Source organism: Mesorhizobium vachelliae (assembly GCF_033977325.1).
GTDB lineage: Bacteria > Pseudomonadota > Alphaproteobacteria > Rhizobiales > Rhizobiaceae > Mesorhizobium > Mesorhizobium vachelliae.
In genome coordinates this window covers 1-56996 of the sequence record NZ_JAVIIR010000011.1, presented here as the reverse complement: position 1 = coordinate 56996, position 56996 = coordinate 1, and the positions used below count along the sequence as shown (strand labels likewise).

Sequence of the window (56996 nt, the reverse complement as noted above, 5' to 3'; positions counted from 1 at the left end):
TGAGGGGTCTTGGCAATGCTCACAAAGTGGCGGAACAGGATTTGAGCTTGTCGAATGAAGCCGAGGGGGCCGCGCCCTCCACCCGGGCGAAGCCGCTCAACGAATGCACCGCCTTAGTCACGGGCTCCACCGCCGGTCTCGGGCAGGCAATGGCGGCAAGGCTTGCCGAGTCCGGGTGCAGCATCATGCTGCACGGCCTTGAAGACGCCGGGCAGATCGAGGCGCAACGCGATGAGCTTGCCCGCAAGACGGGCGCCCGCGTTGCCTACCACAAGGCCGATCTCTCGACGCGGTCGGGGGTCGAAGGGCTGATCGGCACTGCGATGTCGGTGCTTGGCCCGATCGACATCCTCGTCAACAATGCCGTCGTCCGGCACTTCGCGCCGGTCATGGATTTTCCGGCTGAGCAATGGGACCTTGCGCTGGCGGTCAACCTCTCCGCCGCATTCCACGCCATTCGGCTTCTGCTTCCCGATATGCGCAGCCGGAATTTCGGCCGGATCTTCAACATCACCTCGGTCTACGGCATGCGCGGGACGACCGATCGCGTCGGCTATGTGACGACAAAGTCTGCTATCCTCGGCTTGACCCGCGCCGTGGCGCTGGAGAACCTGGACCGCGACGTGACCTGTCACAGCCTCTGCCCGGGGTCGGTGCTGACGCCGGGCACGGAGGAACGGGTGGAGAGGCTGATGGCGGAGCGCGGGATCGACCGGACGGCGGCCGAGCGGCTCTTCCTCGAAGGCAAGCAACCGGGCGGCAACTTCGTCTCCGCCGGGAGCATTTCGGACCTGCTCGTCTTCCTGTGCGGCCCGATCGCTCGCGACATGACCGGATCCGTGCTGCCGGTCGAAGCGGGCTGGCTGGCAAGTTGAGCCGGCGCCGAAGCAGACCGGCATCGCCCGTGCGAGGGTGATGCCAACATTTGTTTTACGCAATTCCGGACGGAACCGCGACGCACTGGAATTGCTCTGGACGGAGCCACCAATGGACGACCTCTACGAAGTCTATGCCATCCGTTACGGCCACCATGACCGCAATGCGGCTGCGAATTTCATCGGCGGCGACCCGCATGACGGTCCGATGCCGCTCGACTATTTCGTCTGGGCGATCCTCGGCAAGTCGCGCACTTTCGTGTTCGATACCGGCTTCGACGCGAAAGTCGCGGACCGGCGCCAGCGCAACCTGCTGCGCCCCGTCGGCGAGGGGCTGAAGATGATCGGCATCGACCCGGACAAGGTCGTGGATGTCATCATCTCGCACATGCATTTCGACCATGCCGGCAATCACGAGCTGTTCCCCAAGGCCCGCTACCACGTCCAGGACGTTGAGATGGCCTACTGCACGGGACGCTGCATGTGCCACAATTATCTCAGGCATCCGTTCGACTATGAGGACGTGGCCAGCATGATCGGCAAGCTTTATGCTGGGCGCGTGACTTTCCATGACGGCGTCTCGGAGGTTGCGCCCAACCTCACTGTGCATCGTGTCGGCGGCCACTCGAAGGGCCTGCAGGTGATCCGGGTGAAGACGCAACGCGGTTGGGTGGTGCTCGGCTCCGACGCATCGCATTTCTATGCCAATTTCGAGCAGAACCGGCCCTTCCCGGTTCTGGAGAGCGCGACCGACATGCTGGACGGCTACGCCACCATGAAGAAGCTTGCCAGCACGCCGAACCACATCATCCCGGGCCACGATCCGCTGGTGCTCGCCCGCTATCCCGCCGCGCTGGCGGGCGTGGACGACATCGTGCGCCTCGATCTCGACCCGATCCCCGGAGCGCCGTGAGCGCCTCATGATCGACGCCCCTCGATGATCGAAGACCCCGGGGCGTTCGTCACAATCGCATGGAGACGACAATGAACAATCTCAAGCTCGGCCTGGCTGGCGCCGGCAGGATGGGAACGCCGATGGCGAAGCGCCTGATGGCGGCCGGCTACGGCGTCAGCGTCTATGACACCAACACCGCCGCGGTCGAGGCATTGGCCGCCCAGGGCGCAGGCAAGGCCGCTACCCCTGCCGAATTGGCGGCGAGCTGCGACGTGGTGCTGCTTTCGTTGCCGACGCCGGAAATCGTGCAGGCCGTTTGCCTCGGTCCCGACGGGCTTGCTTCCGTCAAGGGCGCGCGCATCGTCATCGACCTCTCCACCACGGGGCCGCGGACGGAACGCCTCGTCGCGAAAGGCCTCAAGGCCGCCGGCATCGCGCTGGCCGACTGCCCGGTGAGCGGCGGCGTGGGTGGTGCTGAAAAAGGCACGCTGGCGATGATGGCCGCCTGCGACGACGCGACGATGGAAACGATCCGCCCCGTCCTCGAAACGCTCGGCAAGCCGGTCCATGTCGGCCAGGAGCCCGGCATGGGCCAGATGATCAAGGTGATCAACAACCTGATGTCGGTGACGGCTTTGTCGATCGCGTCCGAAGCGCTTGTCCTCGGCACCAAGGCCGGGCTCGATCCGGACGTCATGCTCGAGGTCATCAATTCGGGCAGCGGCAGCTCCAACGCGACGCTGACGAAGATCCCGAAATTCGTCCTTACCCGTGGTTTCGATTTCGGCTTCGCCATCGGCCTGTCGGCCAAGGACATCCGCCTTTGCCTCGAGGAGAGCGACGCGCTGGGCGTGCCGATGATCGTCGGCGGCGCTGTGCGGCAATTGCTGACCGTGGCAAAGAGCGACCTCGGCGCGGATGCGGACCTCACCGAGATCATCAAGCCGATCGAAGGCTGGGCCGGCGTGACGGTTGCCGGCAAGAAGGCCCAGGCCTGACGCATCCGATGAGCACCCCTTCCCCTCAGGCAATTGCTCCCGGCCTGTCGCGCCGGCTCGCGGCGTTCGTGCGCAATTCGCAATGGCGAGACGTGCCGGAGCCGGTGCGCGAGCATGCGCTGCGCGCCCTCTACAACGGCTTCGGCACCGCGCTTGGCGGTTCATCCGACCAGGCGATCCTGCGCCTTGCGGCGAGCCTTGCGCCCTTCTCCGCCGGGGAAGCAGCGACCGTGATCGGTCATGATACGCGGCGGGATGCGCCGACCGCGGCTTTCCTCAACGCGGCGTCGATGAACGTGTTCGATTTCGACGACACCCATCAAGGCACGATCATCCACCCGACCGCGCCCGTGGCGCCCGTCGTCCTTGCCCTAGCCGAGGCCCAGCCGGTCAGCGGGACCGCGCTCCTGCATGCCTTCGTTCTCGGCGTCGAGGTGACATGCCGGATCGGCAACGCGATCTCGCCGGGTCACTACAATCGCGGCTGGCACATCACCTCGACCTGCGGGATCTTCGGCGCCACCGCAGCAGCGGCGAAGCTGCTCGATCTCAGCCAGGAGGAAATCCTCTGGGCCTTCGGCAATGCGTCCGCCCAGGCGTCGGGCCTCGTCGAAACCCTGGGTTTCATGGCCAAGAGCGTCGGCGTCGGCACCGCCGCGCGCGGCGGCCTGCTCGCGGCGCTGATGGCGCAGGGCGGGGTCGAAGGGCCGCCGATGCCGCTCGAAGGCCCGCGCGGGTTCCTCAAGGTGTTGTGCGACGCGCCGCAGCCGGAGCTGATCGAGCGTGGGCTGGGCAGCGACTGGGAAAACCTGCGCAACATGTTCAAGCCATATCCTTGCGGCGTGGTGCTCAATCCCGTCATCGACGCCTGCCTCAAGCTGCGCCGAAAGCCTGATTTCTCCGCTGACCTGGTCAGCGACATCACGGTGCGCGGCTGCCCGCTGCTCAAGGCGCGGGCCGACAGGCCGGACGTCACCACAGGCAGAGAGGCGCAGGTCAGCGCGCAGCATGCCGTCGCCGTCGCCCTGTTGCGCGGCACGTCCGGTGCGGCCGATTTCAGCGATGCGGCGGTGAGCGATCCCGACGTGAAGGCATTGCGCGCCAAGGTGCGTCCGATCGAGACGGACGAAGCCATTCCGGTGGAAGCAGCCTATGTCTCGGTCCACTGCAGCGACGGGTCGCGTTTCGAGATGAGCGAGCAGGCCGCGACCGGCAGTCCGGCGCGGCCGATGACGGATGCCGCGCTGAGCGAGAAATTCGCCGCCCTCGCCCACTATGGTTGCCCGGCTATCAATGCCGGCGCTCTGGCCGAGAGGCTGTGGGCGCTGCGCGACGCGAGCGACGTCGGTTCGATCATGGCGCTGGCCCGGCCAGGCGCATAGCCGCGGACCGTCGCTTTCCGCCGCCCTCAGCGACTGTAGTGCGGCAGGTTTCCAGACATGGGCTTGCCGCCGACGAACGCCGCGACCTTCAGATCGAGCTGCGGCACGGCGTCGAAATGAATGGTCAGGTTCCCTCCCGAACTCTCGATGGTCAGCGCTGGACGAACGGGGCCGGAATGGAGTTTCCGGCGTCGATCCACACGCTCTTTTCCTGGAGATATTCGTAGATGGCGGTGCGGCCGTTTTCCCGGCCGAAGCCCGACTGCTTGTAGCCGCCAAAGGGCGAGAGGTAGCTCGTCGCGCGGTACATGTTGACCCAGACGATGCCCGCTTCCAGCCGGTCCGGCAGCCGGATGCCACGGCCTATGTCCTGCGTCCACAAGCCGGCGGCGAGGCCGTAGATGCTGTCATTGGCGATGGCGACGGCTTCGTCCTCGTCCTCGAACGGAATGATCGACAGCACCGGGCCGAACACCTCTTCCTGGGCGATGCGCATCGACTGGCTGACATTGCCGAAGATGGTCGGCTCGACGAACCAGCCATCGGCGATCGCCTTGTCCTCGGGCACCTTGCCGCCGAGCAGCTGCAAAGCGCCTTCGTCCCGGGCGATGCCGATATAATCGAGGACCTTCTTGCGTTGTGGCAGCGTCGTGATCGGCCCGACCTGCGTGTCCGGGTCGAGCGGGTCGCCGATCCTGGCGGTTTTCGCGAAGGCGACCAGCTTCTCGACCACCTGATCATAGACGGAGCGCTGCACCAGCGCGCGCGACCCGGCGATGCAGGTCTGGCCGGTCGCCGCGAAGATACCCGAAACCAGCCCGGGGATCGCGGCCTCCAGCTTGGCGTCGGCGAAAACGATGTTCGCCGATTTGCCGCCAAGCTCCAGCGTCACCTTCTTCAGGCCGCCAGCCGCGGCCTGGTAGACGCGCCGGCCGGTAGCGTCGCCGCCGGTGAAGGCGACTTTCGCCACGCCCGGATGCGTGACCATGCGGTCGCCGATCTCATGGCCGAAGCCGGTGACGATGTTGACGACGCCTTTCGGGAAGCCCGCCTTCTCGAACAGCCTTCCGAAGAAAAGCGCCGAGACCGACGAGAATTCCGAGGGTTTCCATACGACGGTGTTGCCGGCGGCCAGCGCCGGCGCCAGCTTCCAGGTCGCCAGCATCAGCGGCGAGTTCCAAGGCGTGATCGCCGTCACGACGCCCAGAGGCTCGAGCTTGGTGTAGTTGAAGACGCCGGGCTTATCGATCGGGATGACGCGCCCCTCGATCTTGTCGGCCAGTCCGCCGAAGAATCGGAACCATTGCGGGATGTATTTGCATTGCATCCGCATTTCGTTGATCAGCTTGCCGTTGTCCCGCGTCTCGAGGACGGCGAGGTTTTCCGCCTTCTCGGCGACGAGGTCGGCAAAGCGCGCCATGAGCTGGCCGCGCGCGCTCGCCGTCATCGACCGCCATTCCCCCCGGAAGGCCTGTGACGCGGCCTCAACGGCCGCATCGACATCGGCTACGCCCGCGCGCGGAACAAGCGCCCAGGCTTTGCCGGTGAAGGGATCGTAGGACTCGAAATATTCACCCGACGCCGCAGCGGCCCAGCGGCCGCCGATCAGCATGGCAAGCTTGTCCTCGGCGAGCGGCGGACGCTGGATCATGCGCCGATTTCCTGCAGGGCCTCGCGGGCGTTGCGGAAGGCGTCGACGCCGGCCGGCACGCCGGCATAGATCGCGACCTGCAGCAGCACCTCGCGGATCTCGTCCTTGGTGACGCCGTTGCGGATCGCGCCCTTGACGTGCATCTTCAATTCGTGCGGCCGGTTGAGGGAAGCCAGCATAGCGAGGTTCAGCATGCTGCGCGTCTTGCGGTCGAGCGTCTCGCGGCCCCATACGGCGCCCCAGCAATATTCGGTCACCAGTTCCTGCATCGGCCTGTTGAAATCATCGGCGCTGGCGAAGGATTTCTCCACGAACTCGGCTCCGAGCACCGCCTTGCGGATTTCGAAGCCCTTGTCGAACATGTCCTTACCCATCGGGTTATTCCTTTCTGGTCTGCTTGGGATGGATCAAAGGCCGGGTGTCGGCCGGTATTTGCGACCGCGCGCCGGCACGTGGCCGAGCGAGCCGTCGGTGAGGTAGATCTGGGTGGCCTTGGAATCGTACTGTACGCTTTCCTGACCGCCTTTGCGAATGAAGCTCGCGCTAGATATTTTTGGGCCCAAGATGCTTGTTATAGCCATTTTATCTTTCTCTTGACGTTTCTTCTGGTTTGTTTCAGAATAAAGTAAAAATTGTATAATTTATAGCCTGTACCACAATTTATATTGAAAAATACAAAGCGCCCGGCGACAACCGGCTGCCCAACCCTCCCAACGCCGCGGATTAGCGGACGCATCGCCGCGAAGGTCAATCACCTGAGTCGTAATAGCTGCTATTACGATTTTCTCGATTGGGCATAGCAACGGTTGCGACCCGCAGGTACCGGGAGCCTGAGGCGGCGAGATCGCCGAAGAGACGCTGTGAGCCTGCACGAGCCGCCGGCGACGGCCGCGTCTGGCAGGGCGCCGATGGCGTCATGGAACGCCCCAGCGAAAACCGCATCCGCGATGCGCTCGGCGTGGCAAGTCAGTTGAAGGTCGTCGACGTGGCTGAACTGATCAGCCTGAGGGACGCGCCCGCCGCTGAAAGTTACGGCCGGGTCGAGGGCAGCGCGGTCAATGGCTGACCGCGCCGGGCGCGCTTTTCTGGGTCAGGCGCCGCTCCACATCGCGTCCGGCACCACCACCAGCTTGCCGACGAAGTCCTTGCCCATGAAGTCCGTCTGGGCGCGGTGGAAATCGGAAAGCTTATAGATCCCGCCGACCAGCGGCCTGATCTTTCCTTCCTCGATGTAGCGGACGATGCGGCGGAAGTCGGCCCGCGTGCCCTGGCTCGAGCCGTTGAGCTGCAGCTGCTTCAGATACATGGTGCGCAGATCGAGCTGCACAACCGGCCCGGCGATCGCTCCGGCGGTGGTGTAGCGGCCTTCGGGCCGCAGGATGCGCAACAGGTCGTTGAAGATGGCGCCACCGACGAGATCGGCGACCACGTCGATGGGCAGACCGCCGGTCGCTTCGTTGACGGCGGTGAGCAGGTCGGCCACGCCGCGCGTGATCACCTTCTCGGCGCCGATGTCGAGCACGGCCTGTTCCTTGCCCTTGCCGACGACCGCATAAGGGATGGCGCCGCGCGCCCTTGCCAGTTGCACGATGCCCGAGCCGACGCCGCCGGACGCGCCGGTGACCAGCACACGCTCGCCGGCCTTCAGCGCCGCGCGTTCCAACATCTGCTCGCCGGTGAGATAGGCGCAGCAGAAGGTGGCGAGCTGGACATCGCTGAGGTCGGTGTCGACGACATGCGCGTTCTCGGCCGGGAGCGCCTGGTATTCGGCGTAGCCGCCATCGCGGCCATGGCCCATATAGTCGATGTCGGCCAGCGAATCGTCGTCACGGTTGTAGATGGAGAAGTCGACCATGACGCGCTCGCCGATGCGGTTCGCTGGCACGCCGTCGCCGACAGCGACGATGGTGCCCACCGTGTCGGTGCCCTGGACGCGCGGGAAGGTGAGCGTGTTGCCTTGCCGGCGCCAGCTCGAGACGGCAGCCGCATCCTCCTCCGTGCCATAGGCGCCCTGGCGCACCCAGACATCGGTGTTGTTCATGCCGCAGGCGCTGACCTTGACCAGCACCTCGCCGGCCGCCGGCGCGGGCACTTTGACATCGGTGCGGTAGACGAGCTTCTCCAGGCCGCCATGCCCGGTAAGCTGCACGGCGGCCATGGTGGCGGGAACAGTTCTGGTCATGGCATTCATGTCGCTTCTGTCTTTGTTTCCAACGCAATTCCGGACGGAAAACCGCTTCGGCACTTTTCCTGGAATTGCTCAGATGCTGGCAAACACGCCGTTCACGGCGTCGGCGGTCTTGGCGACGATGATGTCGGCCTCCTCGCGCGTCAGGCAGAGCGGCGGCGCGAAGCCGAGAATGTCGCCCTGCGGCATGGCGCGGCCGATGACGCCGCTCGCGGCCAGGGCCGTGGCGATCTGCGGTCCGACCTTCAATGCGGGGTCGAAGAAGACGCGGTCGTCGCGGTCCTTCACGAACTCGACCGCGGCAAGCATGCCGTCGCCGCGCACCTCACCGACATGCTTGTGGCCGCCGACGGCCTTGGCAAGCTCGGCGCGGAAATAGGCACCGGTCTCGCCGGCGTTCCGCACCAAGTCCATCTCGTCGATCAGCTCCAGATTGGCAACGCCCGCGGCAACGCAGATCGGGTGCGCCGAATAGGTCCAGCCATGGCCGAGCGAGCCAAGCTTGTCGGAGCCCTTGACCAGCACCTGCCAGACCTTGTCGGAGACGATGACGCCGGAGAGCGGCGCATAGGCCGAGGTCAGGCCCTTGGCGATGGTGATCAGGTCCGGCTTCATTCCGTAGTGGTCGGAACCGAACATGGTGCCAAGACGGCCGAAGCCGGTCACCACTTCGTCGGCGACGAGCAGCACGTCATATTTGTCCAGCACGGCCTGGATCTTCTGCCAGTAGCCGGCCGGCGGCGGCACGATGCCGCCAGTGCCGAGGATCGGCTCGCCGATGAAGGCCGCGACCGTGTCCGGGCCTTCGGCGAGGATCATCTCTTCCAGCTTGTCGGCGCAATATTGCGAGAATTGCTCCTCGCTCATAGAGCGGTCGGCGCGGCGGAAATAATAGGGCGCCTCGGTGTGCATGATCGGCGCGCGCGGCAGGTCGAAAGCGTTGTGGAAGAGTTCCAGACCGGTCAGCGATCCGGTCATCACGCCCGAGCCGTGATAGCCGCGCCAGCGCGAGATGATCTTCTTCTTTTCCGGCCGGCCAAGGACGTTGTTGTAGTACCAGATCAGCTTGATGTTGGTCTCGTTGGCATCGGAGCCGGAGAGGCCGAAATAGACTCGGCTCATGCCCTTCGGCGCGCGGTCGATGATCATCTTGGCAAGCGTGATCGAGGCCTCCGTGCCGTGCCCGACATAGGCGTGGTAGTAGGCAAGGTTCTTCGCCTGCGCGGCGATGGCATCGGCGATCTTCTGGCGGCCATAACCGACATTGACGCAATAGAGGCCGGCGAAGGCATCGATGCTCTTCTTGCCGGTGTTGTCCCAGATGGTGACGCCTTCGCCGCCGGCCATGATGCGCGCCGGCGACTCACCCCGCGCGTGCGTGCCCATATGCGTCGAGGGATGGAAGAAATGGTCGCGATCCCAGGCCGAGAGTTCGTTGGATTGTTCGAGCATCTTTTTTCTCCTTGTTCGGATCCTGCCGGCGCGCGCTCAGGCGACGTCCAGGCAAACGTATTTCAGATCGGTAAAAGCTTCGAGCCCGTGGCGCGAGCCTTCGCGGCCGATGCCGGACTGCTTCACGCCGCCGAAGGGGATCGGCGCGCCGGTGATCTTGACGCGGTTGATCGCGACCATGCCGTACTCCAGGGCGCGGCCCAAGCGCGCCTGCCGGGCGCCGTTCTCGGTCACGACATAAGCGACCAGGCCATATTCGGTGGCGTTGGCCCGTACGACGACTTCCGCCTCGTCGTCGAACGGCGTCACGGCGGCGACAGGGCCGAAGGTTTCCTCATGCATGATCAGCGCTTCGTCCGGCACGTCGACGAGCAGCGTCGGCTGATAGAACAGCGGGCCGGCCGCGTGACGCTTGCCGCCCACGAGGCAGCGCGCGCCGTGAGCGAGCGCATCGGCGACTTGCTCCTCGACCTTCTTGACTGCGCGCTCATGCATCAGCGGCCCGATATCGGCGTCAGCGGATAGACCGTTGCCGGTGCGAAGCTGCTCGATGCGGCGCGCGAAGGCGGCGCAGAAGCGATCATAGATAGGCCGCTGCACATAGATGCGGTTGGCGGCCAGGCAATCCTGGCCGGAGGTGGCGAATTTGGCATCGAGCGCGATCGTGGCGGCCTTGTCGATATCGGCGTCGTCGAAGACGATCAGCGGCGCGTGGCCGCCGAGCTCCATCACCAGCCGTTTCATCGTCGGCGCGCTCTGCGCGGCGATCAGCCGGCCGACTTCGGTCGAGCCGGTGAAGCTCATGGCGCGCACGCGCGCATCGGCACACATCGCGCCGACGATGGTGCGCGCATCGCCGGTGACGACGTTGAAGACGCCTGCCGGCAGCCCGGCGCGCTCGCCGAGCTCGGCCAGCGCCAGCGCCGACAGCGGCGTCTCCGAGGACGGATGCGCCACCACCGTGCAGCCGGCGGCAAGGGCCGCGGCCGCCTTGCGGGTGAGCATGGCCGACGGAAAATTCCAGGGCGTGACGACGCCGACCACGCCGAGCGGCTCTCGGCGCACCGACATCTCGGCATTCGGCAGATGGCTGGTGACGCTTTCGGCGTTGAGGCGTTTCGCCTCCTCGGCATACCACTCGACGAAAGAGGCGGCGTAGTCGATCTCGCCAAGCGATTCCTTCAGCGGCTTGCCTTGTTCCAGCGTCATCAGCAGCGCCAGGTCGTCCTTGGCGGCGATGATCAGGTCGAACCATTTTCGCAAGATCTTCGAGCGTTCCTGCGGCAACAGCGCCCGCCAGGCGTGAAACGCACGGGACGCAGCGTTGATCGCTTTCGTCGTCTGGGCAGCATCGAGCGCGGCCACGAAGGCGACGGTGGCCCCGGTCGCCGGATCGGTGACTTCAGAACTTGCCGCCGCTTCGCTCGCCGTCCAATGGCCATCGACATAGGCGAGCGCGCGCAGCAGCCGGCGATCGGCGAGGCGGTCGAGCGCTTCATGGTGGTTGGTGCGGGCAAAATGCGCAGACATCAGTCGGGTCTCCCGGTGCCAAGGCGATATGGAGAGACTAGTCGCGCGATCGAGACAAAGAGGCTGTTTCGGCAAGCTCGCAGAGAGAGATTGTCTCTATTGGCCGGATGCCGCAGATAATCTCTCTCCCTCAGGCTTGCTCACGGCAGCAGATCGGCCACCGGAAGCACCGTCTCGTCCTTGACCGTCTTGGTGACGATATAGGTGAAGTAGCGGTCGATGCCGATCTCGCGTTCGAGCAGGCTGTCGACCAGCCGCTGATAGGCGTCGATGTCGCGTGCCATCACTTTCAGCACATAGTCGACGCCGCCGCCCACCGACCAGCAGGCGACGATCTCGGGAACATCGCGCACCACACGCTCGAAGCGGTCGAAGTCCGCCTGACGGTGGTTGGCCAGGGTCACCTCCATCAGCACTGTCGCCACCGGCGCGATAACGCGCATGGCGATCGCGGCGTGGTAGCCGGAGACGATACCGGCCTTCTCCAGCTTGCGCAGCCGCATCCAGCACGGCGTCGGCGACAGGCCGACCTTCTCGGCCAGCGCCAGCTTGGTGATGCGCCCGTCGCGCTGGATGGCGTCGAGGATCCTGAGGTCGATCGGGTCGAGTTTCGCTGCCGCCATGCGGGATTCGCCTTTCGTTGGAGACACCATGACGATGCATTATTTCGATTGTCAATTGGACTGATTTCGATCTCTAATAAGTCATGACATTATGGCAGCCAGATCCTGCTCTCATCCGCCGTCCGGCCTATCTCTCGCTGGCGGACCAGTTCGCGCGCGCCATCCATGACGGGCGGTTGGCCAATGGCGCGCGGCTGCCGACGCACCGCCAGTTGGCGGACGATCTGAAGCTTTCGGTTCAGACCGTCAGCCGCGCCTATGAGGAATTGATCCGCCGCGGGCTGATCTCCGGCGAGGTCGGACGCGGCAGCTTCGTGCAGACGCAGCGCAGGGAGCCGGAGCCGCCCTACCTTCCGGAACGGCTGGGCGAGGTCATCGACCTCTCGATCCTGAAGCCGGTCTGCGAGCCGATGCATCTGGAGAAATTGAAGCAGGCGCTGAGGTGGTTGGCCGAGAACCTGCCGTCGAGCTCGGCGCTGTCGTTCCGGCCGAACATGGTTTTCCCGCGTCACCGCGCGGTCGCGGTCGAATGGCTGAAGCTTTGCGGCCTCGAAGCGTCGCCGCAGAATATCAGCCTGACCAACGGCGCCACCGCCGGCATGACGGTGGCGCTGATGAGCGTGGCGCCGCCGGGCTCGACAGTCGCAACCGAGGCGATCGGCCACCACACACTCATCCCGCTCGCCCGCTATCTCGGCTTCAACCTCGAAGGCCTGCCGATCGACGGCAACGGGCTGATCCCCGAAGCGCTCGACGAGGCCTGCCGGCTGTCCGACATCCGCGCCGTCTTCGTCCAGCCCTCGGTGATCAACCCGACGGCCACCTTGATGGACGCCACCCGGCGCGAGCAGATCGCGGCGGTGGCGCGCAAGCATGACATCGCCATCATCGAGAACGACGTGCTCGGGCCGCTTGTCGAAGGCCGGCCGCCGGCGGTCGCCGCCTTCGCGCCCGAGCGGACGCTCTACGTCACCTCCTTCACCAAGATCGTCGTGCCGGGCCTGCGCATCGGCTATCTCGCCGTGCCCGACCGCTACGTCGCGGCCGTCGCGAACCGCCATCTCGTGTCGAACTGGATGGCGACACCGATGGTGGCGGAGATCGCGACGCGCTGGGTGAATGACGGCACGGCTTTTGAGCTGGTCAACTGGCAGCGCGGCGCGCTGAGACGCCGGCATGAGATCGCCGCGGAAGTGCTCACGGGTGTCGGCTATCGCAGTCATCGCGACGGGCTGCATCTGTGGCTCGAGCTGCCGGGCGACCGGGCCGAGGAGAGCTTTGTCGCGCAGGCGCGCCTGCGCGGGGTGGCGATCGCGCCGGGCACCTCGTTCCGCATCGCCGACACGCCCTGGCATCCTGCGATCCGTATCTCGCTCGGATCGACCACGGAGGGGGAACTGCGCGCGGGCCTGAGCGTTGTCGCCAAGTTGCTGCTCGGCGATCCGGAGCATCTCCTGCTCGCCATCTGATGCACAAATGGAGCTCAGATTGCCCTGAAATTGTGCCGCGCCGGAAATATTGTCATGATATTATTTTCTCAATTGACATGATTTGGCACGTTTCGCATCGTTAAGGGCATAGGCTTCTCCAGAACGGGGAAAAGGATTGCCCGCGCCCATCATCAAGGTTGATGCGATTTCGAAGAGCTTCGGCGCCTTCAAGGTGCTGGACGGCCTGTCGATGCAGGTCATGCCTGGCGAGAAGCTGGCGCTGATCGGCCCGTCCGGCTCCGGCAAGACGACGATCCTGCGCATCCTGATGACGCTGGAGAAGATCGACGGCGGCCATATCCAGGTCGATGGCGAGCAGCTCTACCACATGGAGCGCAACGGCCAGTTGCTGCCGGCCGACGAACGGCACCTGGCCAGGATGCGCCAGAAGATCGGCATGGTCTTCCAGCTCTTCAATCTCTTCCCGCACAAATGCGTCATGGACAATGTGACCTTGGCGCCGATGCTGACCAAGGGCGTCGCGCGCGCCGCCGCCGAGAAGCGGGCGATGGAACTGCTCGACATGGTCGGACTTGCGGACAAGGCGAAGGCGATGCCGGCGCAGCTTTCCGGCGGCCAGAAGCAGCGCGTGGCGATCGCAAGGGCACTGGCGCTGTCGCCCAAGATCATGCTGTTCGACGAGGTCACCTCGGCGCTCGACCCCGAGCTCGTCGAGGAAGTGCTCAATGTCATGCGCAAGCTCGCCGCCGAGACCGACATGACGATGCTTCTGGTCACCCATGAGATGGGCTTCGCCCACGACTTCGCCGACCGCGTGCTGTTCTTCGACCGCGGCAGGATCGTCGAGGAAGGCAAGCCCGATGAGATTTTCCGCCATCCCAAACAGGAAAGAACGCAGAGCTTCCTGAAGAAGATCATCGCGGCCGGACATCGCGTCTGACCGCAATGCAAAGAGGCGATGAAATCGTCCTCAAAGGGCGGCGAAAGTTGTCCCGAGGCGATGCAATTGCCGCTAACCGAGCAAACCAAGAATAGAAACAAGGAGTTGGGAACGATGAAGAAACTTGGCATTCTGGCTGGCGTCGCCGGCCTTGCGCTGACCGCCATGCTCGCCGCCACGAGCGCCGGCTCGGCCGACGACAGCAAGCTCGAGCAGTTGAAGGCGCAGGGCTTCGCCCGCCTCGCCATCGCCAACGAGCCGCCCTATACGGCTGTGGCCGCCGACGGCAAGGTTTCGGGCGCGGCGCCGGACGTAGCCCGCGAGATCTTCAAGAAGCTCGGCGTCGCCGACGTCGTCGCCTCGATCTCGGAGTACGGCGCCATGATCCCCGGCCTGCAGGCGGGCCGCTTCGACGTCGTCACCGCCGGTCTGTTCATGAAGCCGGAACGCTGCGCGGCGGTTGCCTACTCCGAACCGGTGCTGTGCGACGCCGAGGCGATGCTGGTCAAGAAAGGCAATCCCAAGCACTTCAAGAGCTATGCGGACATCGCCAAGGACACCTCGGCGACGGTCGGCGCGCCCGGCGGCGGCACCGAGGAGAAGCTCGCGCTCAACGCCGGCGTGCCGCGCGACCGCGTCATCGTCGTGCCGGACGGCCAGAGCGGCCTGAAGATGGTGCAGGACGGCCGCATCGACGCCTATTCGCTGCCGGTGCTGTCGATCAATGACCTGATCAAGAAGGCCAACGACCCGAACCTCGAAGTGATCGCGCCGGTGCAGGGCGCGCCGGTCTATTGCGACGGCGCTGCCTTCAAGAAGGGCGACGAGGCGCTGCGCGATGCCTATGACGTCGAGCTCGCCAAGATGAAGAAGTCCGGCGAGTTCGCCAAGATCATCGAGCCCTACGGCTTCTCGGCCGCGGCCGCTATGTCGACGACGCGCGAGAAGCTCTGCTCGGCGAAGTAAGTTGCGAGTTGTGCCTTCTCCCCGTTCACGGGGAGAAGGTGTCACCTGATGCAGGTCGCCCAAAAGTGCGCAACGGTTTTGGGACAACGACATGCACCGACAAGTAACGGATGAGGGGCAGTGCCAAGTTCTGTAAGGCTGGCTCCGCCCCTCATCTGCCTGCCCGTCCTACGCAGCAGCTGCGCTGCAGCTACGGAGGGTAAACCGGCATCTCCCTGTCGATGGGAGGGGCCAAGCATGTCAATGTTGGGAAACTTCTAGTTTTATGACCCAGTGGTCCGGCTATCTCGGCCTGATATTGCAAGGAGCGCTTGTCACCGTCGAGTTGACGCTGATGGGGTCGGTGCTTGCGCTGATCATGGCCTTCCTAGCCGGCATGGGGCGCGTGTCGCGATTCTTCATCCTGCGAGCGATCGCCACCGCCTATATCGAGTTCTTCCGCGGCACCTCGATCTTCGTGCAGCTGTTCTGGGCCTATTTCGTGCTGCCTTTCGCCGGCTTGTCGCTGACGCCGCTGCAGGCAGGCGTGCTGGCGCTGGGCTTGAATGTCGGCGCTTATGCGGCGGAAGTCGTGCGTGGCGCCATCCTGTCGGTCGGGCGCGAGCAATATGAGGCCTGCACCGCGCTCAATCTCGGCCGCTGGCAAGGCATGCGCCATGTGATCCTGCCGCAGGCGCTGCTGGTGATGCTGCCGACCTTCGGCAACAACGCGATCGAGCTGCTCAAGGCGACGTCGGTCGTCTCGTTGATCTCGCTCGCCGACCTGACTTTCCAGGCGCAGGTGGTGCGCTCGCAGACCGGCAGCACGCTGATGCCCTTCGTCTCGGTGCTGGTCATCTATTTCGCGCTGGCGCTGATCATCTCCTGGGGTGTTCGCACCCTGGAGCGCCGCATGGCGCGCGGCCTCGATGGAGTGCGCGTCTGATGGATTGGGATTGGAACTTCGTCTGGGAGATCATGCCGACCCTGATCCAGGGCGTGAAGATCACCATCCTGGCGACCATCCTCGGCTCGATCCTGGCGGCGATCGTGGGCCTCGCCATCGCGCTGGCGCGGCGCTCGGAGAACCGGATCGTCGCGCGCAGCGTCGGCTGGTTCGCCGAGTTCATCCGCGGCACGCCATTGCTGGTGCAGCTCTATTTCATCTTCTACGTGCTGCCCGATATCGGCATCCTGCTGCCGCCACTGGTGGCGGGCGTCATCGGGCTTGGCCTGCACTACGGCACCTACACGGCCGAGGTCTATCGCGCCGGCATCGACAATGTGCCGCGCGGCCAATGGGAGGCGGCCAAGGCCTGCAATCTCAACGGCCGCCACACCTGGACGCATATCATCCTGCCGCAGGCGATCCCGCCGATGATCCCGGCCCTGGCCAATTATTTCATCGCCATGTTCAAGGAGACGCCGCTTCTGTCGGCGATCACCGTGCTTGAGCTGATGAACCAGGCCAAGAGCGTCGCCAACACCTATTACCGCTACATCGAGCCGATGACGCTGGTCGGCGCCTTCTTCCTCGTCATCAGCCTCTGCTCCGTCGTACTCTTGCGCTGGCTGGAGCATCGCTACGGCAGGATCGAAAGATGAAAGTCATGAAAGCATTGCCCGACATCAGCCTCGAAACGGCGCGCCCCACGCTGGACGCGCGTCCGCTGGAAAAGCGCGTCGGCTTGATTGCCTTGGCCACCGACCACACCAGCGAGGTGGACTTCCGCCGCATGGTGGCGAGCGAGCGGATCGGCGTCTATGTCGCGCGCATCCCCTACGCCAACCCGACGACGCCGGAGAATTTGCGCAAGATGCAGCCCTCGCTCTCGGCGGGCGCGGCGCTGATCCTGCCGGACGAGCAGCTCGATGCCGTATGCTACTCCTGCACCTCGGCCTCGGTGGTGATCGGCGATGCCGAGATCGAAGCTGCCATCCAGGCGGCCAAGCCCGGCGTCCCGGTGGTCACGCCGCCGATGGCCGGCATGCGCGGCCTGAACGCCTTCGGGGTGAAGCGCATCAGCATCCTCACGCCCTATACCGTCGAGACCAGTCGGCCGATGGCCGCCTATTTCGCCGCGCATGGCTTCGACATCCAGAGCTTCACCTGCCTCGGTTTCGAGGACGACCGCGAGATGGCCCGCATCACGCCGGCGTCCCTGGTCGGGATGGCGCGCAAGGCCATGCATCCGCAGGCCGATGCGCTGTTCGTCTCCTGCACCGCGCTGCGCGCCGCGCTCGCGGTTCCAGGCATGGAGGAAGCGATCGGGCGTCCGGTCGTCACCAGCAACCAGGCCAGCGCCTGGAACTGCCTGCGGCTTTGCGGCGACGACACGCCGCGACCCGAGTTCGGCCGGCTGTGGACGAAGCCGCTGGCGTAGTGAACGAAAGCCCGTGATCGAAATGACTGTCGAGCTTCAACATATTCGCGCCGCGCGTGAGCGCATTGCCGGCAAGGTCGAGCGGACACCCACCGTGCCGTCGCAAAGCCTGTCGGAACGCGCGGGCCATCCTGTTCATCTCAAGCTGGAGCATCACCAGACCACCGGCGCGTTCAAGCTGCGCGGCGCTTCCAATGCGATCGCTGCATTGAGCGCAGAAGAAAAATCGCGCGGCGTCGTCGCCGCCTCGACCGGCAATCACGGCCGCGCGCTGGCGCATGCGGCGAAGCTCGAAGGCATCCGCGCGGTGATCTGCATGTCGCGGCTGGTACCGGAAAACAAGCTCGACGCAATCCGCCGCCTCGGCGCGGATGTCCGCATCGTCGGCAACAGCCAGGACGATGCCCAGCAGGAAGTCGACAGGCTGGTGGCGGAAGAAGGGCTGGTCATGCTGCCGCCCTTCGACCATCCCGATATCATCGCCGGGCAAGGCACGCTTGGGCTGGAGATCATGGAGCAGGTCACGGACGCAGCAAGCGTGCTGGTGCCGCTCTCCGGCGGCGGGCTGGCGGCCGGTGTTGCGGCGGCCGTCAAAGGCGTGAGCCCGAGCACGAAAGTCATCGGCATCTCGATGGCGCGCGGCGCGGCGATGAAAGCCAGCCTCGACGCCGGCCGGCCCGTGCAGGTCGAGGAATTGTCGACGCTGGCGGACTCGCTCGGCGGCGGCATCGGCCTCGACAACCGGCTGACCTTTGCCATGTGCCGCGGCCTGCTCGACGACGTGATCCTGCTTGCCGAGGACGAGATCGCCGCCGGCATCCGCCATGCCTATGAACTGGAGCGCGAGATCGTCGAGGGCGCTGGCGCCGTCGGCATGGGCGCGCTGCTTGCCGGCAAGGTCAAAGTGAGCGGCCCCACTGTTCTCATCCTCTCCGGCCGTAACATCGACATGAGCCTGCACCGCCGCATCGTCTGCGGCGAGGCAATCGCGGAGCGCGCAGCATGAGCCGCATGACCATCCTCACCGAAGCCGAGTTGCGCAAGATCGTGACGCTGGATCTGGAAGCGGTCGCCTGTGTCGAGAACGCCTTCCGCGCCCTGGCCACGCTGCCGGTGGCGATGCCGCCGATCCTTCGGCTCGATATGCCCGAGCAGCGTGGCGAGGTCGACGTGAAGACGGCCTATGTGCCGGGTATCGACGGTTTCGCGATCAAGATCAGCCCCGGCTTCTTCGACAATCCGAAGCTTGGCCTGCCCAGCGTCAACGGCATGATGGTGCTGCTGTCGGCGAAGACCGGCCTGATCGAGGCGCTGCTGCTCGACAATGGCTACCTCACCGATATCCGCACGGCCGCCGCCGGCGCGGTCGCGGCCAGGCATCTGTCGCGCGAAGATTCCAAGGTGGCGGCGATCTTCGGCGCCGGCGTGCAGGCCGGGCTGCAGCTCGAAGCGTTGCGCCTCGTGCGGCCGATCGAGGAAGCGCGCATCTGGGCGCGCGATGCCGCCAGGGCGGAGGCCACAGCCGCACGCTTGCGAGAGAAACTGGGCATATTGGTGCGCGCCGAGCCGGATGCGGCGAACGCGGCAGCCGGCGCAGACATCATCGTCACCACGACGCCATCGACCGAGCCGCTGATCAAGCCGGGCTTCGTCTCCGCCGGCCAGCACATCACCGCCATGGGCTCGGACGCCGAGCACAAGAACGAGATCGCGCCGGCGATCCTGCGCATGGCCGACCTCTATGTCGCAGACAGCGCGAAGCAGACGCGGCGGCTCGGCGAGCTTCACCATGCCATCGAGGCCGGCGTGATGGCGGCAGATGCTGACGTCGTCGAACTCGGCCAGATCATCGCCGGCAAACCCGGCCGGCGCTCGGCCAGCGACATCACCATTGCCGACCTCACCGGCACCGGCGTGCAGGACACCGCGATCGCCACGCTCACCCGCGACCGTGCGCGGGCGGCGAATGCCGGAACCATTTTCGAAAGCTGATACCTGGCCAGAGCGCGATCCGGAAAAGTGGGAACCGGTTTTCCGAAAAGATCACGCTCAAACAGAAATAGGCCCAACAACGAGGACCAAGAACGATGCAGCCAAACCTGAAATTCTCGCGAAGCGAATTTGCCGATCGCCTCGCCAAGACGCGGAAAGCCATGGAGGCCAAGGGGGTCGATCTGCTGATCGTCAGCGATCCTTCCAACATGGCCTGGCTGACCGGCTATGACGGCTGGTCCTTCTATGTGCATCAGGCGGTCATCGTGCCGCCTTCGGGCGAGCCGGTCTGGTACGGACGCGGCCAGGACGCCAACGGCGCCAAGCGAACCGCCTATCTCGCGCATGACAACATCATCGGCTACGCCGACCACTATGTGCAGTCGACCGAGCGACACCCAATGGACTACCTCGCCAGCGTGCTGGCCGAGCGCGGCTGGGACAAGCTCAGCATCGGCGTCGAGATGGACAATTACTGGTTCTCGGCCGCCGCCTTCGCGGCGCTGCAGAAGCACCTGCCCAATGCCCGCTTCGCCGATGCCACCGCGCTGGTGAACTGGCAGCGCGCGGTGAAGAGCCCGACCGAGATCGACTATATGCGCAAGGCCGCCCGTATCGTCGAGGCGATGCACCAGCGCATCGTCGACAAGATAGAGGTCGGCATGCGCAAATGCGATCTCGTCGCCGAGATCTACGATGCCGGAACGCGTGGCGTCGCCGGCATCGGCGGCGACTATCCGGCGATCGTGCCGCTGCTGCCCTCGGGCGCGGACGCTTCGGCGCCGCACCTCACCTGGGACGACCAGCCGATGAAGGTGAACGAAGGCACGTTCTTCGAGATCGCCGGCTGCTACAACCGCTACCACTGCCCGCTCTCGCGCACCGTCTTCCTCGGCAAGCCGACGCAGGCTTTCCTCGACGCGGAGAAGGCAACGCTGGAAGGCATGGAGGCCGGCCTTGCCGCGGCCAAGCCCGGCAATGCCTGCGAGGACATCGCCAACGCCTTCTTCGCGGTGCTCAAGAAGTACGGCATCGTCAAGGATAACCGCACCGGCTACTCGATCGGTCTGTCCTATCCGCCGGACTGGGGCGAGCGCACCATGAGCCTGCGTCCCGGCGACCGCACCGAGCTCAAGCCCGGCATGACCTTCCATTTCATGACCGGACTGTGGCTGGAGACGATGGGGCTGGAAATCACCGAGTCGATCCTGATCACCGACACCGGCGTCGAGTGCCTGGCCAATGTGCCGCGCAAGCTCGTCGTGAAGGACTGAGCCGATGCCAGCCCTGCGTCCATCGCCGATCACGCCGACCGTCGACTTCGAGCGCGACGGCGTCCAGCACGGCTTCCTGCGCCTGCCCTACAGCCGCGACGATTCCGCCTGGGGGTCGGTGATGATCCCGGTCTGCGTCATCCGTAACGGCAAGGGGTCGACGGCGCTGCTCACCGGCGGCAATCATGGCGACGAGTATGAGGGGCCACTGGCGCTCTACGATCTCGCCCGCGCGCTCGACCCCAAGAACGTCTCCGGCACGGTCATCATCGTGCCGGCGATGAACTATCCGGCCTTCCGCGCCGGCACGCGCACCTCGCCGATCGACAAGGGCAACATGAACCGCTCCTTCCCCGGTCGGCCCGACGGCACGGTGACGGAGAAGATCGCCGACTATTTCCAGCGCGAGCTGCTCCCTCGCGCGGACATCGTCTTCGACTTCCACTCCGGCGGCAGGACGCTGGACTTCGTGCCGTTCTGCGCGGCGCATACGCTTCCGGACAAGGCGCAGGAGAAAAAGGCCTTCGCCGCGGTCGAGGCCTTCTCGGCGCCGTTCTCGATGCGCATGACCGAGATCGACGCGGTCGGCATGTATGACACTGCCGCCGAGGAGATGGGCAAGGTCTTCGTCACCACCGAGCTCGGCGGCGGCGGAACCTCGCGCGCCGAAACCGTTCGCGTCGCCCGGCGCGGCATCCTCAACGTGCTGCGCCACGCCGGCATCGTCGATGGCGCGGTGGAAAAGGCTAGAACCCAATGGCTGGACATGCCGTCGGGCGACTGCTTCGCCTTCGCCGAGGAGGACGGGATGATCGAGACCATGGTCGATCTCGGCGAACCCGTGCAGGACGGCCAGGTGGTGGCGCGCATCCATCCGGTCGGCCGCACCGGCCAGGCGCCGCAGGAGATCAAGGCCAGGATGCCGGGATTGCTCGCCGCGCGCCACTTTCCCGGCCTGGTCAAGGCGGGCGACTGCGTCTCGGTGCTGGGCGTGGCGGTTCAGGGATAATCCTGGCGACCCTCCTACTGCACCACGCGCTTCTCGAGCTTGCGGGCGAGCGTGCGCCGGTGCAGGCCGAGCCTGCGCGCGGTTTCGGAGATGTTGAATCCGGTCTCGACCAGCGTTTCGTGGATGCGCTCCCATTCGAGGTTCTTGATCGAGGTGGGGCGGCTGGTGAGCGGCACCGAAACGTCGCCCTCGGCGCGGCCGAAGGCGGCCTCGATGTCATCGGTATTGGCGGGCTTGGCCAGATAGTGGCAGGCGCCGAGCTTGATTGCCTCGACCGCCGTGGCGATGCTGGCAAATCCCGTCAATACGACGATGCGCATCGACGGGTTGCGGGCGCTGAGCAGCTTGACGCATTCGAGCCCGGACCCCGCTCCAAGCTTGAGATCGACGACGGCGTAGGCCGGAACGGTCTTTTCCAGCGCGACAAGCAGCGCCTCCCGGTCGTGCGAGACCACGACGTCGTAGTCGCGCTTTTCAAAGGAGCGTTTGAGCGTCCGCGCGAAAGTCACGTCGTCCTCCACGACAAACAAGGATCGATCAGATTTCACGATCGCCTCCATCGGTCAGCGCCGCCAGCGGCAGCGAAAGGGTAACGCACGCACCCTCCGCCATGTTGCGCGCCGAAACGTCGCCGCCGAGCTTGCGCACGACATTGAACACCAGGAAGAGGCCCAGGCCACCGCCCGGCCGCCCCTTGCTCGACATATAGGGCTGGCCGAGCGCGGCCAGAATATCCTTGTCGAAACCCGGTCCGCGATCCTCGACGGAGAGCACCAGCTTCTCGTCCTGCCGCTCGGCAGTGACGCCGACCCAATCGTGCGATGCTTCCTGCGCATTGTCGAGCACGTTGAAGATCACTTGTTTCAGCGCCGTGTCGGACACGATCTGCTCGTCCGGCTCGAAACCGTTCCTGTAGTCCAGCCTGAAGGGCTGGCGGCTGACCCGCCATTCCTGGACGAGGTCGTCGAGGAAATGGCGGATCGTGGTGCGGATCGTGCCCTCGCCCCGGGCTTGGCCGGAGGACATGAGGATGCCGGTGACGATGCTTTTGCAGCGCTCGATCTGCGCCTGCATCTCGGCCACGTCCTCGGAGAGCTCGCGGTTGCGCTTGACACCCTGCATCTGGCGCCAGTCGGACAGGATCACCGATATGGTCGAGAGCGGCGTGCCAAGCTCATGCGCGGCGCCTGAGGCCAGTAGGCCCATGCGCACGATGTGGTCTTCCTCGGCCGAACGCTGGCGCAGGCCGGCGAGATAGGCATCGCGTTCGCGCAGGTTGCGGTTGATGCGCGTCATGAAGATGACGATCAGGCCGGCCGCGAGCACGAAGCAGATGAACATGCCACGCAGATGCAGCGCCAGAAGGTCGCTGCCGCCGTGATGCGGGATGGCGATCGGCTGGAAGACGAAGATGAGGAAGACGAAACAGGCGGAGGCCGCAACCACCAGGATCCACGTGGACCACGGTGCCAGCAGCGCCGCGCCCAGCGTGATCTGCAGGAGGTAGAGCGACACGAAAGGGTTCGAGGCGCCGCCGCTCAGGTAAAGCTGCGTGGTCAGCGCCGCCATGTCGAAGATCAGCGCGACGAAGAGCTGCGCATTGGAGATGCGGCGATTGCCGCGCAGGGCGAGCAGGCTGAAGATGTTCAACCCCATGAGGAAAAGCACCACGCCGGCCATCTCGGTGAGCGGCAACGGGATGGCGAACCAGTATTGCGTCACCAGGATGGTCAGCACCTGCCCGGCCACCGCGAGCCAGCGCAGCTGGATGAGGAGCAGCAGGTTCTTCCGGTTCGTCGCGTCGGAATTCGAGGCACTGCCCTGGCCGGCAAGGGAGGCCGCCGGGATCGACTTGTCGTGATGAAGCCGCGCGATCGAAATGTTCATCTTGGCGCCTCCCGTTGGCGACGGTTGGCGAAGATCGGCCTGGCTAGGGCGATTGCCAGGGCGAACCAGGTCAAAGCATAGACAAGATGCGCGTTGCGAAACTTGACGACGGTGAGCCCGCCGCGCGGCCAGCTATCGGGGCCGGACGCCCCAGCATCGATGAAATAGGGCGCGACATCGGCCAGGCCGCGCGCCTTGGCGATTGCCGCGACATCGCGCGAATACCAGCGATCGGCGGCCGGATCATTGCTGCGCAGGAAGCCGCCGCCAGGCTCGCTGATGCGCAGCAGCCCGTCGACCTCGGCAGGCGCGGTGAAACCGCCGCTCTCCCGCTCGAACTCCGCCTTGCGCTCCTGCGGAACGAAGCCGCGGTTGACGAGGACCGTGAAACCGCGGCCGTCGCGCATCGGCGTCAGCACCCAATAGCCGCCGCCGAGCTCGGTCACCGCCTGCACCAGCGTGTTGGCGCCTTGAAACTGCCCGGCCAGCCGCACATGGCGGTATTCATAGCCGGCCGCGTCGATATCAGCCCATGTGGCGGGGCCAGGCGCATCGACGACCGGAGCATGGATGCGCTGGTCGACGCGGGCAATGAGGTCGAGTTTCCAGACCCGCCTTTCCAGCTGCCAGATGCCAAGCCCGAGAAATACCAGAACGCCGAGGAGCCCTAACGCCACAGCCAAGAATCGCGACGCGGAGCCCTTCGAGGTGGCATGAGGGCCAGCGCCTGCCCGGCCGATCATGTCTTCTGCCTCGAACTTGGCCCTCCCCGCGCCCGACACAGGGCTCATGGCATCTCCCGCATCTCGTGGAGTCCCGGCATCATGTTGGCGTTGAGGTGGTACATCACCCAGAGCGAGCCGCTCAGCACGATGACGACGAGGATCACCGTGAAGATGAGCGCCAGCATCGACCATCCGCCTTCCGAGGCGGGCGTCATGTGCAGGAAGAAGACCATGTGCACCACGATCTGCACCACCGCGAAGGCCATGATGATGATGGCCGTGGCCTGCTTGTTGTCGATGGCGCCGGTCATGACCATCCAGAACGGAATGGCGGTGAGGATCACCGACAGGACGAAGCCGATCAGGTAGCCCTTCAGCGACCCGTGCGCGGCGGCGCCATGCGTGTGGTCGTGATCGGCATGATCATGAGCGCTCATCGCAGCATCCCCATCAGATAGACGAAGGTGAAGACGCCGATCCAGACGACGTCGAGGAAGTGCCAGAACATGGAGAGGCACATCAGCCGGCGGCGATTGGCCTTGATGAGGCCGTATCGCGCGACCTGCACCATCAGCGTCATCATCCAGACGATGCCGAAGGTGACGTGCAGGCCGTGCGTGCCGACCAGCGTGAAGAAGGATGACAGGAAGGCGCTGCGCTGCGGGGTGGCTCCCTCGCGGATCATATGCGCGAATTCGTAGAGCTCGATGGAGAGGAACGCCAGGCCGAACAGCATGGTCACGGCAAGCCAGGCTTGCGTCGCGCCGACGCGGCCCTTGTCCATGGTCAGCATGGCGAAGCCATAAGTGATCGAGGACAACAGCAGCATGGTGGTGTTGACCGCCACCAGGCCGAGATCGAACAGGTCTCTCGGCGCCGGACCGGCCGCGTAATTGCCGCCGAGCACGCCAAAGGCCGCGAACAGCATGGCGAAGATCAGGCAGTCGCTCATCAGATAGAGCCAGAAGCCGAGCATGGTGCTGCCGCCTTCGGCGTGCGCGTGCTCCTCTTCCAGGTGGAAGACCGGTTCGGCCTTGGCCGTGATCGTCGATGCCATGCTCAAGCCCTGGCCCCCTGAGCGGCGAGGAGCGTCGTCCTCGCCTCCTCCGTTTGCGTGACCTCCGCCGCCGGGATGTCGAAGTCGCGGTGGTAGTTGAAGGTATGGCCGATCGCGGTGGCGATCAGGCAGACGAAGCTCAGCGCCGCCAGCCACCACATGTACCAGATCAGGCCGAAGCCGAGCGCGACGCTGAAGGCGGCGAGGATCACGCCGGTGCCGGTGTTGCTCGGCATATGGATCGGCTTGAAGCCGGAGAGCGGACGCCGGTAGCCTGCCTTCTTCATGTCCCACCAGGCGTCGTTGTCGCGGATGATGGGGGTGAAAACGAAATTGTAGGCCGGCGGCGGCGAGGAGGTCGACCATTCGAGCGTGCGGCCGTCCCAGGGGTCGCCGGTGACATCGACCAGTTCCGCGCGCTTGCGGATGGAGACGAATATCTGGACCAGGAAGGCGGCGATGCCGCCGGCGATCAGCACCGCGCCGAAGGCGGCGATCACGAACCAGATCTGCAGCGAGGGATCGTCGAAGACGCGCATGCGGCGCGTCACGCCCATCAGGCCGAGGATGTAGAGCGGCATGAAGGCGAACCAGAAGCCGAGCACCCAGCACCAGAACGAGACCTTGCCCCAGAACGGATCGAGCTTGAAGCCGAAGGCCTTGGGCCACCAGTAGGCGATGCCGGCAAACAGGCCGAACAGCACGCCGCCGATGATGACGTTGTGGAAATGCGCGATCAGGAACAGGCTGTTGTGCAGCACGAAGTCGGCCGGCGGCACGGCAAGCAGCACGCCGGTCATGCCGCCGACGACGAAGGTGAGCATGAAGGCCACCGTCCACATCATCGGCAGCTCGAAGCGGATGCGGCCGCGATACATGGTGAAAAGCCAGTTGAATATCTTCGCCCCGGTCGGGATCGAGATGATCATCGTGGTGATGCCGAAGAAGGAATTGACGCTGGCGCCGGAGCCCATGGTGAAGAAGTGGTGCAGCCAGACCAGATAGGACAGGATGGTGATGACCACCGTGGCGTAGACCATGGAGGTGTAGCCGAACAGGCGCTTGCCGGAGAAGGTCGAGGTGACCTCGGAGAAGACGCCGAACAGCGGCAGGATGAGGATGTAGACCTCCGGGTGACCCCATATCCAGATGAAGTTCACATACATCATCGGGTTGCCGCCGAAGTCGTTGGTGAAGAAGTTGGTGCCGACATAGCGGTCGAGCGCCAAAAGCGTTAGCACCGCGGTCAGCACCGGGAAGGACGCGACGATCAGCACGTTGGTGCAGAGCGAGGTCCAGGTGAAGATGGGCATGCGCATCATGGTCATGCCGGGGGCGCGCATCTTGATGATGGTGCAGATCAGGTTGATGCCGGACAAGGTCGTGCCGACGCCGGCGACCTGCAGCGCCCATATGTAATAATCGACGCCGACATCGGGACTGTAATTGATGCCCGAGAGCGGCGGATAGGCCAGCCAGCCGGTGCGGGCGAACTCGCCGACGAACAGCGAGGCCATGACCAGGATGGCGCCGCCGACCGTCATCCAGAAGCTGAAATTGTTGAGGAAGGGGAACGAGACGTCGCGCGCGCCGATCTGCAGCGGCACGACGAAGTTCATCAGCCCGGTGACGAAAGGCATCGCCACGAAGAAGATCATGATCACGCCATGGGCGGTGAAGATCTGGTCGTAGTGATGGGCGTTGAGATAGCCCTCGGAACCGTTGAAGGCGATGGCCTGCTGCAGGCGCATCATGATGGCGTCGGAGAAGCCGCGCAAAAGCATGACGAGGCCGAGCACCATGTACATGATGCCGATCTTCTTGTGGTCGACGCTGGTGAACCACTCGCGCCACAGATAGGTCCAAAGCTTGAAATAGGTGACCGCGCCGAGAAGCGCGAGACCGCCGAGCGCCACCACGACGAAGGTGCCGACGACGATCGGCTCGTGCAGCGGCAGCGACTCCAGAGTGAGGCGGCCGAAGATGAATTTGGTCAGCGACTCAGGCATCCGCCATTCCTCACAGTTCGAAGCGCAGCAGGCCGAGCGACCGCGTCTCGGCATCGGCGCGGCGACTGCCGGCGCCGGGCGCAAGCAGGCCAACGCCGCGTAGCGGGGACAGGTCCCTTAGCGGCCAACCCCTGTCATCGTCGTCACGGGCCGCGCGCGAGGCGGCAGCCGCCTCCTCCGCCGTGCAGATGCTGGCGACATAGGACGGGTCGTTGCCGAACACCGCCCCGCGCCGCGCAAGCTTGTCATATTGCAGCGGCAAGGTGTTGCGCACGCCGGCGAGCCCCAGGCCGCCCTTGGCGTCGATCGACATCATCTCGTTCATGCACATCTTGCCCGGTTCGACGCACAGATTGAGGATGGCGCCCCAGAGGTCGGGATCGACGGAGGCATAGTGGCGGACCGGCTCGTTCTCGCTCGGACGTTCGAGCTCGAGATAGGCCTCGCGGCTGAGCGTGGCCTGCGCGCGTTTGGCCTGCGCCACCCACTCGCCGAACGCCTGGTCGGAGAGGCCATGGAACGCAAAATGCATGCCGGAGAAGCCGGCGCCGCTGTAATTGGCCGAGAAGCCGGTATAGGTGCCTGGGCGGTTGATGACGGCGTGCAGCTTCGTCTGCATGCCGGGCATGGCGTAGATCTGCCCGGCAAGGGCGGGGATGTAGAAGGAATTCATCACCGTGGACGAGGTGATGCGGAAGTCGATCGGCTGGTTGACCGGCGCCGCCAGCTCGTTGACGGAAGCGATGCCGTAATCCGGATAGATGAAGAGCCATTTCCAATCGAGCGCGACAACGTCGACCCTGAGCGGCTTGTGGTCCTGCGTGACCGGCTGTCCAGCCTCGATCCGGTCGATGCGCCGGTAGGGATCGAGCAGATGCGTGCCGAGCCAGGTGAGCGCGCCGAGGCAAATGATGATGAGCAGCGGTGCTGCCCAGATCACCAGCTCCAGCTTGGTCGAATGGTCCCAGTCGGGCGTATAGGTCGCCGTGGTGCTCGATTGCCGGTAGCGCCAGGCAAACAGCACGGTCAGCGCCATGACGGGCACGATGATGAGCAGCATCAGCAGGGTCGAAACGACGAGCAGGTCGCGCTGCTGCGCCGCCACATCGCCCGCAGGCGCCAGCACGACGAAGTCGCAGCCGCTCAGCAGCACGGCGAGCGGGAGGAGAAGCAAGACTCCGGATCGTTTCATCAAACGCTGCCCTCGATGGCCCTGCGCGGATCTTTGCAGGTTGCGATGCGATAGGGCCCAACGGCTACTGCCGCCGGCATCGCGACGACATTGGACAATTTGTCCAATGCCCAGTCGGGGTGGCTTTGACGAAACTGGCCGGGCATTATGGGATGACAATCGTATCTCAGACCGGGCGCGCGTCCCGGATCGAGCTCGGTGGCAACGGACAAGATGGCTGAAACTTCGACTGCCGAAACTGACAGCAGGCTGATCGGCTCGCATCACGGCCAGGTCAGCGCCGGCGATATCGCCGTCGGCGTGATCATCGGCAGAACGTCGGAATTCTTCGATTTCTTCGTTTACGCGATCGCGTCGGTGATCGTGTTCCCCAAGCTTGTGTTTCCGACGCATGATCCGCTGGTCGGAACGCTCTATTCCTTCGCCATCTTCGCGCTGGCCTTCGTCGCGCGCCCGTTCGGAACCGTGTTGTTCATGGCGATCGACCGCGCCTATGGCCGCGGCGCCAAGCTGACGATCGCGCTGTTCCTGCTCGGCACCTCGACGGTCGCCATGGCCTTCCTGCCTTCCTATGAGGATGTCGGCGCGGTCGCTGCCTGGCTGCTGGGGCTTACCCGGTTCCTGCAAGGCCTGGCACTGGGCGGGACATGGGACGGACTGCCCTCGCTTCTGGCGCTGCATGCGCCGCAGAACCGGCGCGGCATCTATGCCATGATCCCGCAGCTCGGCGCGCCGATCGGCCTTATCGTGGCCAGCTCGCTGTTTGCCTTCTTCGTCGCCAACCTCTCGGCCGAAGACTTCTTCGCCTGGGGTTGGCGCTATCCCTTCTTCGTCGCCTTCGCCATCAATGTCGTGGCGCTGTTCGCCAGGCTGCGCATCGTCGTGACGCCCGAATTCTCGAAACTTTACGAGAGCGGCGACCTGCAGCCGACCCGTATCAGGGACATGATCAGCACGGAAGGCCGCAACGTTGTCGTCGGCGCCTTCGCGCCGCTGGCGAGCTTCGCCTTGTTCCACATGGTGACGGTGTTCCCGCTGTCCTGGGTGTTCCTGTTCACCAATGAGGGTCCGGAGCGCTTCCTGGTGATCGAGGCGGTGAGCGCGCTGTTCGGCATTGCGGCGATCGTCGCATCGGGGCCGCTGGCCGACCGTGTCGGACGCCGCGCCCTGCTCGGCGGCGGCGCCGTGGCTATCGCCGCATTCAGCGGCTTTGCCCCGCAGCTTCTCAATGGCGGCACCGTCGGCGAAACGGTGTTCATGGTGCTGGGCTTCATCCTGCTGGGCTTAAGCTTCGGACAATCCTCGGGCGTCGTGGCGTCGAGCTTCTCGCGCCAGCACCGCTATACCGGCTCGGCAGTGACGTCGGACCTGGCGTGGATGTTCGGCGCCGGCTTCGCGCCGCTCGCCGCGCTGCTGCTGGCCGGCACTTTCGGCCTCATCGCCGCCGGCGCCTATCTGCTTTCGGGCGCCGCCTGCACGCTGATCGCGCTCTGGATCGACAGGCAGGCACGCCAGGCCGACTGAATGAGCCGCGAGCCCGGTTCGTCGCCGCGAACGTGCAACCAGACTTGACCCGTAATCACACTTGGCCTGCAATCAGACCTGGTAGAAATCCCGATACCATTCCACGAAGCGCGGGACGCCGATCTCGATCGGGATCCTGGGCTTGAAGCCGATCACCTCCTCGAGCGAGGTGACGTCAGCATAAGTTGCAAGCACGTCGCCCGGCTGCAGCGGCATCATGTTGCGGATTGCCTTGCGCCCGAGAGCGTCTTCCAGGACGTCGATCAACCGGCTCAGCTCGACGGGCGAGCTGTCGCCGATGTTGTGTATCCTGAACGGCGCGGTACTCGTCGCGGGATCGGGTGCCGCGCTTGTCCAATCGGGGTTGGGCTTCGCGGGATGCTGCATGACGCGGACCACCCCCTCGACGATGTCGTCGATATAGGTGAAATCGCGCTGCATGTTGCCATGGTTGAAGACATCGATCGGCTGGCCGGCGAGGATGGCCTTGGTGAAGATGAACAAGGCCATGTCGGGCCGTCCCCACGGACCGTAGACGGTGAAGAAGCGCAAGCCCGTCGTCGGCAGCCCGAACAGATGGCTGTAGGTGTGTGCCATCAGCTCGTTCGCCTTCTTGCTGGCGGCATAGAGGCTCAAGGGGTGGTCGGCGGAATCGTGCACGGAAAACGGCATGCGCGTGCTGCCGCCATAGATCGAGCTCGACGAGGCATAGACGAGATGGCCGACCGAGGCCTGCCGGCACCCTTCCAGGATGTTGAGGAAGCCGTTGAGATTGCTTTGCGCGTAGACGTGCGGATTGATCAGCGAATAGCGCACGCCCGCCTGTGCGGCGAGATTGACGACGATCTCCGGCGCGGCCGAGGCAAAGACCGCCGAGATGCCATCACGATCGGCGAGATCGACATGCTCGAAACGAAAGTTCGCGAACCCTTGCAGCCGCTCCAGTCGCGCCTGCTTCAGGGCGATGTCGTAATACTCGTTCATGGAATCGAGGCCGACAACCTGCCGGCCTTCGGCGAGCAGCCTGCGGCAGAGGTGAAAACCTATGAAGCCGGCCGCGCCGGTGATCAGGATAGGCCTGCTCGACGTCAATACATGCCCCAAATGCTGTAGCCTGACCATTCACGGACCGACCGCTTGCCGACGGCGCGCCGGCCAGCGCAGCCCAAACCTGTCATGGCCGCAGGTTCAGGCACGTCTGGATATCCCCAGCCGATCGAAAACTTGCGCCTTTTATGGCAGGCGGCCAACGAATTCAACGTACTGTCAATTCAACGTGCTGTCTCGGGCTGCTGCTGTGGCGCAGCCTCGCTGTTATTGCGGCGGCAGTGAGGCCAGCGGCTGCAGCGTCTTCTACATGGCGACCAACTGGCTCTGCTGGTGAGTGCCGGTTTTCTGGAAGACGCGCTTGATGGTGCCGAGACAACGATGCGGGCCGGGCAGGTCCAGAAGACCATCAGTATCCAACAATGGAAATGCGATCTCAAGCCAATGCTTATATGCTCGCGCGGTCAGGGATCGGACCGACCAGCGCGGAATGAGATTTTCGCATTGGCCCGATTGGGGATTTTCTTTCCTTGGTGATCCTCATTTGCTGGGGCAAACTGCCAGCGGGCTGTCAGGAGGAGAAATGAGAGCACGCGCGGCGACGGTCGGAGATCTGGAAGATGTGTTCCGCGGCCTGTCCAAGCGAATGTCGGACGAGTATGTGGCGGCCGGCAAGGACAGCAAAAGCGCCTATGACAATCTGATGATGAATCTGAAGGAAGGCCGGGCGCATGCGCTCGTCGAGGGCGACAGGACGGTGGCGATCATCGCCTGGCACGAGCACGCGGACGCCGCCGATACGCTGTTTGCCGCGCAGGAGGATTTCTTCAACGCCGCGACGGTCCGATTCTGCAAGCGCCACATCCGCCACGTCCAGGCGCTTGCCGGCAACCTTCCTATACATTCGCGCAGCTGGCTGGACAGGCCCGAGGTCGCGAAATGGTTCCGCGTGATCGGCTATGTCGACCGGGGGCGGGAGAACGGCGCCACCCTGTTCGAGCTGCCGCCGGCCGCAAATGGCTGACAATCCCGCGCCCCGTGAACGGGCGCTTGCGTGAAAACCCGATTGGAAAGATTGTAGGCGCAGGCAGCCGGGCAACCCGGCACGCCGGATCGGTATGGCTGCTGGAAATCGAGATGCTGCGCGTCTGCCTGGCCGTTGTCGCCATCACCGCCCTGACGAGGCCGTCAGAGGCGAATATGAGCGTGTCCCATCTTTTCGACCGCTCCGATCTGGCGACGACATATCTGGGCGAATCCGACCTCGTCACCGCATACACGACCGGCATGGCGCGCTACCGGCTGCTGTTCGCGGGAGCCAGGGGCACAGCCGGCCTCGCCGCGCCGCTCGAGCCTCGCCTGCTGCGGCCTGAATTTCAGCAGCGGACATGGCGCTCGGCCGACGGCAGCCTGCTGCAGGGATTTGCCGGCAAGGGCGGCTTCCGGCTGACCGTCGGCAACTGCGTGGGCCGGATCTGCGTGGCCAGCGAGTGCAGCGAGGCTGGCTGGCCGCTCTATGCCTGCAGCGACGGGCGCAAGCGCAAAATGTCGGTCCAGGGCTTCGTGACGGCAACATTCGACGGCATCTCCTACCGGCGGCTGAGCGCGCCGCAGGAGTGAAACTGGCGGCCCGAGCCGGGAATGGAGTCGCTTGCGCCAACTTCGCCAAGCGTGGCATCGGTTGCGGCGTTTTGAGCAGGTTCGAAGACAAAGATAGTGGCACGCCAACCCGACCGACGATCCGCAACCCCCAAGATCAGCCTCGCCCGGGCGCTCTCCAAGCTCGGCTTCTGCTCGCGCACGCAGGCCGAGCGTCTCGTCGCCGAGGGGCGCGTGCAGGTCGGCGGCAAGACGGCGCGCGATGCCTTGCTGCGCATCGATCCCGACCGCGACCGCATCACCGTCGACGGTGAACGTGTCGTTGCCGAGCGCAAGGTCTATCTGATGCTCAACAAGCCGCGCGGGCTGGTCACCACCCGGGACGACCCCGAAGGCCGCGGCACCGTCTATGACTGCCTGGAAGGGCTCGACCTGCCCTTCGTGTCGCCGGTCGGCCGGCTCGACAAGGCGAGCGAAGGGCTGCTTTTGCTGAGCAACGACACGCGCTGGGCGAATGGTTTGCTCGACCCCGCCTCGCATGTCGCCAAGACCTATCACGTGCAGATCGCCTCAGCGCCCGACGACGCGATGCTCGGGCGCTTTCGTCAAGGCGCGGTCGTCGATGGCGAGCTGCTCACCGCAAGCTCGATCGCGCTGTTGCGCAGCGGCGGGCGGACGGCCTGGCTGGAGATAGTGCTCGACGAAGGGCGCAACCGGCAGATCCGCAGGCTGCTCGGCGCTTTCGATGTCGAGGTGCTGCGGCTGATCAGGGTGGCGATCGGCGGTCTGCAGCTCGGCGCGCTTGCCAAGGGTCAGGCGCGGTATCTAACGGCCGAGGAACTGGCGATATTGGGCGGCGCCTAGCACTCCCCTCACCCGGATTGCCAACCGAATTGCAAGAGCAATTCGGGACAATCCGACCTCTCCCCGGTGGGGAGAGGAGCTCGTGAGCGCTGGCGCCAACCTCTTCTCCCCACCGGGGAGAAGGTGGCCGCGAAGCGGCCGGATGAGGGGGAGCCGGCGATCGACTATTTCTGGTTCCACCGCCGGATGACCGGCTCGGTCAGGTCGTGCTCGTAGCCGAGGATGCTGAGGCTGGCGGTGTCGAGCACGAAATGCGCGCCGCCTTCGGGCGGCAGGCCGACCCAGCGCGACGCGAAGACACGCAGGAAATGCGAGCTGGAGAAGATGAGCACATTGCCGGCAACCGCGCGAAGCCCGGCGATGATGGCGTCGGCGCGGGCGCCGACATAGGCCGCCGTCTCGCCGCCCGGACAGCCGTCGCGAAACAATTGCCAGCCGGGGCGCTTGGACAGGATCTCCTTGGTCGTCACGCCTTCATAGGCGCCATAATCCCATTCCTGCAGGTCGGGCTTCTTCACCGCGCGCTCGCCGAAGCCGGCGAGACGGCAGGTGTCGAAAGCGCGCTGCGACGGGCTCGACCAGACCGCCTGGAAAGTCAGCCCCTTGAGCCGCTCGCCAACTGCGCGCGCGGCCTCCTCGCCCTTGGCCGTCAGAGGAATGTCGGTACGTCCGGTATGCTTGCCCGAGGCGCTCCACTCCGTTTCGCCATGGCGAACGACATAGATCTCGGGATACGCGCTGCTCATCGACGGCCCTCTCGGTTGAATGTCTCGCCGGGAATCCGGCGCGCGCAGCCTATGCGGCGGCTGGCAAAAAGAACAGGTCGCGGCGATCGCCGCGACCTGTTCGGCATCGGGAGGATGCTGGTTGGCCAAAGCGCGTCGTGATCTTTCAGATTCGCTCCATGCGCTTTAGGTTTTTGATTTTACGCATACCCGAAACCGGTTCCCACTTTCGGGAGACATGCTTTAGGCGGGCTGCAGGCCGCCCGAAAGCGCGAGGTCCGCCTCTTCCGACAGCTGGCCGGCCATGGCGGCGGCGAACTTGGTCTGGTCGAGCTCGCCTTCCCAGCGTGCCACGACGATGGTCGCGACCGCGTTGCCGACGAAGTTGGTGAGCGCGCGGCACTCCGACATGAAGCGATCAACGCCGAGGATCAGCGCCATGCCGGCGACCGGCACCGAGGGCACGACCGAGAGCGTGGCAGCCAAGGTGATGAAGCCGGCGCCGGTGATGCCGGCCGCGCCTTTTGAGCTCAGCATGGCGACGAGAAGCAGCAGGATCTGGTCGCCGAAGCTGAGCGGCGTGTCGGTCGCCTGGGCGATGAAAAGCGCTGCCAGCGTCATATAGATGTTGGTGCCGTCGAGGTTGAAGGAATAGCCGGTCGGGATGACCAGGCCGACCACCGAGCGGTTGCAGCCGGCGCGCTCCATCTTGGCCATCAGGCCGGGGAGTGCTGCTTCCGACGACGAGGTGCCAAGCACCAGCAGCAGCTCTTCCTTGATGTAGCGGATCAGCGCCAGGATGGAGAAGCCGTTATACCATGCCACGGCGCCGAGGACGACGAGCACGAAGAGCAGCGACGTCAGATAGAAAGTGCCGATCAGCATGGCGAGGTTGGCGATCGCGCCGATGCCGTATTTGCCGACGGTGAAGGCCATGGCGCCGAAAGCGCCGATGGGAGCCGCCTTCATCAGGATGGCGACGAGGCGGAAGACCGGCGCGGTCAGCGCCTGCAGGAAATCCACCACGGGGCGGCCACGCCCGCCGACCAGCGCAAGCGCGATGCCGAACAGCACCGAGAAGAACAGCACCTGCAGGATGTCGCCCTCGGCGAACGCGCCGGTGATGGTGTCGGGGATGATGTTCATCAGGAAGCCGACGATCGAAGTGTCATGCGCCTTCTCGGTGAAGGTCGCCACCTTCGACGGGTCGAGCGTGGCGGGATTGATGTGCATGCCGGCGCCGGGCTGGATGACGTTGGACACGACCAGGCCGACGACGAGCGCCAGTGTCGAGAAGACGAGGAAATAGATCATCGCCTTGCTGGCGACGCGGCCGACCTTATGCAGGTCGGAGACGCCGGCGATGCCGGTCGCCACCGTCAGGAAGATGACCGGCGCGATGACCATCTTGACCAGCTTGATGAAGGCATCGCCAAGCGGCTTCAGCGAGGCGCCCAGGTCGGGATAGAAATGGCCGAGCAGGATGCCGGCGGCGATCGCCACTAGGACCTGCACATAGAGATGCCGGTAAAGGGGAATTTTGCCGCGCGGTTCGGCGGTAGCGATTGCTGTCTGCATCATGTCCTCCGTTCGGCCCCCGATCGAGACGCTCGACCTCCCTGGGGGCTGTTGACCTCCACAGCCTCGCGGCTGCTGCGGATGCATTTGCAACGCGCGTGCCAGATGACGCCCGAAGCTTCTGAGCATTGATTTTGTTTTCTTTTTTGTATCGCAGACGGGCAGCTTCGAGAGCTTCCGTGCGGTTATCCGCATAGGTCGAATTGTGCTTTGTGTGAAAACATGCACAGATGTGGCATGCTGCAACGTCCTGCCGCTGTCCTCGTCCCGACGCCCGAACTGCTTGCCGGGCGGGCGCGGCGCGCCTGGCTGCTGTTTACGGCGGCCGCGCTGGCGATTATCGCGGCAGCTCTCTACGGCGCAGGCCTCTATGGCCGCTCGACCGAGATCGAGGCTTTGGCGACGCAGGGACGCACCGACGCAAACCTCAAGGTGGCGCTGCTGCGCGCGGTGCTGGAAAACCCGCGCGCGCTGCCGCTGCTCCTCTCCGAGGACCAGCAGGTGCATGACGCGCTGAGCGAACGCAGCCCTGCCGCGATCGACGTCTTGAACCGCAAGCTCGAAGGGCTGGTGTCGGGGACCAAGGCCTCGGTGCTCTACGTGACCGGCACGGACGGCCTGGCGATCGCTTCCAGCAACTGGCGCGAACCGGTGAGCTTCGTCGGCAACGACTATGGCTTCCGGGCCTATTTCTCGGGCGCGATGGAAACCGGCACGGCCGAGTATTTCGCGCTCGGCAACACCAGCAAGCGTCCCGGCCTCTACATCTCGCGCCGTGTCGACGGCGCCTCGGGGCCGCTCGGTGTCGTCGTGGTCAAGATGGAGTTCGACCAGTTGGAGTCCGACTGGCGCGAGGCGAACCGGCCGGCCTATGTCAGCGATGCGCATGGCGTGGTGCTGATCACGAGCGTGCCCTCCTGGCGCTTCATGACGGTCGCGCCTCTGGCCGCTCCGGTCACGGCCGACATCCGCGCCAATCAGCAATTCGGCGATGCGCCGCTTGTGCCCTTGCCGATCACGAAGCCGCAACCGCTCAGCCCAGATGTCGCGCTTGTCCATGCCATCACGCCTGGCGGCAGCGATGCGGAATATCTGCGGCTGTCGACCGCGGTGCCGTCGACACCGTGGCGGCTCGACTATCTCGTTCCGGCCGAAGCGCCGGTCGCGGCGGCGCAGCGCGAAATGCGGCTCTTGGCGCTCGGTGTCCTCGTGCCGCTCATCGCCTTTGCCGCCTATCTGTTGTGGCGCAGGCAGTCCGGCCAGATGCGGATCGCCGCCGAGCAGGCGGCGCGCGCCGAGCTCGAGCGCCGGGTCGTCGAGCGCACGCAGGACCTCAGCCTGGCGCGTGACCGGCTGCAGGCCGAGATCATCGACCATCGCAGCACCGAGGCGAAGCTGCAGGTGATGCAGCAGGAGCTGGTGCAGGCGAACCGGCTTGCCACGCTTGGCCAGGTCGCCGCCGGCGTCGCGCATGAGATCAACCAGCCAGTGGCGACGATCCGCGCCTATGCCGACAATGCGCGCGTCTTCCTGGAGCGCAAGCAGAGCGCTTCGGCCGAAGAGAACCTTGGCGCCATCGCGGCGCTGACCGAGCGCATCGGCTCCATCACCGAGGAGCTGAAAGCCTTTGCCCGCAAGGGCCGCACCGCCGCCGAGCCGGTTGAGCTGCGCGGCGTGATCGAGGGCGCCGTGGTGCTGCTGAGGAGCCGCTTCGCCGGCCGGCTGGATGCGCTGGCGATCACGCTGCCGCCGCCGGCGCTCAAGGTGATGGGCAACCGGCTGCGGCTGGAGCAGGTGCTGATCAACCTGTTCCAGAATGCGCTGGAGGCGCTTGACGGCCGCGGCGATGCGAGGGTCGAAGTCTCCGCCGCCGAAACCGCCGAGGGCGTGGCGTTGGTCGTCTCCGACAACGGGCCGGGCATCCCGCGCGCGATCCTGAAATCCCTGTTCACGCCCTTCAACACCTCCAAGGAAAAAGGGCTCGGGCTCGGCCTGGTCATTGCCAAGGAAATCGTCGCCGACTATGGCGGGCGCATCGAGGTGTCGAGCAGCGGCCAGGGAACCCGCTTCACCATCCATCTGTCGAAAGCCGACGCAGCATGACCAAGCAAGACCCAGCGCCGGTGATCCTGATCGATGACGACAGAGACCTGCTCAAGGCGACGAGGCAGACGCTGGAGCTTGCCGGTTTTGCGGTGTCGGCCTACGCCGTGGCGAGCGAAGCGCTGGCGGCGCTCGACAGGGATTTCGCCGGCGTGGTGGTGTCGGACATCCGCATGCCGGAGATCGACGGACTGCAGCTCTTCGACTGCGTCTTGCATCTCGATCCCGACATTCCCGTCATCCTGGTCACCGGCCATGGCGATATCGCGATGGCCGTGAAGGCGATCAAGGACGGCGCCTATGATTTCATCACCAAGCCTTTCGCCGCCGACCGGCTGGCGCAGAGCGTTGCCCGTGCCGCCGAGAAACGCCGGCTGGTGATGGAAAACCGCGCCTTGCGCGAAGCGGCCGAGCAGGCGCAGGAAGGACTGCCGCTGATCGGCCAGACGCCGGCGATGGAGCGGCTGCGCCGTACATTGCGGCAGATCGCCGACACCGATGTCGACGTGCTGGTGACCGGCGAGACCGGCTCGGGCAAGGAGGTGGTGGCTGGCCTGCTGCACCGCTGGAGCCGCCGCGCCAAAGGCAATTTCGTCGCGTTGAATTGCGGCACGCTTCCGGAGACGGTCATCGAAAGCGAGCTGTTCGGGCACGAAGCCGGGGCCTTCACCGGCGCGCAGAAGAAGCGCATCGGCCGTATCGAGCATTCGAGCGGCGGCACGCTGTTCCTGGACGAGATCGAAAGCATGCCGCCGTCGACGCAGGTGCAGATGCTGCGCGTGCTCGAGGCGCGCGAGGTGACGCCGCTTGGCACCAATGAAATCCGGCCGGTCGACCTGCGCATCGTCGCCGCCGCCAAGGTCGATCTCGGCGATCCTGGCCAGCGCGGCGCTTTCCGCGAAGACCTCTATTACAGGCTCAATGTGGTGACGCTCTCCATTCCGCCGCTGCGCGAAAGGCGGGACGATGTGCCGCTGCTGTTCGGCTATTTCGCCGAGCGCGCCGCCGCCCGCTTCCGCCGCACCGTGCCGGCGATCTCCACCGCGATCCAGCGTCATCTGAAGGACCATGACTGGCCGGGCAATGTGCGCGAGCTCGCCCATTTCGCCGAACGCTTCGTGCTCGGGCTCGATGATGTCGGCGAAACGCCTTCCCCGGCGGCAATGGAGAGCGACGGTGCGCTGCCGTTGCCCGAACGGCTCGATCGCTACGAGGCCGAGATCATCCGCGAGACACTTGGTCGCAATGACGGCGACGTCCGCCGCACCATCGAGGCGCTCGGCATCCCGCGCAAGACCTTCTACGACAAGCTGCAGCGGCATGGCATCGTGCGCAGCGATTTTTCCAGGTAGGTCAAGGCTGGAGATGGAGCATGACGTCGTCCGAAACCGCTTCACACTTTCGGCATCACGCCCTGGGAACCGCAACGCCGCTACGCCGTTGAACCTCACCGGGAAACCGTGGCACGCGGGCATCAGCCGGACGGCGAATGCACCGCCGTGGCGGCTTTGCCGGGTTGCGCTCGGCAGGCGTTGATGGTTTGTTGCCGCCCAGCGGAGAACGAATGATGCGCGAATCCCTCGGTCAAGACGAATACGGCTCGGCCAGCCCCTTCGACCCGGACGACCTGCCCAATCTCAATGCGATGGGGCCGGCGATGGGCAGCGGCAATGATTTCGAGAAATATGCCGTCGCCGTCATCATCGTGTTCGGCGCGCTGATCATCGGTGGCCTGATGGCCGCCTCCATGTCCTTCGGCCATCGCAACGGTTTCCTGTTCGCGCTCGGCGGCGCCACGTCCGCCTGGATTTCGGGCAATGCGCTGCTGCTCGACCGGCCGCGTATCTATGCGCTGTTCGTCGCCATCGCCGCCGTCATGCTGATCGCCTCGACCATCACACTGGTGACCTGAGAAACAATCCGGTTGGTCTGCGATAAAAACCAACCCAGGCCCGCATCAGATGGCCTCGGATAGCGCTACAGGTGCTTCGGTCTCCCATTCGACCACGTCGGCCTTGATCGGATGGTAAAGCATGGCCCGTCGCTTGAAGGCGGTATCGTCCTCGTGAAAATAAGCCGTCATCGATGGGCGCCAGACGAATGTCCCCGGACTGAGAAGCGCGTCCTTCGCCACATTCAGATAGTTTCGTCTCCTTCGGCGCCAAGGCACGAACGGCCCGGTCCCGCCGATGTCCTCGATTCTCAGACCATGAACGCGCGCAATGGTCGGCACGAGGAATTCGTAGTGCCCACTCCATTTGCCTGTCGAAAGCGCCTCCTCGTAGGTGCCAATAAAGCGCCTCGAAACGCGCATGATGGGCATAAATGCTCTCGTGAACCGTGATTTCGGGCACGGTCCATTTGCCGAGTTCCAGAATGCCCAGCGCGGGTCGCGGCGACGCGTATTGAGCGTCGTCGTCAGCAAGTCCGCGCTGTTGTTTGAAAACTGCTGGAAAAAATCGAGCCACCGGCCGGCAAAGTCGACGTCATATTCGAGAACCCAAACGAATTCCCGATTTGCAGACTTCACTAAAGAGAAGAGGACGATGTCCATATAGCCCGACGACAAGCTCCCGTTATTCACGGCTTGCCGCACCCGCACGGAGGTCCGGTCGATCTCGAATTCTCCTCGGCCGGCGACGAGATCGCCCAACGTCCACGGATTATAGGCGAACTGCCAGTCGATGATCTCCCGCGTTTCGCTGCGGAGACGGTCAAAATGAGCCTGTATTCGATCGTTCAGCACATGCGTTATGAAGATTCCCGCCGGCCGGCCACCAGCCGATGGGCCGAGCCTTGCCCGCTGGAACGTCGCGAAGCGAAAGGGATTCATCGACAGGCGATCCTGCGGAAAAGCCGCTTCCATCCCATACGTGAAGTGGCTGCAATCTTCGGCAGAATGCCTTCGACATACGACCTCCCCAACCTGACGGATAGCGTGGTGGCCAAGTCTACTTTGCGAAGCACATCTTCTATGTATCGCGGCGATGAATGGCTATCGCCGAAATACCGAATTTCAATCCCGATCCATCGATATTCTTCGGCAATTATTTGACTGTGCGGCGCTCCGTCGCGTGTAGGAACCACCCAAGAAAAATTCTGACTCATTCATCGACCGCCACTATAGCACCGCCCCAAGGAGCCTGGGCATATTAAGAGATACAGGGACAGCGTCCGCTTCTTCGCCTTCTAACGATTTTCCATTAATCTTCAATGGCCTGAGCCATCGTGGCGCCGATGGGTCGTCCAGGGTCGCATTCCCTGGCCGGGCGATGACAACACCGCCGCTGCGGTCGGTTGGGTGGCGCTGGTCGAGGCGGCACCCATTGCCGGTCAAATGGCCGGCCATTGATAGGCCCTGAGCCTAGTATCCCAGCGCCTCACCGGCGGCCGCGCGGCTGTCGATGGCGCCGTTGTAGCGCGCGCCGCCGCCCTTCCCGATCTCCGCCAGGCTCTTGCCGCCGACAAGGATGCCGGCTGCCTGTCCCCAGGTCTCGTCACTCAGGTCGAGATGGTAGCCCATGCCGGCAAGCAGCCGCTCCGTGTCCGGCGACAGTCCGAAAGGCTCGACATAGACCGTGTCCGGCAGCCATTGATGGTGGATGCGCGGCGCGTCGATCGCCTGCTGGATGTCCATGCCGTGGTCGATGACGTTGACGATCGCCTCCAGCGTGATGGTGATGATGCGCGAGCCGCCCGGGCTGCCGATGACCATGAACGGCTTGCCGTCCTTCGTCACGATCGTCGGGCTCATCGAGGACAAGGGCGTCTTCTTCGGCTGGATGGCGTTGGCCTCGCCCTGGACCAGCCCGTAGAGGTTCGGCACGCCCGGCTTCTGGGTGAAATCGTCCATCTCGTTGTTGAGCAGGATGCCGGTGCCGTCGGCGACAACGCCGGCGCCGAAGGAGCCGTTCAGCGTATAGGTGACGGCGACGGCATTGCCGTCATTGTCGATGATCGAATAGTGGGTGGTCTCCTTGGATTCGCCGAAGCCCTTCGGCATCAGGTCCTTCGAGACGCCGGCGCGGAACGGATCGATCTTGTCGCGAATACCTTTCGCGTAAGCCTTGTCGAGCAGCTTCGAGACCGGATTGTCGACGAAATCGGGGTCGCCCAGCGCCGAATTGCGGTCGACATAGGCGTGGCGCATGGCCTCGACCATGACGTGGACCGTCTCGGCCGAGCCGGCGCCGAGATAGGACAGCGGATAGCCCTCCAGCACGTTGAGGATCTCGCAGATGATGACCCCGCCTGAGCTCGGCGGCGGAGAGGAAATGATCTCGTAGCCACGATAGGAGCAGGTCACGGGCTTCAGCTCGCGCACCGCATATTGCTCGAAATCACCCTTGGCGAGGATGCCACCCTTGGCGCCGCTCGCCTTGACGATGGCGTCCGCAATGGCGCCCTTGTAGAAGGCGTCCGGGCCTTTTTCCGAGATCGCCGACAGCGAGGCGGCAAGGTCCGGCTGCAGCAGCTTCTCGCCGATACCGTAGGGCTTGCCGTCCTTTTTCAGGAAGATGGCGGCGGCGGCCGGATCTTTTGCCAGCCGGCCGGCGCTGCCGGCGAACGAAGCCGCGTCGCCCTGGTTGAGCACGAAGCCGTCCCTGGCGTAGGCAATCGCCGGCGCCATCAGGTCCTGCCTGGACAGCGTTCCGTATTTCTCGCGCGCCGTCTCGAAACCGGCGACCGAGCCCGGCACGCCGACGGCGAGATAACCATCAAGGCTTGCGCCCTTCATCGGGTTGCCGTCCTTGTCGAGATACATGGTCTTGGTCGCGGCGAGCGGCGCGCGCTCGCGGAAATCGATGAAGGTCGTGCGGCCGTCCTTCATGCGCACGGTCATGAAACCGCCACCGCCGATATTGCCGGCATTGGGATAGACGACGGCCAGCGCATAGCCGACGGCGACCGCGGCGTCGACCGCGTTGCCGCCCTTCTTCAGCACATCGACGCCGACCTCGGTGGCGAGATGCTGGGCCGTCACCACCATGCCGTGCTCGCCCTTGGCGGGAGCGGGGGAGGCAGCGAAGACGATGGTCGACGGCGTGAGGGTGATTGCAAGCGAAAGGATGACGCCGATCAGCGTCCGACGAGTCAAGGGCATGGCGGTGCTCCTGGCGGTTGGGTGCGTCTAGGAAAGACCGTCAGGTCGGATTAGTCCAATAACAATTGAAGTAGGGTGCGAGAGGCCCCTCACCCGGATTGCCAAGTCGAATTGCAAGAGCAATTCGGGCAATCCGACCTCTCCCCAAGGGGAGAGGAGCCTACGCCGGCGCCGACTTCTTCTCCCCTCGGAGAGAAGGTGGCCGCGAAGCGGCCGGATGAGGGGGAGTGTGTCAGACGATGCCGCCGCCACCACCCGCAACCGCCGGCCGCTCCGCCGCGACCTTCGCCCGGTAGCCGGCCTCGCGATAGGCGGCGACAGGATCGATGGCGCCGCCGGTCCTGAGCCGCGCCATGGCGAGGATCGGCTCGACATCGGTGCGGTAGGCTGCCTTAAGCGTCTGTGTCGCCATCAGCGCGTCATTGGCCTCCTGGAAACTTTCGAGCGCCTTGCGGTCGACCAGCAGCGCCTGAGCGTAGGCGCGCTGCACCTCGACCGCCGACAGCATCAGGCTTTCGATCGGGTCGGTGACGTTGTGGCTCTGGTCGAGCATATGCGCGGGGTGGAAGCCTTTGGCGCCCGAAAGCTCCGCATCGACCAGTTCGTTGAAGACGAGGAACAGCCGGTAGGGATCAATCGAGCCGGCATCGAGGTCGTCGTCACCATATTTGGAATCGTTGAAGTGGAAGCCGCCCAGCTTGCCGAACTGGATCAGCCGCGACACGATCATCTCGATGTTGACGTTGGGCGCATGGTGGCCGAGGTCGACCAGGCAAAAAGCCTTGTCGCCGAGCTCCCTGGCGATGATGTAGTTGGTACCCCAGTCCTGCACGACCGTCGAATAGAAGGCCGGCTCGTACATCTTGTGTTCGGTGAACAGCCGCCAGTCGTCCGGCAGGCCGGCATAGATGTCGCGCATGGCTTCGAGATAACGCTCGAAGGCTTTTGCGAAATTGACCTGGCCGGGGAAGTTGGAACCGTCGCCGATCCACACCGTCAGCGCCTTCGATCCAAGCGTCCTGCCGATCTCGATACATTCGAGATTGTGCTCGACCGCCTGACGGCGCGTGCCGGCATCGGCGTGCGAGAGCGAACCGAACTTGTAGGAAAGCTTCTGGTCCTTTGCGTCAGAGAAGGTGTTCGAGTTCATGGCGTCGAAGCCGAGGCCGAAACGCGAGGCAGCCTGCTTCAGCCGGTTCGGGTCGGCCTTGTCCCATGGGATGTGCAGCGAAACGGTCGGCGTCGCCTGCGTCAGCTGGGCAATGACGGCGCAGTCCTCGATCTTGTCGAAGATGTCGCGCGGCTCGCCGGGGCCCGGAAAGCGGGCAAAGCGCGTGCCGCCAGTGCCGACGCCCCAAGATGGGATCGCCACGCCGAATTTCTCGACCTTGTCGCGGATCGCGTCGATGGCGATGCCGCGGCGATCGAGACGCTCGCCGAGGGAAGCGTAGTCGCGGTCGAGGTCGGCTTTGCGCTTGGCGTTACTCTTTTCGACGGCGTCAGTCGAGATGATCGTTTCGGACACTGCAATTCCTCCCAAGAATGCGTTCGGCCGGCGCTGCCCCTCATCCGCCTACCGGCTTTGTCTTTCGAAAAGCCAAGCAATTGGCTTTTCGTCCGCTACGCGGACCACTCCTCAACTCCCCAGGAACGGGGAGTAGGGAAAGTGCGCTTAGCGCGTAAAACTCTGCGCGTTGCCTGCGTCGACGTTGACGATGTTGCCGGTCGACTTGGCGGACATGTCGGAGGCGAAGAAGTAGATCGCCTCGGCGATGTCTTCCGGGAAGACCGAGCGCTTCAGCATCGAGCGCGAGCGGTAATGCTCCTCGAGATCGTCGGTCGACATCTTGTAGGCGGCGGCGCGCTGTTCCTTCCACTCGCCGGTCCAGATCTTGGAGCCGCGCAGCACCGCGTCCGGATTGACGACGTTGACCCTGATCTGCGCTTCCGCGCCTTCCAGCGCCAGGCAGCGGGCCAGATGGATCTCGGCCGCCTTGGCGGTGCAATAGGCAGACGCGTTCGGCGACGCGGCGAGCCCGTTCTTGGAAGCGACGAAGACGACGTTGCCGCCGATCTTCTGGGCGCGGAACAGCCGGAAGGCCTCGCGCGAGACGAGGAAATAGCCGGTGGACAGGATGTCCATGTTCTTGTTCCACAAGGCGAGTGTCGTTTCCTCGATCGGCGCCGAGGACGCCAGGCCGGCATTGGAGACCAGAATGTCGATGCCGCCGAACTCGACCGACGTTTCGGCGAAACCGGAAAGCACCTGGTCCTCGGAGGTTACATCGATCCGCACCGGACGGACGAAGTCCTTGCCGAACGCCTTCGACAGCTCCTCATTGGCGTTGGCCAATGCCGCCTCGTCGATATCGGCAAGCACCACGCAGGCGCCTTCGCGCAGCAGCCGGTTGGCGGTGGCGCGGCCGATGCCGCCGGCGCCGCCGGTGACCAGCGCGATCTGGCCGGCCAGCGCCTTCGGCTTGGGCAGGCGCTGGAGCTTTGCTTCCTCGAGCTGCCAATATTCGATGTCGAAGGCTTCCTGCGCCGGCAGGCCGACATAGGACGAGACCGTGGAGGCGCCGCGCATGACATTGATGGCGTTGACATAGAACTCGCCGGAGATGCGCGCCGTCGCCTTGTCGCCGGCGAAGGTGAACATACCGACGCCGGGCATCAGATAGACGACCGGATTGGGATCGCGGATGGCGGGCGAGTCCGCGTGCTTGCAGCTGTCGTAGTAAGCCTGGTAGCCGACGCGGTATTCGGCGATGTCGTCCGCCAGGCGCGCGATGACGGCGTCGACATCCGGCTTTGCCGGATCGAACTCGATCACCAGCGGCCGGATCTTGGTGCGCAGGAAGTGATCGGGGCAGGATGTGCCCAGCGCCGCCAGCGGCCGCAAGTCCTTCGAATTGATGAATTCGAGCACGGCCGGCTGGTCGTCGAAATGGCCGAGCTTGTGGCTCTTCTCAGAGATCAGGCCGCGGATGCGCGGCATCAGCTTGGCGGCGATGGCGCGGCGCGCCGGGGCGTCGAGCGACTTGACCACCTCGCCGCCGAAGATCGCCTTGCCCTCAGACTTGCGTTCGAACCAGTCGATCGCCTGGTTGATCACCGAGATCGTCGTCTCATAGCACTCCTTTGGCGTGTCACCCCAGGTGAAGAGGCCGTGGCTTTCGAGCACGACGCCCTTGGCATCCGGATTTTCGAGGCAGAATTTCTCCAGCCAGAGGCCCAGTTCGAAGCCCGGCCGCTTCCAGGGCAGCCAGCCGATGGCGTCGCCGAAGATCTCCTTGGTGATCGCCTTGGAATCCTTGGCCGCGGCGACCGCGATGATGGCGTCGGGATGCATATGGTCGACGCAAGCCTTCGGCACGTAAGCGTGCAGCGGCGTGTCGATGGAGGCCGCGCGCGGATTGAGGTTGAAGGTGCAGTGGGGCAGATAGCCCACCATCTCGTCCTCATGCTCGACGCCGCGATAAAGAGCTTTGATGGCGCGCAGCTTGTCCATGTAGAGGGTGGCGAAACCGTCAAGCTTGATCGAGGCGCTGTCGCCGCCCGAGCCCTTGACCCACAGGACTTCCACCTCCTCGCCAGTGAGTGGGTCCTTCTGCCAGACCTTGGACGAGGTGTTGCCGCCGCCATAATTGGTGACGCGCTTGTCGGAGCCCAGCGTGTTCGAGCGATAGACCAGGAGCTCAGGACCGCTCATCCCTTCGGCTTTTGCATCGTCCCAAAGGTTGGCGAGGCGCGAGCCGGAGCGCTTGTCGAGCATAGGTATCCTCCCTTGGAACGCGAACCCGCGCCCCTCATTTCTCGCTCGGGAATGTCTACGCAAGCGCCTCGCTTGTCAATCACAAACGATCAATATCGATCATATTGCACTGCACAATGAAAATATTTGATCGGAAATGATTGACACTGCGCGTTTTCTAAGGCCTGATGCCTGGGCTGGGAGGAACCATGCACGAAAAAGAACGCCACAGGATCATTCTGTCCGCCGTCCAGGAAAAGCCTGTGGTGACGGTGCAGGAGATGGTCGAGCTGACGGACTCCTCCGAGGCGACGATCCGGCGCGACATCGCGGCGCTGCATGTGCAAAAGCGCCTGCGCCGGGTGCGCGGCGGCGCCGAGGCGATCTCGCCGCCGCAGTTCATCGGCCTTGCCGGCCGGCCCTTCTCGGTCAACGAGACGCTGAACGCCGCGCAGAAGCGGGCGATCGCGCGCGAGGCGGTCAACCTTTGCACGGACGGCGAGCCGATCATCATCAATGGCGGCACCACCACCTTCCAGATGGTGCATTTCCTGACCGGACGCCGCATGCCGATCTTCACCAATTCCTTCCCGATCGCCGAGCACCTGCTCAAGCATTCGAAGAACACGGTGATGCTGTCTGGCGGCACAATCTATCGCGAGCAGAACATCATCCTGTCACCCTTCGACAATGACGTGACGCGCAACTTCTATGCGCGCCGCATGTTCATGGGAGCTCAAGGGTTGGGACCGCTCGGGCTGATGGAAGGCGATCCGCTGCTGATCCAGGCCGAGCAGAAACTGATCGACCAGGCCGACGAATTGGTGGTGCTGGTCGATTCCTCGAAATTCCGCATGCGCTCCAGCCTGATCCTGTGCGGGCTGTCGCGCATCGCGACCGTGATCACCGACGAGGGCATCGAGGACCGCGAGGCCAAGATGCTGGAAACGGCGGGTGTGGCGCTCGTCGTCGCCCGCAGACAGTCAAGCGACAAGGAAGAATCTTCACTGCAGGCCTGAGACAAACTCGCGCCCGCAGCGGCGATGGAATGCAACGCTCAAGGGAGGATATTCGATGAGCTTTTTGAAGAAACTGCTGGTTACGGCGGCCTTTTCCGCCGCCATGTTCGTGAATGCCGCCTATGCCGAGAACGTCAAGATCGCGCTGGTGGTGAAGTCGCTGGGCAACGGCTTCTTCGACGCCGCCAACAAGGGCGCCGAGGAAGCGGCCAAGGAACTGGGCGACGTCGATGTCATCTACACCGGCCCGACCAAGGCGACCGCCGAAGCGCAGATTGAGGTCATCAACTCGCTGATCGCGCAGAAGGTCAACGCGATCGCCGTCTCGGCCAATGACGCCGACGCGCTGGTACCGGTGCTGAAGAAGGCGATGGAGCGCGGCATCACCGTGATCTCGTGGGACTCGGGTGTCGCCAAAGAAGGCCGCCAGCTCCACCTCAACCCGTCCGACACCGGCTTGATCGGCGAGACGATCATCAAGCTCGCCGCCGACTATCTGCCTGAAGGCGGCGACGTCGCGATCCTCTCGGCCTCCTCGACCGCGACCAACCAGAACGCCTGGATCGAGGCGGCCAAGAAGGTGCTGCCGGAGAAGTTCCCGAAGATCAAGCTGGTCGCCACCGTCTATGGAGATGACGACTCGGCCAAGAGCACCGACGAAGCCAAGGGCCTCTTGAAGTCTTATCCGAACCTCAAGGCGATCATCGCGCCGACCACCGTCGGCGTCGTCGCCGCCGCGCAGGTCGTCACCGACGAGAATCTGATCGGGAAGGTCAACGTCACCGGCCTTGCGCTGCCGTCGGAGTTCAAGAAGTTCATCGACAACGGTGCCAGCCAGGCGGTTGCGCTGTGGAACCCGATCGACCTCGGCTACTCGGCGATCTACCTCGCCCATGACCTGGCGGTGAAGAAGGAAAAGGCCAAGCCCGGCGCCACGCTGTCGATCGGCCGCGTCGGCAAGGTGACGCTCGACGACACCAACTCGGCTGCGATGGCTCCGCCCTTCCAGTTCGACAAGACCAACATCGAGAAGTTCTCGAAGATCTATTGATCTCGGACTGACGGCGCTGCCCCCTCATCCGGCCGCTTCGCGGCCACCTTCTCCCCGGTGGGGAGAAGAGCCTGGAGCCAAGCTCGCAAGCCTCCTCTCCCCTCGGGGAGAGGTCGACCGAGCGAAGCGGAGGTCGGGTGAGGGGGAGTCAACACGGAATATAGACGGGCTTGATACGATTATGGATACGACGGCCCATCACGGCAAAGTAGACGAGCGCCCCCCGGCCTCCACCCCTCGCCTGACGCTCTCAGGCATCTCGAAAAGTTTCCCGGGCGTGCGCGCGCTGCATAATGTCAGCCTGTCGCTTTATCCGGGCCAGGTCACGGCGCTAATCGGCGAGAACGGCGCTGGCAAGTCGACGCTGGTCAAGATCATGACCGGCATCTACCAGCCGGATTCCGGCGAGATCGGCATCGACGGCCAGACAACCGCGCTGCCCAGCGCGCATGCCGCCTTCGGCCACGGCATCACTGCCATCCATCAGGAAACCGTGCTGTTCGATGACCTCTCGGTCGCCGAGAACATCTTCCTCGGCCACGCGCCGCGCACCCGCTTCGGCACCATCGACTGGCGCACCATGCGCAAAAATGCGCGCGAGGTGCTGGAAACGATGCGCGCCGGTCATATAGACGCCGACACGCGGCTGAAAGACCTCGGCATTGCCAACAAGCACCTCGTGGCCGTCGCCCGCGCGATGTCGATCGACGCGCGCATCGTCATCATGGACGAGCCGACCGCCGCGCTTTCGATGAAGGAGATCGAGGAGCTTTTCCTTTTGATCGAATTCCTGAAGAGCGAGGGCAAGGCGGTTCTCTTCATCAGCCACAAGTTCGACGAGATCTACCGCATCGCCGACCGCTACACCGTCTTCCGCGACGGCGAGATGGTGGGCGAAGGCCTGCTCAAGGACAGCGGCCAGAACGAGATCGTGCGCATGATGGTCGGCCGCAACGTCGACAACATTTTCCCGCAACGCGAGCCGAAGATCGGGGCGCCGGTTCTCTCCGTCTCCGGCCTGTCGCACCCGACCGAATTCGACGACATCGGCTTCGAATTGCGCAAGGGCGAGATCCTCGGCTTCTACGGGCTGGTCGGCGCCGGCCGCAGCGAGGTGATGCAGGCGATCGCCGGCATCACGCGCACCAGCCGAGGCGCGATTTCGCTGGACGGCCAGACGATCGCGCCGAAATCGGCGGCGGATTCGATCGAGGCCGGCATCGTCTATGTGCCGGAAGAACGCGGCAAGCAGGGCGTGGTAATCGGCCTGCCGATCTTCCAGAACGTGTCGCTGCCTTCGCTGGCGCGCACCTCGAAATCCGGTATGCTGAGGCTCGCGGAAGAGTTCTCGCTGGCCCGCTCCTACACCGAGCGGCTTGATCTGCGCGCCTCCTCGCTCAGCCAGGATGTCGGCACGCTTTCGGGCGGCAATCAGCAGAAGGTGGTCATCGCCAAATGGCTGGCGACGACGCCGAAGGTGATCATCCTCGACGAGCCGACCAAGGGCATAGACATCGGCTCCAAGGCCGCCGTGCACGGCTTCATGGCGGAGTTGGTCGCACAAGGCTTGTCGGTGATCATGGTATCATCGGAACTGCCCGAAATCCTCGGCATGTCAGACCGCGTCGTGGTCATGCGCGAAGGCCGTATCGCGGCGACCTACGACAACAAGGGTCTCGACGCCGAAACGCTGGTTCGAACGGCAGCGGGGATCGCGGCATGAAGAGCTTCCTCAAATACCGTGAAATCTGGCTGCTTGCCGGCATCGTCGTTCTGATCGGGCTGATCTCGACGCGCTTCCCCGGCTTCGCCGACCCCGCCAATCTGCGGCAGGTGTTCAACGACACGTCGATCCTGATGATCCTGGCGCTGGGCCAGATGGTGGTGATCCTGACGCGCTCGATCGACCTCTCGATGGCGTCCAATCTCTGCTTCACCGGCATGGTGGTGGCGATGCTGAATGCCGCGCATCCGGCGATCCCGATCCCGGTGCTGATCGTCATCGCTCTCGCCGTCGGCCTGGTGCTCGGCGCCATCAACGGCTTCCTGGTGTGGCGGCTGAACATCCCGTCGATCGTGGTGACGCTGGGCACGCTCACCATCTATCGCGGCGCCACTTTCGTCGTCTCCGGCGGCGCCTGGGTCAATGCCGACCAGATGAGCCCCGCCTTCATCAACTTCCAGCGCGCCGCCTTTCTCGGCCTGCCGGTGCTGTCCTGGATCGCCATCATCGTGATCGCGCTGTTCTTCCTGGTGATGACGCGGACCGCGACCGGCCGCTCGATCTATGCCATCGGCGTCAACCCGACCGCCTCGGTCTATGCGGGGATCGATGTCGGCCGCACAAAATTCATCGTCTTCTGCATCTCCGGCATGATCGGAGGGCTGGCCGGCTATCTCTGGATCTCGCGCTATGTGATCGCCTCGGTCGAGGTCGCCAACGGCTATGAGCTAAACATCATCGCTGCATGCGTCATCGGCGGCATCTCGATCGCCGGCGGCATCGGCTCGGTCGGCGGCGCGGTGCTCGGCGCGCTGTTCCTCGGCATCATCTCCAACGCGCTGCCGGTCATCAACATCTCGCCCTTCTGGCAGATGGCGATCTCGGGCAGCGCCATCATCCTGGCCGTGGTGCTCAACGCGCGCGGCGAGCGCCGGCAGGGCCGCATCATCTTGAGAAAGGCGGAAGCGGCATGACCGACACCCCTGCTCCGCGCCATATCCCCGACCGGCTCGACAAGCCGCTGTCGTCGGCGATCTTCTCGTGGGAAGCGCTGCTCGTCATCATCGCGATCCTTATCTTCGCGGTGAACAGCTTTGCCTCGCCCTATTTCCTCGATCCGTGGTCGCTGTCGGACCTCACTTTCAACTTCACCGAAAAGGGCCTGATCGCGCTTGCGATGGCGCTGCTGATCATCTCTGGCGAGATCGACCTGTCGGTCGCGGCGATCGTGGCTTTAGCCTCGACGATGATGGGCATGGCCGTGCAGGCCGGCGCCGGCACGCCGGTGCTGGTGGCGATCGGCATCGTCGTCGGGCTTGGCTGCGGCGCTTTCAATGGGCTGCTGGTCACCAGGCTTGGCCTGCCTTCCATCGTCGTCACCATCGGCACGATGAGCCTGTTCCGCGGCATCGCCTTCATCATCCTCGGCGACCAGGCCTATAAGGGCTATCCGGAAAGCTTCGCCTTCTTCGGCCAGGGTTATGTCTGGTGGGTTTTCTCGTTCGAGCTGGCGCTGTTCCTCGTCGCGGCTTTGATCTACTGGTTCGTGCTGCACCGCACGAGCTTCGGTCGACGCGTCCTCGCCATCGGCAACAATCCGGTCGCCTGCCAGTTCTCCGGCGTGCGCGTCGACCGGATAAAATTCATCCTGTTCTGCCTGACCGGGCTGATGTCGGGCATCGCCTCGATGCTGATCACCTCGCGGCTCGGCTCGACGCGGCCGTCCATCGCGCAGGGCTATGAGCTCGAAGCGATCACCATGGTGGTGCTTGGGGGTGTGTCGATCCTCGGCGGCGCGGGCAGCATCCTGGGTGTCGTGCTCGCCGCCTTCATCATGGGACTGGTGACGTTCGGCCTCGGACTTCTCAACGTTCCCGGCATCGTCATGTCGATCTTCATCGGCCTGTTGCTGATCATCGTCATCGCGCTGCCGATCGTGTGGCGGCGGCTGCGCGAAGGGCGCTTCGCCTGATGGAAAAATACGCCTTCAAGATGAAGCTCAATCCCGGCATGAAGGCCGAATACAAGCGCCGTCACGACGAGATATGGCCCGAGCTGGTTGTGCTTCTGAAGCAGGCCGGCGTCTCCGACTATTCGATCCATCTCGACGAGGCGACCAACATCCTGTTCGGGGTGCTGTGGCGGCGTGACGATCACGGCATGGCGGACCTGCCCAAGCATCCCGTGATGCAGCGCTGGTGGGCGCATATGGCCGACCTCATGGAGACCAGGCCCGACAACGAGCCGGTGGCGGTGCCGCTGGAAACAATGTTCCATATGGCATGATCGTCGCCGTCATCGATATCGGCAAGACCAACGCCAAGGTGGCGCTGGTCGATCTCGCGACACTGAGCGAGATCGCGCTGCGCCGTGCCGCGAATGCGCCCGTGCGGCAGGCGCCCTACCCGCATCACGATGTCGAGGCGCTGTGGACCTTCATCCTGAGCAGCCTCGCCGATCTCGACCGCGAACGGCGGATCGATGCGATATCGATCACCACGCATGGCGCGACCGGGGCGCTGGTCGATCGCTCAGGCGAGCTGGTGCTGCCGGTGCTCGATTACGAATTCGACGGCCCCGACCAGCTTGCTGCCGATTATGACGCCGTGCGTCCGCCCTTCGCCGAGACCGGCACGCCGCGGCTGCCGATCGGCCTCAATCTCGGCGCGCAGTTCTTCTGGCAGCAAAAGCGCTTCCCGGTGGACTTCGCCGGGACCGCCGCGATGCTGATGTACCCGCAATATTGGGCGCTGCGGCTGACCGGCGTCGCCGCCAATGAGGTGACGTCGCTCGGCTGCCATACCGATCTGTGGAACCCCTGGGCGTCCGACTATTCCTCGCTGGTCGACAGGTTGGGCTGGCGTCCGCTGATGGCGCCGGTGCGCCCGGCGAAGGACAGGCTGGGATCGATCCTGCCGGCGATTGCCCGACGGACAGGGCTCGACCCGCGGACCCCGGTATTCTGCGGCCTGCACGATTCCAACGCCTCGCTGCTGCCGCATCTGTTGTCCGACGCGCCGCCCTTCTCCGTCGTCTCGACCGGCACGTGGGTGGTGTCGATGGCGGTGGGCGGCCGGAAGGTGGAGCTCGATGCAGCGCGCGACACGCTGGTCAATGTCAACGCGCTCGGCGATCCCGTGCCGTCGGCGCGCTTCATGGGCGGACGCGAGTTTTCCTTGCTGGCCGAGGGCCAGCCACAGGAATGGAGCGAAGCCGATATTGCCGCCGTTCTGGCGCGCCAGGTCTTGCTGCTGCCTTCCACCCAACAGGGGTCGGGGCCTTTCCCGCATCGCGACGCACAGTGGATCAATGCCGACGGCCTAACCCCCGGCCAGCGCTTCGCCGCCATCTCGTTCTACCTGGCGCTGATGACAGCGACCTGCCTGGAACTGATCGGCGGCGACGGATCGACGACGGTCGAGGGACCTTTCGCACACAACCCGCTTTTCATCCGCATGCTGGCGGCAGCGACTGGAAGACCGGTCGTTGCGTCGGAGACCTCGACCGGGACAAGCATCGGCGCGGCGCTGCTGGCCTCGGACGGCGTCACGGCGACGAGCAAGGGCGAGCGAACCGACCCGCCGGCCGAGCGCGCGTGGGGCGAATACGCAAACGCGTGGCGGCAGGCTGCAAAGCTCTAAGAGGCCGCGTATCTGCTCAGCGCCCGTAGAGCAGCCCTTGCGGATCGATCTCCGGCTTGCGGCCGGCGACGAGGTCGGACAGGAATTTTCCCGAGCCGCAGGCCATCGTCCAGCCGAGATGGCCGTGGCCGGTGTCGAGATAGAGGTTGCGGTATTTCGCCTGACCGAAGACAGGCACCGAACTCGGCATCATCGGCCTCAGGCCGGCCCACAGCAGCGCCTTCTTCTCGTCGAAGGCGCCAGGGAAAAGATCCTTGCCGGTTTCCAGGATGGTCCTGAAATCGCCCGGCTTGAAGCTGCGGTCGAAGCCGGTGAATTCGGCGGTCGAGGACATGCGCAGGCGATTGCCGAGCCTCGAATAGCCGATCAGCCGGTCCTCGTCGGCGCCGCCCATGGTCGGCCCCTTGCCTTCGTCCTCCAACGGGACGGTGACCGTGTAGCCCTTCACCGGGTAAACAGGCAGGTCGATGCCGTAACGGCGACCGAGCAAGCCACTTTCCGGCCCCATGCAGATGACGATGGCGTCGCCCGTGACCGGGCCTGCCGAGGTCATGACCGCGCGCACCCGGTCCCCCTCGATGTCTAGGCCCTGAACCGTCGTGCCGAACAGGAATTTGACGCCGAGTTTTTCCGCCGCGTAGGCGGACAGCTTGTCAGCGAGCTGCTTGGAATCGCCGGTCTGGTCGATCGGCGAGTAGACACCGCCGGCGATCTTTTCCTTGACGCCCGCGAGCCCAGGCTCCAGCTCGACCAGCCGGTCGCGGCCGACGATCTCGATCGGCAGTCCGTGTTCTCCCAGATAGCGGTAGTTGTCGGTGCCGGTGTCGAGGCTCTTCTGCGTGCGGAAGAAGTAGAGGATGCCCTTCTTGCGCTCGTCGTAATGGATGCCGGTCGTCTCCGACAGCTGATTGATGCAGTCGCGGGAATAGAGGGCGAGCCTGAGCTTGACCTGCGTGTTGGCGCGCAGCCGCGCCACCGTGCATTCGCGCAGGAAACGCAGGCTCCAGGCGTAGAAATACGGATCGAGGCGCAGCCTGACCTTGATGCCGAGATCGTGGTTCCAGAGCGCGCGCAGGAAGGTCTTCAGCGCGGCGGGCGAGGCCCAGGCGGTGGCGTCGCCCGGCGACACCAGACCGGCATTCGACTGGCTGGTGCCGCACGCCGCCGCTTCATGGCGCTCGATCACCGTCACCTCGTGACCGTCCTTAGCCAGATAGTAGGCAGCCGCCGTGCCAACCACGCCGGCGCCGAGAACCAAGACCTTCATGCCGTCCCCTCAGGATCGAACAGGGCGGCGTGCGTCTGCACGCTGGCCCGAACGAGCCTCAATACCGCGTCTAAGAGCGCTGGACGAGCCCTTGGCCCAATATGTCAGTTTCGAACGGAATTCTTTGTCGTCAGGATCCGCTCCCAGGCCAATGCGTCGTTGACGATCAGGTCCAGATCGTCGCGCTGCGGCGTCCAGCCTAGCTCCTTGCGGGCAAGCTCGGAATTGGCGACCACCGCGGCGGCGTCGCCCGGCCGGCGATCCCCCATGCGCACATCGAAGTCATGGCCGAAGGCGCGGCGCACGCTGTCGATCACCTCGAGCACGGAATAGCCGTGGCTGTAGCCGCAATTGGCGATGAGGCTCTCGCCTCCATCGCGCAGCCGCTGCAGCGCCAGCCGATGCGCGGCGGCGAGATCGCTGACATGGATATAGTCGCGCATGCAGGTGCCGTCCGGCGTCGGATAGTCGGTGCCGAAAACCTGCATGAAGGGGCGTTTGCCGAGCACTGTCTCGCAGGCGACCTTGATCAGATGCGTGGCGCCGGGCGTCGACTGTCCGGTGCGACCCTTCGGGTCGGCGCCGGCGACGTTGAAATAGCGCAGCGCCGTGTAGCGGATGTCATGCGCCAGCGCCGCATCGCGTAGCATCCATTCGCTCATCAGCTTGGAAAGGCCGTAAGGCGATTCCGGCGCAAGGCGCGCATCCTCACGCACCGGCTCCAGCCCGGCGCCGCCATAGACGGCCGCCGTTGAGGAGAAGATGAAATTCGGCACGCCTTCGCGCACCGCGGTCTCGATCAGGGTGCGGGTCTTGCAGGTGTTGTTCTCGTAATAGCCAAGCGGATCGGCGACCGATTCCGGCACCACGATCGAGCCGGCGAAGTGGATGATGGCATCGACCTTGTTCTCGCGGATGATCCGGCCGACCAGGTCGCGGTCGGCGACGTCGCCGACGACGAGCTTTGCTTCCGGGGCCACCGCCCATTCGAAGCCGGTGGAAAGCCGATCGAGCACCACGACGCTCTCGCCAGCGTCCAGCAGCTCCCAGACCATGTGGCTGCCGATATAACCGGCACCGCCCGTCACCAAAACCGTCATCATCTACCTCGCTGATCAAGATTTATCGGAAACTGTCTCAACAGCCACCGTGCTGGAAACCCCGCCGCAAGCCCGTTAAACCACATGTCGTTCGCCCAAAGTCGCTGTGCACTTTTGGGCGATATGCATATGCCTCCCTATAATGTTAAGTCCGTAACAGTTCCTCCCGTCCGAGGCATCGTACTGAAACAAAACTGCTTCAAACAGCCGGGAATAGGCCACGATCCGGCGTCGTTAGGAACAGGGCAAGGGCGTGGCATTTTGACCGGTTGGGCGCGGTGGACGCGGCATAGGGCAGTGACTATGATCCGCCGCGAAATTGGGAAGTCGACATGAATTACCAGCGGTTCTTCGAAGATGCGATCGACCAGCTCCATGCCGAGCGTCGCTACCGCGTCTTCGCCGATCTCGAGCGCATGGTGGGCAAGTTCCCGCGCG

The 56996-nt window shown here is 64.5% G+C and carries 51 protein-coding genes; 29 read left to right on the top strand and 22 right to left on the bottom strand.

Features of this window, described 5'->3' with window-relative positions:
• Nucleotides 1-47 precede the first annotated feature (47 nt).
• The 4 genes from RFM41_RS22355 (at nt 48) to RFM41_RS22340 (ending at nt 4150) form a co-directional block, all read left to right on the top strand.
• Nucleotides 48-875 carry an SDR family NAD(P)-dependent oxidoreductase gene (locus RFM41_RS22355; protein WP_320251293.1) on the top strand — a complete coding sequence of 276 codons (828 nt, stop codon included), beginning with the start codon at nt 48-50 and terminating at the stop codon, nt 873-875.
• Between the two features lie 112 nt (nt 876-987).
• Nucleotides 988-1788, top strand: coding sequence for an N-acyl homoserine lactonase family protein (locus RFM41_RS22350; protein ID WP_320251295.1), 801 nt, complete (start codon nt 988-990; stop codon nt 1786-1788).
• Between the two features lie 59 nt (nt 1789-1847).
• Nucleotides 1848-2768 (top strand): NAD(P)-dependent oxidoreductase, encoded by a 921-nt coding sequence (locus RFM41_RS22345; RefSeq protein WP_320251297.1) that lies wholly within the window; start codon nt 1848-1850, stop codon nt 2766-2768.
• 8 nt (nt 2769-2776) lie between these two features.
• Complete coding sequence (locus RFM41_RS22340) at nt 2777-4150, top strand: MmgE/PrpD family protein (RefSeq protein ID WP_320251299.1); 1374 nt, start codon at nt 2777-2779, stop codon at nt 4148-4150.
• 151 nt (nt 4151-4301) lie between these two features.
• Here RFM41_RS22340 and RFM41_RS22335 read toward each other — a convergent pair whose 3' ends face one another.
• Nucleotides 4302-5801 (bottom strand): aldehyde dehydrogenase, encoded by a 1500-nt coding sequence (locus RFM41_RS22335; RefSeq protein ID WP_320251301.1) that lies wholly within the window; start codon nt 5799-5801, stop codon nt 4302-4304.
• A complete protein-coding gene (locus RFM41_RS22330) occupies nt 5798-6175 on the bottom strand; it encodes a carboxymuconolactone decarboxylase family protein (RefSeq protein WP_040985791.1) in 378 nt (125 codons plus the stop codon). The genes RFM41_RS22335 and RFM41_RS22330 overlap by 4 nt, the downstream gene beginning before the upstream one ends.
• 542 nt (nt 6176-6717) lie before the next feature.
• Here RFM41_RS22330 and RFM41_RS22325 point away from each other — a divergent pair.
• Nucleotides 6718-6867, top strand: coding sequence for a hypothetical protein (locus RFM41_RS22325; protein WP_320251306.1), 150 nt, complete (start codon nt 6718-6720; stop codon nt 6865-6867).
• A 24-nt stretch (nt 6868-6891) separates the two neighbouring features.
• Here RFM41_RS22325 and RFM41_RS22320 read toward each other — a convergent pair whose 3' ends face one another.
• The 4 genes from RFM41_RS22320 to RFM41_RS22305 all read right to left on the bottom strand — a co-directional run bounded on the left by RFM41_RS22320 (nt 6892) and on the right by RFM41_RS22305 (nt 11594).
• On the bottom strand, nt 6892-7992 hold the full coding sequence (locus RFM41_RS22320) for an alcohol dehydrogenase family protein (protein WP_320251307.1): 1101 nt from the start codon (nt 7990-7992) through the stop codon (nt 6892-6894).
• 69 nt (nt 7993-8061) lie between these two features.
• On the bottom strand, nt 8062-9441 hold the full coding sequence (locus tag RFM41_RS22315; protein ID WP_320251309.1) for an aspartate aminotransferase family protein: 1380 nt from the start codon (nt 9439-9441) through the stop codon (nt 8062-8064).
• 36 nt (nt 9442-9477) lie between these two features.
• On the bottom strand, nt 9478-10971 hold the full coding sequence (locus RFM41_RS22310; RefSeq protein WP_320251310.1) for an NAD-dependent succinate-semialdehyde dehydrogenase: 1494 nt from the start codon (nt 10969-10971) through the stop codon (nt 9478-9480).
• 140 nt (nt 10972-11111) lie between these two features.
• On the bottom strand, nt 11112-11594 hold the full coding sequence (locus RFM41_RS22305) for an Lrp/AsnC family transcriptional regulator (protein WP_320251312.1): 483 nt from the start codon (nt 11592-11594) through the stop codon (nt 11112-11114).
• Nucleotides 11595-11677: 83 nt separating this feature from the next.
• Between RFM41_RS22305 and ehuR the strand changes: the two genes are divergently transcribed.
• The 10 genes from ehuR to doeB all read left to right on the top strand — a co-directional run bounded on the left by ehuR (nt 11678) and on the right by doeB (nt 21589).
• Nucleotides 11678-13063, top strand: coding sequence for a MocR-like ectoine utilization transcription factor EhuR (gene ehuR / locus RFM41_RS22300; RefSeq protein ID WP_320251313.1), 1386 nt, complete (start codon nt 11678-11680; stop codon nt 13061-13063).
• Between the two features lie 136 nt (nt 13064-13199).
• Nucleotides 13200-13985 (top strand): ectoine/hydroxyectoine ABC transporter ATP-binding protein EhuA, encoded by a 786-nt coding sequence (ehuA, locus tag RFM41_RS22295; protein ID WP_140844064.1) that lies wholly within the window; start codon nt 13200-13202, stop codon nt 13983-13985.
• 114 nt (nt 13986-14099) lie between these two features.
• The gene (gene ehuB, locus RFM41_RS22290) at nt 14100-14951 is read left to right on the top strand and encodes an ectoine/hydroxyectoine ABC transporter substrate-binding protein EhuB (RefSeq protein ID WP_320251316.1); all 852 of its coding nucleotides are present in this window, start codon (nt 14100-14102) and stop codon (nt 14949-14951) included.
• 265 nt (nt 14952-15216) lie between these two features.
• Nucleotides 15217-15876 (top strand): ectoine/hydroxyectoine ABC transporter permease subunit EhuC, encoded by a 660-nt coding sequence (gene ehuC, locus RFM41_RS22285; protein WP_127237544.1) that lies wholly within the window; start codon nt 15217-15219, stop codon nt 15874-15876.
• Nucleotides 15876-16535: an ectoine/hydroxyectoine ABC transporter permease subunit EhuD gene (gene ehuD / locus RFM41_RS22280; RefSeq protein WP_140748861.1), complete on the top strand. Its 660-nt coding sequence runs from the start codon at nt 15876-15878 to the stop codon at nt 16533-16535. Before ehuC ends, ehuD begins: the two co-directional genes overlap by 1 nt.
• A gap of 5 nt (nt 16536-16540) precedes the next feature.
• Nucleotides 16541-17314, top strand: coding sequence for an ectoine utilization protein EutA (eutA, locus tag RFM41_RS22275; RefSeq protein ID WP_320251380.1), 774 nt, complete (start codon nt 16541-16543; stop codon nt 17312-17314).
• 22 nt (nt 17315-17336) lie between these two features.
• The gene (gene eutB / locus RFM41_RS22270) at nt 17337-18320 is read left to right on the top strand and encodes a hydroxyectoine utilization dehydratase EutB (RefSeq protein WP_320251382.1); all 984 of its coding nucleotides are present in this window, start codon (nt 17337-17339) and stop codon (nt 18318-18320) included.
• On the top strand, nt 18317-19306 hold the full coding sequence (locus RFM41_RS22265) for a cyclodeaminase (protein ID WP_320251322.1): 990 nt from the start codon (nt 18317-18319) through the stop codon (nt 19304-19306). The genes eutB and RFM41_RS22265 overlap by 4 nt, the downstream gene beginning before the upstream one ends.
• A 95-nt stretch (nt 19307-19401) precedes the next feature.
• Nucleotides 19402-20580, top strand: a complete 1179-nt coding sequence (doeA, locus tag RFM41_RS22260) for an ectoine hydrolase DoeA (protein WP_320251324.1) — start codon at nt 19402-19404, stop codon at nt 20578-20580.
• Nucleotides 20581-20584: 4 nt separating this feature from the next.
• Entirely contained in the window at nt 20585-21589 is a 1005-nt protein-coding gene (gene doeB / locus RFM41_RS22255) for a N(2)-acetyl-L-2,4-diaminobutanoate deacetylase DoeB (RefSeq protein ID WP_320251325.1), read from the top strand.
• A 14-nt stretch (nt 21590-21603) separates the two neighbouring features.
• Here doeB and RFM41_RS22250 read toward each other — a convergent pair whose 3' ends face one another.
• Genes RFM41_RS22250 through cyoA form a run of 7 tightly spaced genes read right to left on the bottom strand, consistent with a single transcriptional unit; the run spans nt 21604 to nt 28459 of the window.
• A complete protein-coding gene (locus RFM41_RS22250) occupies nt 21604-22137 on the bottom strand; it encodes a response regulator transcription factor (protein WP_164772005.1) in 534 nt (177 codons plus the stop codon).
• Nucleotides 22127-23476 carry an ATP-binding protein gene (locus RFM41_RS22245; RefSeq protein WP_320251327.1) on the bottom strand — a complete coding sequence of 450 codons (1350 nt, stop codon included), beginning with the start codon at nt 23474-23476 and terminating at the stop codon, nt 22127-22129. The genes RFM41_RS22250 and RFM41_RS22245 overlap by 11 nt, the downstream gene beginning before the upstream one ends.
• On the bottom strand, nt 23473-24267 hold the full coding sequence (locus RFM41_RS22240) for an SURF1 family protein (RefSeq protein WP_320251328.1): 795 nt from the start codon (nt 24265-24267) through the stop codon (nt 23473-23475). The genes RFM41_RS22245 and RFM41_RS22240 overlap by 4 nt, the downstream gene beginning before the upstream one ends.
• Nucleotides 24264-24638 carry a cytochrome o ubiquinol oxidase subunit IV gene (gene cyoD / locus RFM41_RS22235; protein ID WP_320251329.1) on the bottom strand — a complete coding sequence of 125 codons (375 nt, stop codon included), beginning with the start codon at nt 24636-24638 and terminating at the stop codon, nt 24264-24266. Before cyoD ends, RFM41_RS22240 begins: the two co-directional genes overlap by 4 nt.
• On the bottom strand, nt 24635-25258 hold the full coding sequence (gene cyoC, locus RFM41_RS22230) for a cytochrome o ubiquinol oxidase subunit III (protein WP_320251330.1): 624 nt from the start codon (nt 25256-25258) through the stop codon (nt 24635-24637). Before cyoC ends, cyoD begins: the two co-directional genes overlap by 4 nt.
• Before the next feature lie 2 nt (nt 25259-25260).
• Nucleotides 25261-27267, bottom strand: coding sequence for a cytochrome o ubiquinol oxidase subunit I (gene cyoB, locus RFM41_RS22225; protein ID WP_320251332.1), 2007 nt, complete (start codon nt 27265-27267; stop codon nt 25261-25263).
• 10 nt (nt 27268-27277) lie between these two features.
• A complete protein-coding gene (gene cyoA / locus RFM41_RS22220; protein WP_320251334.1) occupies nt 27278-28459 on the bottom strand; it encodes a ubiquinol oxidase subunit II in 1182 nt (393 codons plus the stop codon).
• Nucleotides 28460-28672: 213 nt separating this feature from the next.
• Here cyoA and RFM41_RS22215 point away from each other — a divergent pair, with 213 nt between their 5' ends.
• On the top strand, nt 28673-29983 hold the full coding sequence (locus RFM41_RS22215) for an MFS transporter (protein WP_320251336.1): 1311 nt from the start codon (nt 28673-28675) through the stop codon (nt 29981-29983).
• A 72-nt stretch (nt 29984-30055) separates the two neighbouring features.
• Here the strand turns inward: RFM41_RS22215 and RFM41_RS22210 are convergent, their stop codons facing one another.
• Nucleotides 30056-31075, bottom strand: a complete 1020-nt coding sequence (locus RFM41_RS22210; protein ID WP_320251338.1) for an NAD-dependent epimerase — start codon at nt 31073-31075, stop codon at nt 30056-30058.
• Between the two features lie 538 nt (nt 31076-31613).
• Between RFM41_RS22210 and RFM41_RS22205 the strand changes: the two genes are divergently transcribed.
• The 3 genes from RFM41_RS22205 (at nt 31614) to RFM41_RS22195 (ending at nt 33493) form a co-directional block, all read left to right on the top strand.
• Complete coding sequence (locus tag RFM41_RS22205) at nt 31614-32054, top strand: hypothetical protein (protein ID WP_320251339.1); 441 nt, start codon at nt 31614-31616, stop codon at nt 32052-32054.
• 113 nt (nt 32055-32167) lie between these two features.
• Entirely contained in the window at nt 32168-32650 is a 483-nt protein-coding gene (locus RFM41_RS22200) for a hypothetical protein (protein ID WP_320251340.1), read from the top strand.
• Between the two features lie 96 nt (nt 32651-32746).
• Entirely contained in the window at nt 32747-33493 is a 747-nt protein-coding gene (locus RFM41_RS22195; RefSeq protein WP_320251341.1) for a pseudouridine synthase, read from the top strand.
• 164 nt (nt 33494-33657) lie between these two features.
• On the opposite strand, the gene RFM41_RS22190 is transcribed toward RFM41_RS22195, so the two are convergent.
• Complete coding sequence (locus RFM41_RS22190) at nt 33658-34239, bottom strand: histidine phosphatase family protein (protein WP_320251342.1); 582 nt, start codon at nt 34237-34239, stop codon at nt 33658-33660.
• A gap of 222 nt (nt 34240-34461) precedes the next feature.
• Entirely contained in the window at nt 34462-35796 is a 1335-nt protein-coding gene (locus RFM41_RS22185; RefSeq protein ID WP_320251344.1) for a dicarboxylate/amino acid:cation symporter, read from the bottom strand.
• Nucleotides 35797-36033: 237 nt separating this feature from the next.
• On the opposite strand from RFM41_RS22185, the gene RFM41_RS22180 reads away from it, so the two are divergent.
• The 3 genes from RFM41_RS22180 to RFM41_RS22170 all read left to right on the top strand — a co-directional run bounded on the left by RFM41_RS22180 (nt 36034) and on the right by RFM41_RS22170 (nt 39811).
• On the top strand, nt 36034-37899 hold the full coding sequence (locus tag RFM41_RS22180; RefSeq protein ID WP_320251345.1) for a sensor histidine kinase: 1866 nt from the start codon (nt 36034-36036) through the stop codon (nt 37897-37899).
• Nucleotides 37896-39251, top strand: a complete 1356-nt coding sequence (locus tag RFM41_RS22175) for a sigma-54-dependent transcriptional regulator (RefSeq protein WP_320251347.1) — start codon at nt 37896-37898, stop codon at nt 39249-39251. The genes RFM41_RS22180 and RFM41_RS22175 overlap by 4 nt, the downstream gene beginning before the upstream one ends.
• Nucleotides 39252-39463: 212 nt before the next feature.
• The gene (locus RFM41_RS22170; RefSeq protein WP_320251349.1) at nt 39464-39811 is read left to right on the top strand and encodes a hypothetical protein; all 348 of its coding nucleotides are present in this window, start codon (nt 39464-39466) and stop codon (nt 39809-39811) included.
• A gap of 45 nt (nt 39812-39856) precedes the next feature.
• Here the strand turns inward: RFM41_RS22170 and RFM41_RS22165 are convergent, their stop codons facing one another.
• The 4 genes from RFM41_RS22165 to RFM41_RS22150 all read right to left on the bottom strand — a co-directional run bounded on the left by RFM41_RS22165 (nt 39857) and on the right by RFM41_RS22150 (nt 46778).
• On the bottom strand, nt 39857-40732 hold the full coding sequence (locus RFM41_RS22165; RefSeq protein ID WP_320251350.1) for a hypothetical protein: 876 nt from the start codon (nt 40730-40732) through the stop codon (nt 39857-39859).
• A 531-nt stretch (nt 40733-41263) separates the two neighbouring features.
• Nucleotides 41264-43003 carry a gamma-glutamyltransferase gene (ggt, locus tag RFM41_RS22160; RefSeq protein WP_320251352.1) on the bottom strand — a complete coding sequence of 580 codons (1740 nt, stop codon included), beginning with the start codon at nt 43001-43003 and terminating at the stop codon, nt 41264-41266.
• Nucleotides 43004-43235: 232 nt separating this feature from the next.
• Nucleotides 43236-44528, bottom strand: a complete 1293-nt coding sequence (gene rhaI / locus RFM41_RS22155) for an L-rhamnose catabolism isomerase (protein WP_320251354.1) — start codon at nt 44526-44528, stop codon at nt 43236-43238.
• Nucleotides 44529-44675: 147 nt separating this feature from the next.
• Nucleotides 44676-46778 (bottom strand): bifunctional rhamnulose-1-phosphate aldolase/short-chain dehydrogenase, encoded by a 2103-nt coding sequence (locus RFM41_RS22150; protein ID WP_320251356.1) that lies wholly within the window; start codon nt 46776-46778, stop codon nt 44676-44678.
• A 188-nt stretch (nt 46779-46966) separates the two neighbouring features.
• On the opposite strand from RFM41_RS22150, the gene RFM41_RS22145 reads away from it, so the two are divergent.
• From RFM41_RS22145 to RFM41_RS22115, 7 genes are all read left to right on the top strand, one after another.
• Complete coding sequence (locus tag RFM41_RS22145) at nt 46967-47776, top strand: DeoR/GlpR family DNA-binding transcription regulator (protein WP_320251361.1); 810 nt, start codon at nt 46967-46969, stop codon at nt 47774-47776.
• A gap of 55 nt (nt 47777-47831) precedes the next feature.
• On the top strand, nt 47832-48827 hold the full coding sequence (rhaS, locus tag RFM41_RS22140; protein ID WP_320251363.1) for a rhamnose ABC transporter substrate-binding protein: 996 nt from the start codon (nt 47832-47834) through the stop codon (nt 48825-48827).
• A gap of 181 nt (nt 48828-49008) precedes the next feature.
• Nucleotides 49009-50550, top strand: coding sequence for a sugar ABC transporter ATP-binding protein (locus RFM41_RS22135; protein ID WP_320251364.1), 1542 nt, complete (start codon nt 49009-49011; stop codon nt 50548-50550).
• Nucleotides 50547-51524 (top strand): ABC transporter permease, encoded by a 978-nt coding sequence (locus RFM41_RS22130; RefSeq protein WP_320251366.1) that lies wholly within the window; start codon nt 50547-50549, stop codon nt 51522-51524. Before RFM41_RS22135 ends, RFM41_RS22130 begins: the two co-directional genes overlap by 4 nt.
• The gene (locus RFM41_RS22125) at nt 51521-52522 is read left to right on the top strand and encodes an ABC transporter permease (RefSeq protein WP_320251368.1); all 1002 of its coding nucleotides are present in this window, start codon (nt 51521-51523) and stop codon (nt 52520-52522) included. The genes RFM41_RS22130 and RFM41_RS22125 overlap by 4 nt, the downstream gene beginning before the upstream one ends.
• Nucleotides 52522-52836: an L-rhamnose mutarotase gene (rhaM, locus tag RFM41_RS22120; RefSeq protein ID WP_320251369.1), complete on the top strand. Its 315-nt coding sequence runs from the start codon at nt 52522-52524 to the stop codon at nt 52834-52836. The genes RFM41_RS22125 and rhaM overlap by 1 nt, the downstream gene beginning before the upstream one ends.
• On the top strand, nt 52833-54191 hold the full coding sequence (locus RFM41_RS22115; RefSeq protein WP_320251371.1) for an FGGY-family carbohydrate kinase: 1359 nt from the start codon (nt 52833-52835) through the stop codon (nt 54189-54191). The genes rhaM and RFM41_RS22115 overlap by 4 nt, the downstream gene beginning before the upstream one ends.
• A gap of 16 nt (nt 54192-54207) precedes the next feature.
• Here the strand turns inward: RFM41_RS22115 and RFM41_RS22110 are convergent, their stop codons facing one another.
• Together RFM41_RS22110 and galE are read right to left on the bottom strand one after the other, a co-directional pair.
• Nucleotides 54208-55458 (bottom strand): D-amino acid dehydrogenase, encoded by a 1251-nt coding sequence (locus RFM41_RS22110; RefSeq protein ID WP_320251373.1) that lies wholly within the window; start codon nt 55456-55458, stop codon nt 54208-54210.
• 104 nt (nt 55459-55562) lie between these two features.
• Nucleotides 55563-56558, bottom strand: a complete 996-nt coding sequence (galE, locus tag RFM41_RS22105; protein WP_320251375.1) for a UDP-glucose 4-epimerase GalE — start codon at nt 56556-56558, stop codon at nt 55563-55565.
• Nucleotides 56559-56996: the final 438 nt, after the last annotated feature.

Excerpts from the sequence above, each read along its gene's own strand:
- RFM41_RS22350 (WP_320251295.1), top strand. The coding sequence starts at position 988 with ATGGACGACCTCTACGAAGTCTATGCCATCCGTTACGGCCACCATGAC.
- RFM41_RS22345 (WP_320251297.1), top strand. The coding sequence starts at position 1,848 with ATGGAGACGACAATGAACAATCTCAAGCTCGGCCTGGCTGGCGCCGGC.
- RFM41_RS22340 (WP_320251299.1), top strand. The coding sequence starts at position 2,777 with ATGAGCACCCCTTCCCCTCAGGCAATTGCTCCCGGCCTGTCGCGCCGG.
- RFM41_RS22335 (WP_320251301.1), bottom strand. The coding sequence starts at position 5,801 with ATGATCCAGCGTCCGCCGCTCGCCGAGGACAAGCTTGCCATGCTGATC.
- RFM41_RS22330 (WP_040985791.1), bottom strand. The coding sequence starts at position 6,175 with ATGGGTAAGGACATGTTCGACAAGGGCTTCGAAATCCGCAAGGCGGTG.
- RFM41_RS22325 (WP_320251306.1), top strand. The coding sequence starts at position 6,718 with ATGGAACGCCCCAGCGAAAACCGCATCCGCGATGCGCTCGGCGTGGCA.
- RFM41_RS22320 (WP_320251307.1), bottom strand. The coding sequence starts at position 7,992 with ATGAATGCCATGACCAGAACTGTTCCCGCCACCATGGCCGCCGTGCAG.
- RFM41_RS22315 (WP_320251309.1), bottom strand. The coding sequence starts at position 9,441 with ATGCTCGAACAATCCAACGAACTCTCGGCCTGGGATCGCGACCATTTC.
- RFM41_RS22310 (WP_320251310.1), bottom strand. The coding sequence starts at position 10,971 with ATGTCTGCGCATTTTGCCCGCACCAACCACCATGAAGCGCTCGACCGC.
- RFM41_RS22305 (WP_320251312.1), bottom strand. The coding sequence starts at position 11,594 with ATGGCGGCAGCGAAACTCGACCCGATCGACCTCAGGATCCTCGACGCC.
- ehuR (WP_320251313.1), top strand. The coding sequence starts at position 11,678 with ATGACATTATGGCAGCCAGATCCTGCTCTCATCCGCCGTCCGGCCTAT.
- ehuB (WP_320251316.1), top strand. The coding sequence starts at position 14,100 with ATGAAGAAACTTGGCATTCTGGCTGGCGTCGCCGGCCTTGCGCTGACC.
- ehuC (WP_127237544.1), top strand. The coding sequence starts at position 15,217 with ATGACCCAGTGGTCCGGCTATCTCGGCCTGATATTGCAAGGAGCGCTT.
- ehuD (WP_140748861.1), top strand. The coding sequence starts at position 15,876 with ATGGATTGGGATTGGAACTTCGTCTGGGAGATCATGCCGACCCTGATC.
- eutA (WP_320251380.1), top strand. The coding sequence starts at position 16,541 with ATGAAAGCATTGCCCGACATCAGCCTCGAAACGGCGCGCCCCACGCTG.
- eutB (WP_320251382.1), top strand. The coding sequence starts at position 17,337 with ATGACTGTCGAGCTTCAACATATTCGCGCCGCGCGTGAGCGCATTGCC.
- RFM41_RS22265 (WP_320251322.1), top strand. The coding sequence starts at position 18,317 with ATGAGCCGCATGACCATCCTCACCGAAGCCGAGTTGCGCAAGATCGTG.
- doeA (WP_320251324.1), top strand. The coding sequence starts at position 19,402 with ATGCAGCCAAACCTGAAATTCTCGCGAAGCGAATTTGCCGATCGCCTC.
- doeB (WP_320251325.1), top strand. The coding sequence starts at position 20,585 with ATGCCAGCCCTGCGTCCATCGCCGATCACGCCGACCGTCGACTTCGAG.
- RFM41_RS22245 (WP_320251327.1), bottom strand. The coding sequence starts at position 23,476 with ATGAACATTTCGATCGCGCGGCTTCATCACGACAAGTCGATCCCGGCG.
- RFM41_RS22240 (WP_320251328.1), bottom strand. The coding sequence starts at position 24,267 with ATGAGCCCTGTGTCGGGCGCGGGGAGGGCCAAGTTCGAGGCAGAAGAC.
- cyoD (WP_320251329.1), bottom strand. The coding sequence starts at position 24,638 with ATGAGCGCTCATGATCATGCCGATCACGACCACACGCATGGCGCCGCC.
- cyoC (WP_320251330.1), bottom strand. The coding sequence starts at position 25,258 with ATGGCATCGACGATCACGGCCAAGGCCGAACCGGTCTTCCACCTGGAA.
- cyoB (WP_320251332.1), bottom strand. The coding sequence starts at position 27,267 with ATGCCTGAGTCGCTGACCAAATTCATCTTCGGCCGCCTCACTCTGGAG.
- cyoA (WP_320251334.1), bottom strand. The coding sequence starts at position 28,459 with ATGAAACGATCCGGAGTCTTGCTTCTCCTCCCGCTCGCCGTGCTGCTG.
- RFM41_RS22215 (WP_320251336.1), top strand. The coding sequence starts at position 28,673 with ATGGCTGAAACTTCGACTGCCGAAACTGACAGCAGGCTGATCGGCTCG.
- RFM41_RS22205 (WP_320251339.1), top strand. The coding sequence starts at position 31,614 with ATGAGAGCACGCGCGGCGACGGTCGGAGATCTGGAAGATGTGTTCCGC.
- RFM41_RS22200 (WP_320251340.1), top strand. The coding sequence starts at position 32,168 with ATGCTGCGCGTCTGCCTGGCCGTTGTCGCCATCACCGCCCTGACGAGG.
- RFM41_RS22190 (WP_320251342.1), bottom strand. The coding sequence starts at position 34,239 with ATGAGCAGCGCGTATCCCGAGATCTATGTCGTTCGCCATGGCGAAACG.
- RFM41_RS22185 (WP_320251344.1), bottom strand. The coding sequence starts at position 35,796 with ATGCAGACAGCAATCGCTACCGCCGAACCGCGCGGCAAAATTCCCCTT.
- RFM41_RS22180 (WP_320251345.1), top strand. The coding sequence starts at position 36,034 with ATGCTGCAACGTCCTGCCGCTGTCCTCGTCCCGACGCCCGAACTGCTT.
- RFM41_RS22175 (WP_320251347.1), top strand. The coding sequence starts at position 37,896 with ATGACCAAGCAAGACCCAGCGCCGGTGATCCTGATCGATGACGACAGA.
- RFM41_RS22170 (WP_320251349.1), top strand. The coding sequence starts at position 39,464 with ATGATGCGCGAATCCCTCGGTCAAGACGAATACGGCTCGGCCAGCCCC.
- RFM41_RS22165 (WP_320251350.1), bottom strand. The coding sequence starts at position 40,732 with ATGAATCCCTTTCGCTTCGCGACGTTCCAGCGGGCAAGGCTCGGCCCA.
- ggt (WP_320251352.1), bottom strand. The coding sequence starts at position 43,003 with ATGCCCTTGACTCGTCGGACGCTGATCGGCGTCATCCTTTCGCTTGCA.
- RFM41_RS22150 (WP_320251356.1), bottom strand. The coding sequence starts at position 46,778 with ATGCTCGACAAGCGCTCCGGCTCGCGCCTCGCCAACCTTTGGGACGAT.
- RFM41_RS22145 (WP_320251361.1), top strand. The coding sequence starts at position 46,967 with ATGCACGAAAAAGAACGCCACAGGATCATTCTGTCCGCCGTCCAGGAA.
- rhaS (WP_320251363.1), top strand. The coding sequence starts at position 47,832 with ATGAGCTTTTTGAAGAAACTGCTGGTTACGGCGGCCTTTTCCGCCGCC.
- RFM41_RS22135 (WP_320251364.1), top strand. The coding sequence starts at position 49,009 with ATGGATACGACGGCCCATCACGGCAAAGTAGACGAGCGCCCCCCGGCC.
- RFM41_RS22130 (WP_320251366.1), top strand. The coding sequence starts at position 50,547 with ATGAAGAGCTTCCTCAAATACCGTGAAATCTGGCTGCTTGCCGGCATC.
- RFM41_RS22125 (WP_320251368.1), top strand. The coding sequence starts at position 51,521 with ATGACCGACACCCCTGCTCCGCGCCATATCCCCGACCGGCTCGACAAG.
- rhaM (WP_320251369.1), top strand. The coding sequence starts at position 52,522 with ATGGAAAAATACGCCTTCAAGATGAAGCTCAATCCCGGCATGAAGGCC.
- RFM41_RS22115 (WP_320251371.1), top strand. The coding sequence starts at position 52,833 with ATGATCGTCGCCGTCATCGATATCGGCAAGACCAACGCCAAGGTGGCG.
- RFM41_RS22110 (WP_320251373.1), bottom strand. The coding sequence starts at position 55,458 with ATGAAGGTCTTGGTTCTCGGCGCCGGCGTGGTTGGCACGGCGGCTGCC.
- galE (WP_320251375.1), bottom strand. The coding sequence starts at position 56,558 with ATGACGGTTTTGGTGACGGGCGGTGCCGGTTATATCGGCAGCCACATG.